General features: G+C 49.8%; 61 protein-coding genes and 2 tRNA genes (1 of these 63 running past the window's edge). 62 read left to right on the forward strand and 1 reads right to left on the reverse strand.

Going from position 1 to position 57,671, the window contains the following annotated elements; translation table 11 throughout:
* The 36 genes from fliE to FZ040_RS06455 form a co-directional block, all read left to right on the forward strand.
* Nucleotides 1–130, forward strand: the 3' end of a protein-coding gene (fliE, locus tag FZ040_RS06280) for a flagellar hook-basal body complex protein FliE (protein WP_149171219.1). It extends 173 nt beyond the left edge of the window; only the last 130 of its 303 coding nucleotides appear in the window; its start codon lies beyond the left edge, outside the window; the stop codon is at nt 128–130.
* A 55-nt stretch (nt 131–185) separates the two neighbouring features.
* Nucleotides 186–1,775, forward strand: coding sequence for a flagellar basal-body MS-ring/collar protein FliF (gene fliF, locus FZ040_RS06285; RefSeq protein WP_149171220.1), 1,590 nt, complete (start codon nt 186–188; stop codon nt 1,773–1,775).
* Nucleotides 1,776–2,804: a flagellar motor switch protein FliG gene (fliG, locus tag FZ040_RS06290; protein ID WP_143558676.1), complete on the forward strand. Its 1,029-nt coding sequence runs from the start codon at nt 1,776–1,778 to the stop codon at nt 2,802–2,804.
* Nucleotides 2,797–3,582 carry a FliH/SctL family protein gene (locus FZ040_RS06295; protein WP_149171221.1) on the forward strand — a complete coding sequence of 262 codons (786 nt, stop codon included), beginning with the start codon at nt 2,797–2,799 and terminating at the stop codon, nt 3,580–3,582. The genes fliG and FZ040_RS06295 overlap by 8 nt, the downstream gene beginning before the upstream one ends.
* The gene (gene fliI / locus FZ040_RS06300) at nt 3,579–4,916 is read left to right on the forward strand and encodes a flagellar protein export ATPase FliI (protein ID WP_149171222.1); all 1,338 of its coding nucleotides are present in this window, start codon (nt 3,579–3,581) and stop codon (nt 4,914–4,916) included. Before FZ040_RS06295 ends, fliI begins: the two co-directional genes overlap by 4 nt.
* 5 nt (nt 4,917–4,921) lie before the next feature.
* Nucleotides 4,922–5,386 (forward strand): flagellar export protein FliJ, encoded by a 465-nt coding sequence (gene fliJ, locus FZ040_RS06305; protein WP_149171223.1) that lies wholly within the window; start codon nt 4,922–4,924, stop codon nt 5,384–5,386.
* Complete coding sequence (locus FZ040_RS06310; protein ID WP_149171224.1) at nt 5,383–6,057, forward strand: lytic transglycosylase domain-containing protein; 675 nt, start codon at nt 5,383–5,385, stop codon at nt 6,055–6,057. Before fliJ ends, FZ040_RS06310 begins: the two co-directional genes overlap by 4 nt.
* A 46-nt stretch (nt 6,058–6,103) precedes the next feature.
* Nucleotides 6,104–6,727 carry a MotE family protein gene (locus tag FZ040_RS06315; protein WP_149171225.1) on the forward strand — a complete coding sequence of 208 codons (624 nt, stop codon included), beginning with the start codon at nt 6,104–6,106 and terminating at the stop codon, nt 6,725–6,727.
* A 108-nt stretch (nt 6,728–6,835) separates the two neighbouring features.
* Nucleotides 6,836–8,404 (forward strand): flagellar hook-length control protein FliK, encoded by a 1,569-nt coding sequence (locus FZ040_RS06320; RefSeq protein ID WP_255448780.1) that lies wholly within the window; start codon nt 6,836–6,838, stop codon nt 8,402–8,404.
* Nucleotides 8,405–8,424: 20 nt separating this feature from the next.
* Nucleotides 8,425–8,946, forward strand: coding sequence for a flagellar hook capping FlgD N-terminal domain-containing protein (locus FZ040_RS06325; RefSeq protein WP_149171226.1), 522 nt, complete (start codon nt 8,425–8,427; stop codon nt 8,944–8,946).
* A 32-nt stretch (nt 8,947–8,978) separates the two neighbouring features.
* Nucleotides 8,979–9,362 carry a TIGR02530 family flagellar biosynthesis protein gene (locus FZ040_RS06330; RefSeq protein WP_149171227.1) on the forward strand — a complete coding sequence of 128 codons (384 nt, stop codon included), beginning with the start codon at nt 8,979–8,981 and terminating at the stop codon, nt 9,360–9,362.
* A gap of 108 nt (nt 9,363–9,470) precedes the next feature.
* Nucleotides 9,471–11,213, forward strand: a complete 1,743-nt coding sequence (locus FZ040_RS06335) for a flagellar hook protein FlgE (RefSeq protein ID WP_149171228.1) — start codon at nt 9,471–9,473, stop codon at nt 11,211–11,213.
* A gap of 186 nt (nt 11,214–11,399) precedes the next feature.
* On the forward strand, nt 11,400–11,600 hold the full coding sequence (locus FZ040_RS06340; protein ID WP_033169874.1) for a flagellar FlbD family protein: 201 nt from the start codon (nt 11,400–11,402) through the stop codon (nt 11,598–11,600).
* Nucleotides 11,601–11,662: 62 nt separating this feature from the next.
* Nucleotides 11,663–12,169 (forward strand): flagellar basal body-associated FliL family protein, encoded by a 507-nt coding sequence (locus FZ040_RS06345; protein ID WP_149171229.1) that lies wholly within the window; start codon nt 11,663–11,665, stop codon nt 12,167–12,169.
* A 34-nt stretch (nt 12,170–12,203) separates the two neighbouring features.
* Complete coding sequence (fliM, locus tag FZ040_RS06350) at nt 12,204–13,208, forward strand: flagellar motor switch protein FliM (protein ID WP_149171230.1); 1,005 nt, start codon at nt 12,204–12,206, stop codon at nt 13,206–13,208.
* Nucleotides 13,201–14,430 (forward strand): flagellar motor switch phosphatase FliY, encoded by a 1,230-nt coding sequence (fliY, locus tag FZ040_RS06355; RefSeq protein ID WP_149171231.1) that lies wholly within the window; start codon nt 13,201–13,203, stop codon nt 14,428–14,430. Before fliM ends, fliY begins: the two co-directional genes overlap by 8 nt.
* Nucleotides 14,431–14,551: 121 nt before the next feature.
* A complete protein-coding gene (locus FZ040_RS06360) occupies nt 14,552–14,914 on the forward strand; it encodes a response regulator (protein ID WP_014423701.1) in 363 nt (120 codons plus the stop codon).
* Nucleotides 14,915–14,970: 56 nt separating this feature from the next.
* Nucleotides 14,971–15,438: a flagellar biosynthetic protein FliO gene (fliO, locus tag FZ040_RS06365; protein WP_255448781.1), complete on the forward strand. Its 468-nt coding sequence runs from the start codon at nt 14,971–14,973 to the stop codon at nt 15,436–15,438.
* Between the two features lie 21 nt (nt 15,439–15,459).
* Complete coding sequence (fliP, locus tag FZ040_RS06370; RefSeq protein ID WP_149171233.1) at nt 15,460–16,245, forward strand: flagellar type III secretion system pore protein FliP; 786 nt, start codon at nt 15,460–15,462, stop codon at nt 16,243–16,245.
* A 30-nt stretch (nt 16,246–16,275) separates the two neighbouring features.
* Nucleotides 16,276–16,545, forward strand: a complete 270-nt coding sequence (gene fliQ / locus FZ040_RS06375) for a flagellar biosynthesis protein FliQ (protein WP_149171234.1) — start codon at nt 16,276–16,278, stop codon at nt 16,543–16,545.
* An 11-nt stretch (nt 16,546–16,556) separates the two neighbouring features.
* On the forward strand, nt 16,557–17,339 hold the full coding sequence (gene fliR / locus FZ040_RS06380) for a flagellar biosynthetic protein FliR (RefSeq protein WP_149171235.1): 783 nt from the start codon (nt 16,557–16,559) through the stop codon (nt 17,337–17,339).
* Nucleotides 17,302–18,420, forward strand: coding sequence for a flagellar biosynthesis protein FlhB (gene flhB, locus FZ040_RS06385; protein ID WP_149171289.1), 1,119 nt, complete (start codon nt 17,302–17,304; stop codon nt 18,418–18,420). Before fliR ends, flhB begins: the two co-directional genes overlap by 38 nt.
* Nucleotides 18,421–18,466: 46 nt before the next feature.
* Entirely contained in the window at nt 18,467–20,554 is a 2,088-nt protein-coding gene (gene flhA / locus FZ040_RS06390) for a flagellar biosynthesis protein FlhA (protein WP_074514424.1), read from the forward strand.
* On the forward strand, nt 20,555–21,943 hold the full coding sequence (gene flhF, locus FZ040_RS06395) for a flagellar biosynthesis GTPase FlhF (protein ID WP_149171236.1): 1,389 nt from the start codon (nt 20,555–20,557) through the stop codon (nt 21,941–21,943).
* A gap of 1 nt (nt 21,944) precedes the next feature.
* Nucleotides 21,945–22,850 carry a MinD/ParA family protein gene (locus FZ040_RS06400; protein ID WP_149171237.1) on the forward strand — a complete coding sequence of 302 codons (906 nt, stop codon included), beginning with the start codon at nt 21,945–21,947 and terminating at the stop codon, nt 22,848–22,850.
* An 18-nt stretch (nt 22,851–22,868) separates the two neighbouring features.
* Entirely contained in the window at nt 22,869–23,561 is a 693-nt protein-coding gene (locus FZ040_RS06405) for a flagellar brake protein (RefSeq protein ID WP_149171238.1), read from the forward strand.
* A gap of 25 nt (nt 23,562–23,586) precedes the next feature.
* Nucleotides 23,587–24,798 (forward strand): protein-glutamate methylesterase/protein-glutamine glutaminase, encoded by a 1,212-nt coding sequence (locus FZ040_RS06410; RefSeq protein WP_149171239.1) that lies wholly within the window; start codon nt 23,587–23,589, stop codon nt 24,796–24,798.
* Between the two features lie 22 nt (nt 24,799–24,820).
* Nucleotides 24,821–26,878, forward strand: a complete 2,058-nt coding sequence (locus FZ040_RS06415; protein WP_149171240.1) for a chemotaxis protein CheA — start codon at nt 24,821–24,823, stop codon at nt 26,876–26,878.
* A 15-nt stretch (nt 26,879–26,893) separates the two neighbouring features.
* Nucleotides 26,894–27,361, forward strand: coding sequence for a chemotaxis protein CheW (locus FZ040_RS06420; RefSeq protein WP_033169888.1), 468 nt, complete (start codon nt 26,894–26,896; stop codon nt 27,359–27,361).
* Between the two features lie 68 nt (nt 27,362–27,429).
* A complete protein-coding gene (locus tag FZ040_RS06425) occupies nt 27,430–28,044 on the forward strand; it encodes a chemotaxis protein CheC (RefSeq protein WP_033169889.1) in 615 nt (204 codons plus the stop codon).
* Nucleotide 28,045: 1 nt separating this feature from the next.
* Complete coding sequence (locus FZ040_RS06430) at nt 28,046–28,531, forward strand: chemotaxis protein CheD (protein WP_149171241.1); 486 nt, start codon at nt 28,046–28,048, stop codon at nt 28,529–28,531.
* Nucleotides 28,532–28,562: 31 nt separating this feature from the next.
* On the forward strand, nt 28,563–28,949 hold the full coding sequence (locus FZ040_RS06435; RefSeq protein ID WP_149171242.1) for a hypothetical protein: 387 nt from the start codon (nt 28,563–28,565) through the stop codon (nt 28,947–28,949).
* A gap of 79 nt (nt 28,950–29,028) precedes the next feature.
* Nucleotides 29,029–29,787: a FliA/WhiG family RNA polymerase sigma factor gene (locus FZ040_RS06440; RefSeq protein WP_149171290.1), complete on the forward strand. Its 759-nt coding sequence runs from the start codon at nt 29,029–29,031 to the stop codon at nt 29,785–29,787.
* Nucleotides 29,788–29,813: 26 nt separating this feature from the next.
* On the forward strand, nt 29,814–31,481 hold the full coding sequence (locus tag FZ040_RS06445; protein WP_149171243.1) for a flagellar assembly protein A: 1,668 nt from the start codon (nt 29,814–29,816) through the stop codon (nt 31,479–31,481).
* A gap of 41 nt (nt 31,482–31,522) precedes the next feature.
* Entirely contained in the window at nt 31,523–31,858 is a 336-nt protein-coding gene (locus FZ040_RS06450; protein ID WP_187620265.1) for a hypothetical protein, read from the forward strand.
* A gap of 18 nt (nt 31,859–31,876) precedes the next feature.
* Entirely contained in the window at nt 31,877–32,662 is a 786-nt protein-coding gene (locus FZ040_RS06455; protein WP_149171244.1) for a hypothetical protein, read from the forward strand.
* A 51-nt stretch (nt 32,663–32,713) separates the two neighbouring features.
* On the opposite strand, the gene trpD is transcribed toward FZ040_RS06455, so the two are convergent.
* Nucleotides 32,714–33,730 (reverse strand): anthranilate phosphoribosyltransferase, encoded by a 1,017-nt coding sequence (gene trpD / locus FZ040_RS06460; RefSeq protein WP_149171245.1) that lies wholly within the window; start codon nt 33,728–33,730, stop codon nt 32,714–32,716.
* 153 nt (nt 33,731–33,883) lie between these two features.
* Here trpD and FZ040_RS06465 point away from each other — a divergent pair.
* From FZ040_RS06465 to FZ040_RS06590, 26 genes are all read left to right on the forward strand, one after another.
* A tRNA-Pro gene (locus FZ040_RS06465) sits at nt 33,884–33,960 on the forward strand.
* Nucleotides 33,961–33,970: 10 nt separating this feature from the next.
* Nucleotides 33,971–34,047 (forward strand) — tRNA-Arg (locus tag FZ040_RS06470).
* A 251-nt stretch (nt 34,048–34,298) separates the two neighbouring features.
* Complete coding sequence (locus tag FZ040_RS06475; protein WP_149171246.1) at nt 34,299–36,053, forward strand: sensor domain-containing diguanylate cyclase; 1,755 nt, start codon at nt 34,299–34,301, stop codon at nt 36,051–36,053.
* A gap of 151 nt (nt 36,054–36,204) precedes the next feature.
* Complete coding sequence (locus tag FZ040_RS06480; protein WP_149171247.1) at nt 36,205–37,482, forward strand: ArsB/NhaD family transporter; 1,278 nt, start codon at nt 36,205–36,207, stop codon at nt 37,480–37,482.
* A gap of 126 nt (nt 37,483–37,608) precedes the next feature.
* Nucleotides 37,609–37,881, forward strand: a complete 273-nt coding sequence (locus FZ040_RS06485; RefSeq protein ID WP_255448783.1) for a DUF4321 domain-containing protein — start codon at nt 37,609–37,611, stop codon at nt 37,879–37,881.
* A 12-nt stretch (nt 37,882–37,893) separates the two neighbouring features.
* On the forward strand, nt 37,894–38,484 hold the full coding sequence (locus FZ040_RS06490; protein ID WP_149171248.1) for a Maf family protein: 591 nt from the start codon (nt 37,894–37,896) through the stop codon (nt 38,482–38,484).
* Nucleotides 38,453–39,142: a RadC family protein gene (gene radC, locus FZ040_RS06495; protein WP_149171249.1), complete on the forward strand. Its 690-nt coding sequence runs from the start codon at nt 38,453–38,455 to the stop codon at nt 39,140–39,142. Before FZ040_RS06490 ends, radC begins: the two co-directional genes overlap by 32 nt.
* 142 nt (nt 39,143–39,284) lie before the next feature.
* Nucleotides 39,285–40,325, forward strand: a complete 1,041-nt coding sequence (locus FZ040_RS06500; RefSeq protein ID WP_149171250.1) for a rod shape-determining protein — start codon at nt 39,285–39,287, stop codon at nt 40,323–40,325.
* Entirely contained in the window at nt 40,322–41,278 is a 957-nt protein-coding gene (mreC, locus tag FZ040_RS06505; RefSeq protein WP_149171251.1) for a rod shape-determining protein MreC, read from the forward strand. Before FZ040_RS06500 ends, mreC begins: the two co-directional genes overlap by 4 nt.
* Nucleotides 41,275–41,775 (forward strand): rod shape-determining protein MreD, encoded by a 501-nt coding sequence (gene mreD, locus FZ040_RS06510; RefSeq protein ID WP_149171252.1) that lies wholly within the window; start codon nt 41,275–41,277, stop codon nt 41,773–41,775. Before mreC ends, mreD begins: the two co-directional genes overlap by 4 nt.
* A gap of 45 nt (nt 41,776–41,820) precedes the next feature.
* Nucleotides 41,821–43,614 (forward strand): penicillin-binding protein 2, encoded by a 1,794-nt coding sequence (gene mrdA / locus FZ040_RS06515; RefSeq protein ID WP_149171253.1) that lies wholly within the window; start codon nt 41,821–41,823, stop codon nt 43,612–43,614.
* Between the two features lie 63 nt (nt 43,615–43,677).
* A complete protein-coding gene (minC, locus tag FZ040_RS06520; RefSeq protein ID WP_149171254.1) occupies nt 43,678–44,337 on the forward strand; it encodes a septum site-determining protein MinC in 660 nt (219 codons plus the stop codon).
* Nucleotides 44,338–44,348: 11 nt separating this feature from the next.
* Nucleotides 44,349–45,137, forward strand: coding sequence for a septum site-determining protein MinD (gene minD / locus FZ040_RS06525; protein ID WP_149171255.1), 789 nt, complete (start codon nt 44,349–44,351; stop codon nt 45,135–45,137).
* Between the two features lie 11 nt (nt 45,138–45,148).
* A complete protein-coding gene (minE, locus tag FZ040_RS06530; protein WP_033169905.1) occupies nt 45,149–45,421 on the forward strand; it encodes a cell division topological specificity factor MinE in 273 nt (90 codons plus the stop codon).
* Nucleotides 45,422–45,438: 17 nt separating this feature from the next.
* Nucleotides 45,439–46,542 (forward strand): rod shape-determining protein RodA, encoded by a 1,104-nt coding sequence (gene rodA, locus FZ040_RS06535; RefSeq protein WP_149171256.1) that lies wholly within the window; start codon nt 45,439–45,441, stop codon nt 46,540–46,542.
* A 100-nt stretch (nt 46,543–46,642) separates the two neighbouring features.
* Nucleotides 46,643–49,261 carry a TIGR03960 family B12-binding radical SAM protein gene (locus FZ040_RS06540; RefSeq protein ID WP_149171257.1) on the forward strand — a complete coding sequence of 873 codons (2,619 nt, stop codon included), beginning with the start codon at nt 46,643–46,645 and terminating at the stop codon, nt 49,259–49,261.
* Nucleotides 49,262–49,297: 36 nt separating this feature from the next.
* Nucleotides 49,298–50,740: an Rne/Rng family ribonuclease gene (locus tag FZ040_RS06545; RefSeq protein WP_149171258.1), complete on the forward strand. Its 1,443-nt coding sequence runs from the start codon at nt 49,298–49,300 to the stop codon at nt 50,738–50,740.
* A 190-nt stretch (nt 50,741–50,930) separates the two neighbouring features.
* The gene (locus FZ040_RS06550) at nt 50,931–52,136 is read left to right on the forward strand and encodes a dicarboxylate/amino acid:cation symporter (protein WP_033169909.1); all 1,206 of its coding nucleotides are present in this window, start codon (nt 50,931–50,933) and stop codon (nt 52,134–52,136) included.
* 181 nt (nt 52,137–52,317) lie between these two features.
* Complete coding sequence (gene rpsB / locus FZ040_RS06555; protein WP_033169910.1) at nt 52,318–53,037, forward strand: 30S ribosomal protein S2; 720 nt, start codon at nt 52,318–52,320, stop codon at nt 53,035–53,037.
* 101 nt (nt 53,038–53,138) lie between these two features.
* Nucleotides 53,139–54,005, forward strand: a complete 867-nt coding sequence (gene tsf / locus FZ040_RS06560; RefSeq protein ID WP_074514464.1) for a translation elongation factor Ts — start codon at nt 53,139–53,141, stop codon at nt 54,003–54,005.
* Between the two features lie 169 nt (nt 54,006–54,174).
* Nucleotides 54,175–54,924: a UMP kinase gene (gene pyrH, locus FZ040_RS06565; RefSeq protein ID WP_051635209.1), complete on the forward strand. Its 750-nt coding sequence runs from the start codon at nt 54,175–54,177 to the stop codon at nt 54,922–54,924.
* Nucleotides 54,924–55,481: a ribosome recycling factor gene (gene frr, locus FZ040_RS06570; RefSeq protein ID WP_074514467.1), complete on the forward strand. Its 558-nt coding sequence runs from the start codon at nt 54,924–54,926 to the stop codon at nt 55,479–55,481. The genes pyrH and frr overlap by 1 nt, the downstream gene beginning before the upstream one ends.
* A gap of 1 nt (nt 55,482) precedes the next feature.
* Nucleotides 55,483–55,701: a hypothetical protein gene (locus tag FZ040_RS06575; RefSeq protein WP_149171259.1), complete on the forward strand. Its 219-nt coding sequence runs from the start codon at nt 55,483–55,485 to the stop codon at nt 55,699–55,701.
* 1 nt (nt 55,702) lies between these two features.
* A complete protein-coding gene (locus tag FZ040_RS06580; protein WP_005842915.1) occupies nt 55,703–55,873 on the forward strand; it encodes a 4Fe-4S ferredoxin in 171 nt (56 codons plus the stop codon).
* 117 nt (nt 55,874–55,990) lie between these two features.
* The gene (uppS, locus tag FZ040_RS06585; RefSeq protein WP_149171260.1) at nt 55,991–56,809 is read left to right on the forward strand and encodes an undecaprenyl pyrophosphate synthase; all 819 of its coding nucleotides are present in this window, start codon (nt 55,991–55,993) and stop codon (nt 56,807–56,809) included.
* Between the two features lie 14 nt (nt 56,810–56,823).
* Nucleotides 56,824–57,651, forward strand: coding sequence for a phosphatidate cytidylyltransferase (locus FZ040_RS06590; protein ID WP_149171261.1), 828 nt, complete (start codon nt 56,824–56,826; stop codon nt 57,649–57,651).
* Nucleotides 57,652–57,671: the final 20 nt, after the last annotated feature.

A 57,671-nucleotide genomic window follows, 5' to 3' on the forward strand; every position in this document is an offset into this window, starting at 1 on the left:
CGGACAGATTGATGATGTTGCACAAGTGGTCATCGCCAGCCAGAAGGCTGACATCGCCCTGCAGCTCACCCTTCAGCTTCGGAATCGTGCAATTTCGGCTTATCAGGAAATCATGCGGATGCAGGTATAATTTTTATAGCACTTTTAGCAGATAAAGACAGAATTGACTTGAAGGGATTGAGATCATGGGAGATTGGAAAGAGCGGTATAAGAACCTGTGGACCAGGTTCAGCAAACGCCAGCGCTATATTATGCTGGGGTCCGCTTTGGCTATTCTCGTTGCTATCATTGGCCTGAGTGCCTGGTATGGCAATAAACCGGATATGGTTCCTCTGTTTACCAATATGGAAGCAAAGGATGCCGGTGAAGTAGCGGCTAAATTAAAAGAATCAAAAATCAATTATGAAGTGCAGGAAACGAAGCAGGGAACAACTATCCTGGTTCCATCCAAGAATGTTCATGATGCCCGCCTGGACTTGGCTTCTCAGGGCTTGCCGCGCGGCAATAAAGGTTTTGAGATTTTCGATGACAGCAAACTTGGTGTTACCGAATTCCAGAACAAGGTCAATTTCCTTCAGGCACTTCAGGGGGAACTCACCCGTACGATTGAACAGATTGAAGCGGTAGAGAAGGCACGGGTTCATATCGTTCTTCCGGAAGACAGCCTTTACAAGAAGAATGAGAAGCCGGCAACGGCCTCGATTATGCTTCGGCTGAAACCTCAGGCGGAACTCAGCAAAAAGGAAATCAAAGGTATTGTTAACCTCGCGGCCAACAGTATTCAGGGGCTGAAGCCGGAAAACATCACCATTGTTGATGACACGGGCAAGATACTCAATGACCCGGATGAAAACGAAGAAAACAGCGTCGGGGCAAAGACCATGACGCAGCTCGATATGACCAAGAAGGTTCAGGATAACATCCAGAAGAGTATCCAGACACTCTTAGACCAGTCGCTTGGTGAAGGCCGCGCTTTTGCCCGGGTAAATGTCGAACTTGACTTCGACGACCGCACAACGGATAAGCAGACCTTTACGCCGGTAGTCGATGACTCCGGTATTATCCGCAGCCAACAGGATGTCAGCGAGTCCTATAATGGCACATCGACTCAGCCGGGCGGTGCAGCTGGTGTCCAGTCAAATGTTCCGGGCTATGTTGCCCAGAATGGCAACTCCAATGCGGAGTATTCCAAAAAGGAATCGACGAAAAACTACGAAATCAATGAGGAAAAGTCGAAAGTCGTGGCTGCGCCAGGTTCGATTCGCCGTTTGAATGTAGCTGTGCTGGTCAATGATGATGTCAATGCAACCCAGCAGGACAGCATCATGCGTACGGTAAGCAGCGCCGCTGGTATCAATCAGGATCGTGGTGACACGATTTCCGTTGAGCCACTGCCGTTCAGTACGGAGCTTAGAGACCGCCGGGCTGCGGAAGAACAGGCCGCCAAGGATCGTGAAGACCGCATTTTCTACATGCAGATTGCTGCCGCATTGTTGGTTTTGGCACTGATTGTTGGTGCTATCATGATGCGCCGCCGCAAAAAGCAGCAGGAGCTTGCCGCACTCGAAGAGCAGAGACGGCTCGAAGAAGAGGAGAAGGCACGCTTGGCAGCAGAGAGGGCAGAACGCGTGGATGCTGGCGAAGTTGGCGAAGAAGAGCTTACCGAAGAGGAACAGCGTCATCTTACCGAGAAACAGACGCTGCAGCAGCTCATCGATCAGAAGCCGGCCGAAGTGGCTATGCTTATCAAGACTTGGCTTTCGGAGGAAGAATAAATGGCATTTGATATGTATGGAGACAGTGAGCCGGAACTTTCCAATCAGGAGAAAGTTGCGATACTGTTCATAGCACTTGGACCAGAGTATTCGGCCAAGCTGTTCCAGCATCTTGATGATGAAGAAATTGAAAAAATAACACTGGAGATTGCCAATCATAAGCAGGTAAGCGCTGAGCAGAAAGCTGCGGTAATCAGCGAATTTTATCAGATGGCTATGGCCAAGGACTATATATCCAGCGGTGGTTTGGAGTATGCTCAGAACGTACTCGAAAAAGCGCTGGGGTCCGAAAAGGCGATGGATATTATCAATCGCCTTACTACGAGCCTGCAGGTTCGTCCGTTCGACTTTTTGCGTAAGACGGATCCGTCACAGCTTATGAACTTTATCCAGAACGAGCATCCGCAGACGATTGCGCTTATCATGGCGTATTTGGATCCGGACCAGGCAGCCACCGTTTTAGGGTCGCTGTCTCCGGATGCCCAGGCGGATGTTGCGAAGCGAATTGCGCAAATGGACCGCACGTCTCCGGATATTATCCGCGAGGTTGAGCGTGTACTGGAGCGCAAGCTTTCTACGCTGGTTACGCAGGATTTCACTTCTGCTGGTGGTGTCAAGGCGATTGTCGAGGTGCTCAACCGCGTCGACCGTACGACCGAGAAGTCCATTATCGAAACCCTCGAAGTGGACAATCCGGAACTGGCCGAGGAAATCAAACGGCTCATGTTCGTATTCGAGGATATCGTTCAGCTCGACGACCGTTCGTTGCAGATGGTACTTCGCGAAGTGGATACGAAAGATTTGTCGCTGGCGCTCAAGGCTACGCCACAGGAAGTTGCCGACAAGGTCTACAAGAATATGTCGAAACGTGCAGCCGATATGCTGCGTGAAGAGATTGAGTTCATGGGACCGGTCAAGATTCGCGACGTCGAAGAGGCCCAGCAGAAGGTCGTCAATGTCATCCGTACACTGGAGGACAAGGGCGAGATTGTTGTTTCGCGTGGACAGGGAGACGAGATGATTGTCTAAGGTTATCAAAGCCGCTGTATGGAAAGACAACCCTCATTTTATCGATACGCCGGAGCCACCTAAACAGGAGTCTGTGGCAGATATGACGATGGACGATGAGGCCCGCGCCCATATAATGGCTGAAATTGCTCGAAAAGAGCAGCGGGCCTCGGAAATGCTCAAAGATGCCAAGATAAACGCCGAAATAATTAAACAGGAGGCGCAGGCTGAACGCGAGCGATTGCTGGCAGAAACGCAGCAGGAAATCGATGCGCTCAAGGAGCAGGCTCAGCAGGCTGGCCGCAGAGAAGGCTATGAAGCTGGCCATGACGAAGGAGAGCAAAAAGTTCGTGAGGAGATGGCAGACCTCATCCGCGAGGCCAATGCCAAAGCGGAAAAAACCCTGGCTGACGCACGCAAAGCTTCACGTGATTATGTGCAGCAGGCAGAACAGGACGTAATAACCATCGCCATGAGTGTAGTCGATAAGGTGCTTCCTCAGCATTTTATCGATGTACCGCAGGTGGTCCTGCCCATGGTAAAAGAGGCCATACTCAAAGTGAAAAATCAAAAGGAACTCATTGTTCATGTTCCGCCGGACAGCTATGATTTGGTGTTGATGGCTCGTGACGAGTTCCGTACGATTTTGACTTATGGCGATGCTGTGCTGACCGTTACGTCGGATGAAAGCCTGAAACCGGGGGATTGCCTTATCGAGACGCCGAATGGCAGTGTCGATGCCCGCCTGGCTACCAGGATAGAACTTTTGAAACAAGCGGTACGGGATGTAATGCTATGAGTGAAGAGAACGACAAAAGCTTCCAATTGAATATTGCCAAATTCACCGAGGCTGTACGGACTTGCCCGTCTATGAAACTGACAGGCAAGGTTACGCAGGTCATCGGACTGGTTATTGAGTCGCAAGGCCCGACGGTCAGTGTTGGTGAGCTTTGTTACGTTCATTCGCGGTTGGCAGATGTGGCACCTATCCCTGCGGAAGTCGTAGGCTTCCGAGAGGGATATGTCATGCTGATGCCCGTTGGTGAGATGCAGGGTATCGGGCCAGGCTGCGAAGTTGTGTCAGCGCAAAAGATGCTCAATGTAAAGGTCGGGCCGGAACTCTTAGGACGTGTGCTGGACGGTCTGGGCAATCCTATGGATGATAAAGGACCGCTGCTCTGCCGGGAAGAATATCCTTTGCAGGCTGACCCGCCAGCACCGCTTAGCCGGCCGCGTATACATGAGAATCTATATGTAGGGGTTCGTGCTATCGATGGTTTGATAACTATGGGCGAGGGCCAGCGAATTGGCATTATGGCCGGTTCGGGTGTTGGCAAATCCACGCTGCTGTCCATGATAGCCCGCAATACTGAAGCAGATATCAGTGTCATTGCGTTGGTGGGTGAGCGTGGCCGTGAGGTTCGTGATTTTATTGAACGCGACCTCGGCGAAGAGGGAATGAAGCGTTCCGTCGTGGTAGTGGCTACCTCCGATCAGCCGGCACTTGTCCGCATCAAGGGCGCTATGACGGCTACGGCTATTGCCGAATATTTTCGTGACCAGGGCCGGAAGGTTATTTTGATGATGGACTCGGTTACGCGCTTTGCGATGGCTCAGCGTGAGGTAGGACTTACTATTGGCGAGCCGCCAGCTACCCGTGGTTATACTCCATCGGTATTTGCTATGCTGCCGCGGCTGCTCGAACGGGCTGGTACCAGTGAACGGGGGTCCATAACGGGAATCTATACGGTGCTGGTTGATGGCGATGATATGAATGAACCGATTGCCGATGCGGTCCGAAGTATTTTGGACGGGCATATTGTTCTTAGCCGTAACATTGCCGCGCAGAACCACTTTCCTGCAATTGATATCATGCCGAGTGTCAGCCGTGTCATGAATGAGGTCGTATCGCCGGAACATTTAAAAGCTGCGCAGCAGATGCGGCAGCTGATGGCTGTTTACCGCGATGCGGAGGACTTGATTCACATCGGCGCGTATGTTAAGGGGTCGAGTGCGAAGATTGACGAAGCAATAGCGAAAATTGATTCCATTAACGATTTCTTATGTCAGGGGATATTTGAGGTGGATTCCTACGAAGATACTGAGAATAAACTGATAGGAATATCCGGGTGAGATAAATGAAGAAATTCAAATTTCAGCTGGAAACGCTGCTAAAAGTCACGCGTATGAAAAAAGAAGATGCCGAAGTTGCTTTTGCTGAGGCGTCCCGAAAGGTCGAAGAAGCCCGCGAGGCTTTGGAGGGGCTGCTAAAGGAAATGCAGCAGGGACAAAGGGATTATGAAGCTCTTTCCATCGAGGGAACGAAGGTAACAGTCGGGCGTTTGATGACTTTCAACAGTTTTTTTGCCTGGAAGCGCGAGCAGATTGAAATGCAGCAGGGCATTGTCCTGCAAATGCGAAATGAAAAGCAAAAGAAACTAAAGGAACTCATGGATGTCATGAGTTATCTGAAGAGTATTGAGCAGTTGAAGGAAAAGCGGCTTCAGGAATACAAGGAAGAAGCTATGCAGGAAGAGCAGAAGATGCTCGATGAGATTGGCCTGCAATTGACCATGAGAAGGAAAGCGGGGGAAGCTTTATGATAAACTTATCAGGAGTTAGAGCTGTACAAGCCCGGATTGCACAGATTCAGGAACGATTCGGAATGCCAAGGGGCGTTCCGGGGATGGATTTCCAAAATACGCTTAAGAAAGAAATCCAAAAGACTGAGCAGGCAGAAAAAGCTCAAACAGCTCCGACGGCAGTCACCCCAGCGAAGAAAACGCAGGCGGCATCGTCGTATTCCCCGATAACTTCCAGTGGTAAGGCGCAGAATTTTGTTTCACCATCCGCGAAGAATACTTATCCATCTTATTCGGTAAATCAAAGCCTGCCGTTAGCAGACCAGAGCTTGTCAGCGATGATTGATGAAGCGGCACGCAAGTATAATGTTGACCCGAAACTGGTGGCTGCCGTAGCGGAAGTAGAATCCGGCGGCAATCAGGATGAGACTTCATCGGCTGGTGCAATTGGCGTTATGCAGCTGATGCCGGATACGGCGGCTGCGTTGGGCGTCAATCCGTATGACAAGAAATCCAACATCGAAGGTGGAGCTAAATATCTCCGTCAGATGCTGGATACATTCGATGGAGATATCCGCAAGGCAGTAGCTGCCTATAATGCGGGGCCTAATGCCGTAAAGAATTATGGCGGGATTCCTCCTTACCGGGAGACTCAGAACTACGTTAACAAGGTACTTGACATCTATCGGTAATTGCCAATGGATGATAGTGGAATAATAGATAAAGGCAGGTAATACAATGGCAGATGAACAGCCAAAGAAAAAAGGAAAGAAAATAGCAAAGCTGCTGCTGATGCTCTTCCTGTTGTTGGTACTTATTATTGGCGGCTTTGTTCTGGGCATCTATCTGCGGCTCTTTGATACGCAGGAAGCCAATGAAAAACTTGGCCTTTACAAATTGCCAGTAATCGGTCAGTATTTCGTACAGCCGGCTCCTTCCCAGAATGAGATGGAGAACACGCCGGTGGAAGATGTTAAGCCCAATAAGGACGACAAAAAACAGTCCAAAAAGATAACGATTTCCAAGAAAGAAATCGAAAAGCAAATGAAGGAGCGCGAGGCTGCTGAACGCAAACGCGTATCCAAATTGGCGCGTCTCTATAATGAGATGAAGCCGCGTGATGCAGCCGAGGCCATGGACGCTTTGGATGATGACCTTTGCATTGCAATCCTGCAGCGTATGGATGAGGGCAATGCCGCCAAGGTTATGTCCGAATTTGAAGCTTCGAAAACAGCCCGGTTGACGCAAATCATGTATGAAGGCACGCAGAAGAAAATGAATACGGAAGAGGACGTTCGCAAGATGCTGGAAGAACAACAGAATAAAGCGAACGGAGATAATTCCGAGGGAAACAACCCATAAATACCAATCCTTCCTTGCATTAGGAAGGATTTTTTTTGTTTATAGCGAAATTTAATTTAAGAGATTGCTGATTCTCAACGATAGATACTATGTAAGGAGGTGAAATGTGTGGAGACAAAGAATTTAATGGCTGTTGTGCCTCAGGCAGGTGGCGCTGGTAATGTTCAGGGAAAGAAGAATTCACTGGCGGCTGTTAAAGATGCCGGCCGGGATTCCTTCGGTGAGGCATTAGGCAAAATAGACAAGGATGTTCAGGAGGCCATAGCGAAGGCAACTGTTGATGATTCGCAGGGAAGCGCAGCAGATAATGGCGATGTCATGGATGAAGCGCCAAAAGATCCGCTGGCAGCAGTGATTGCGGCAAGTCAGCAGCTGGCATCCATAACGCCCGAACAGGGAGAAGAGGCGTTGGAGCAGCTGGAGACACCAGTGGCTGAATTAGATTTTTCTGAGGAGGGTCAGGCTGAACTGACAGCTCCGATAAACAAGCCGGAGCAAAAAAATGCAGCGTTGCAGAGTCTTCTTCCTCAGTCTGAGGAAGAGGGGCTGAAAAATCGCGACTTTTTGGCAATGCTTTCGGGACAGCAGCTGAAACGTAAGCCGGTGCAGATGACGCAGCCGGGGCAGGCTGAGCAGACCCCCAATGCGGCCGTTAAGATTACCCAGCCGGCAACGAATCTGGAAGCACAGCTTCTGAATGTTAAGCAGGGAGGCCAGCAGCCACTGCTGGTGCAGAATAATGTACCTGGCTTGGAAAAAGTAACGGGCCAGCAGAGTGTGCAGGGAGCAGCTGCTGAGAATCTGGCAGCGGTTGAAGTACAGGCACCGCAACAGACATTGGCGGCGTCGCAGGCCGTTGCTGTGGAAGAAGATTCCAAACCAATCGGAAAGCTCCTTCAGGATGTGACCGTTTCGGTGGAGAATGAAGCGGCTGTGGCAGCGCCTATCCGCACGGACGCCAAACAGGCTATGATGCAGCAGGGAGAGCAGAACCCGCAAAACCAGCAGGGGAGACAGCAGGAAGCTGTTGAGATAAATGTATCGGATGGTGGGAAAATGGTTCAGCAGCTGGCAGAAGAAGCTGCTGGAGACAAGCCGCAGATGCCAGCCTCCGTTAACGGCGGTACGCATCAGGTTAGCGCATTTGCCCAGCAATTGCAGGAAAATATCGCTGGACCAGCACCTGCTGCGGAGGTACAGGAAGTACAGCAGCCACAGGCTGATTATGATATCCCGCGGCAGATTGTCGACCAGGCCCGCTTGATTCGCCGGGCTGCGGACACGCAAATGGTCATAAAGCTGAATCCGGAACATCTTGGCGAGCTTACACTGAAGGTTTCAGTTACCCAGAATGGCTCGGTCAATGCCTCGTTCCATAGCGATAATGCGCAGGTTCGTGCTGTTATCGAAAATTCTCTTGTTCATCTCCGCCAGGAATTGAACAATCAGGGACTTAAAGTGGACAGCGTTGAAGTGTATGCCGGTCTGGCAGATGGCCAGCTGCCACAGGAGCAGGGACAGCAGGCTTGGCAGAATCAGCAGGGGAATCATAGCGGGAATGTCCGGATTCTTTCTGCGGATGCAGAAGGCTATGCCGATGAGGTGGATAATCTTTCGGCAGCAGCAATTCAGGGAGCAGAGACGAGCGCTACGGATGGCGTAGATTATCGCATTTAAAGATAGGAAGTGAAATAACTATGTCAAACGTACTTAATACCGTTACCAAGGGTGGTGTGACTATGACGGCTGATGCCTATGCGGCATCGCAGGCTGCCAACAAAACAGATAATTCCACCTTGGGAAAAGATGCGTTCCTGCAGCTTCTGGTAACCCAGATGAAATATCAGGATCCGCTTGATCCGCAGGATAATGGTGAATATCTGGCTCAGCTGGCACAGTTCTCCGCATTGGAGCAGATGACCAATGTATCAGAAGGACTCAGCAATGTGTCCACGTTGGTCAGCAACATTGACACGTCAGTTCTCGTCGGTCAGCTCAGTAATATGATTGGCCAGGATGTTCAGTGGGCGGTCACGACGACTACTACGGACGCTGATGGCAAAGAAACGAAGACGACAACGAAACTTGAAGGTAAGGTTACTGGCGTAAGCATTTCGGATGGTTCGCCGACGGTCATTGCCAAGAGTGGGGACAAAATCTATAAAGTGGCTATCGGGGATATCACCCGTATTGGTCAGGGAATCCAGGATAGCAAATAATTCAAGGCAGTTTGAATGGGAGGAATCGGACAATGGCTGATTCAAGGATATACTTCAACACGCAGCCTATCCTCTCCCTAAATCCAATAACAGCCGGCAAGCAGAAGATTCAGCATGGTAGCGGAAACGCCAGCTTCGGGGATATCCTCAGTGAGGTGCAAAAGAAGGTGTGTTTTTCCCACCATGCATGGAATCGGCTGCAGGAACGGAATATCAATCTCAGTGATACAGACTTAGCAAAACTTGATGATACCGTCGATAAACTGGCTCAAAAGGGAGCACGGGAATCCCTCGTCTATATGAAGGACGTGGCGCTGGTCGTCAGTGTAACGAACCGGACCGTGATTACCGCCATGGATGGCACGCGTGGAAATGAAAATATAATAACGAATATTGATAGTGCAGCAATTCTTTGAAGTTGGACCTAACGGAGACTTCAGGCAGCCGAACGATAGACGCTGCCTAGGATTGCATTATCAATGAATGACGACAACCTTCAATGTAAGGAAAGGAAGTAATTCATTATGATGCGTTCGCTTTTTTCCGGTGTTTCCGGACTTAAATCTCACCAGACCCGTATGGATACGATTGGCAACAACATCGCCAATGTCAATACTACCGGTTTCAAATCCAGCCGTACGACTTTTGCCGATACGCTTTCCCAGACGATGACGGGTGCATCGTCGCCAAGCGGCAATCTCGGTGGTACGAACCCGAAGCAGATTGGACTTGGTACTGGAGTAGCATCCATTGATATGATTTTTACGGATGGTTCGGTACAGTCTACCGGCAAGAACACCGATCTCTGTCTTTCCGGCAATGGTCTCTTTGTGGTAAATAGTGGCAATCAGCGTTATTATACGCGTGATGGTGCTTTTGAATTTGATGCAGAGGGCAACTACGTTCTGCCAGGTTCTGGTTTGTTTGTACAGGGCTGGATGGGCGAAAATGGTACCATTAATACTTCTGGTGCGGCTGGCAATATCCAGATTCCTGCGGGTAAGAGTATGGCAGCAGCAGCTTCGAGCATTGCGACTTATGCCAACAACCTCAATGCAGCAGCGCTGACGATTAAATCCATCAGTGGTGGCGGGAGCCAGGTTACGAGCACAAAAGATTATGATAATGCTTCGCAGGGAAGTGTATCAGCAACGCAGGAAGGTCCGGTTACCCTTACGACGGCAGACGGAACGAATCCGGCCAATCTGCAGTCGGGCTCGTATATCGTGGGAGGTAGCTATAAGGTAGCTAGCTATGCAACAGCTGCTGATGGAACGGCAACGCTGACTACCGGTCAGACGGCAACCTTGACGTTAAGCGATGGTACGACGGCAACCGTATCGACAGGCTCGTTTAAAGTAGGCGATAATTATGGTACGGCGACGCCGCCACTGACTATTTCCTCAATCAGTGTAGAGACGACAATCAGTAAAATCACCAAAACGTATGTATCGGAATCTGAGGCATCTTCCGGAAGTCCGGTTACGCTTACGATGAGTGATGGTTCGAAGGTTACCGAAACGTCGGGCAAGTATAAAGTTGGCAACAGCCTGCCGGTAACGACGACGCTGACGGCTTATGACACGCTGGGCAATGCACACAGCATTCCGGTTTACTTCACCAAGACGAAAACCGACAGTACGACGGGCAACCAGTGGACTGTGTCGGTGGCAACGGATGGTTCGGGAAAGGCTACCATTAAAGAAGACGATGGTACGGAAACGGTTATCACGATGCCGGATACGATTCTTCAGTTCACGACGGATGGTAAACTCGACAGTGGTTCCAGCAGTGTCGACCTGACGCTGCAGAATGGTGCGCAGGCATCACAGAGCATTACGCTGGTTATGGATTCGCTTACGCAGTATGCGGGCAACAGCACGATCAATGGTAAGGCGAACGGTAATGCAGCTGGTACGCTTTCGAGTGTCTCGGTTGACAGTTCGGGCATCATCACGGGTACCTATACCAATGGTGTCAAACAGGCAGAGGCACAGGTTGCTATCGCTCAGTTCACGAATGCTTCGGGCTTGCTTAAAACGGGCAACAGCCTCTATCAGGAATCCAACAACTCTGGTACGGCCAATATCAAGACGGCAGCAGACCTTGGCGTAACAATTACGCCGTCGGCACTCGAGATGTCCAATGTCGATATCGCCAACGAGTTCTCGGATATGATTGTTACCCAGCGTGGTTTCCAGTCCAATTCCAAGATTATCACGGTCGGCGATGAGATGCTCGAGACGATGATTAATATGAAACGTTAATAGTAAAGTAATTTAGACAGGGGCTGATGTATGAAAATGCATCGGCCTTTGTTTATTTGGCGTTTATGGGAAAAATATTGCAGGTTTTTTAGAGAAAGGGAAAAAAATAAAAGGGAAAATAGGAAGGAATGACGAATTTTAAGAGAATGAAGATGTATTGCAGAAAGGCAAGGAGATGGATCATTCATGATTAAACTCACAAAATTTAATTCCCGTACAAATAAAAAAGGAGAATTTGTGTTGAATGCCGAAATAATAGAGACAATAGAGGAAACGCCTGATACTGTTGTCACTTTGACAAACGGCAAGAAATTCATCGTCGATGAGCCGATGGATGAAATCGTGCGTAGAGTTATGAAGTATCGCCGTGCCTTGCATCAATTTTGATGTAGACAAATTATAAACTCTTGGTATAATGAGAAAGTAGCTTTTTATGGGAGGAGTATCAGATGGCAGACGAACAGAAGGAAACAGAAGCTGCGCCAGAAGAAAAGAAGAAAAAATCACCGATTATCCTGGTAATCATTTTGGTTCTGGTTGGTCTTGTGCTGGCAGCAGGTATCTCGTTTGTTATTACTACAAAGATGATGAAAGATACTGCCACGGAGTCAGTCAGCGAGCATCATGACCCCGGTGTTTTCATCAAATTGGGAGATGCCAAAGAGGGCATTATGGTCAACGTTGGAGGCCAGAAGGCAGGTAAATTCTTAAAGGCAGGTATTGTTCTTGAGATGAATCCTGGTAAAAAGGATAACATTCTTGAGGGAAAACTCCAGCCGATGGCTGAGACGAAAATCCTTGATACTACGATGCAAATCCTCAGAAGTGCCAAACTCGATGAGTTTGATGCGACAAAACAGGACGAGCTCAAAAAGAAAATCAAAGATGAACTCAATACGAAGCTCGGCGCAGGTTCGGTCTACGATGTATATATCACAAGCTTCCTGCTCCAGTAAAATGAGAAAAGCATAGCAGGAAGGAGGACGAAGGTTGGCAGATGACGTACTATCCCAATCTGAGATAGATAAACTGCTTTCAGCACTGTCAGACGGAACAGTATCCGCAGAAGAAGTCAAAGCAGACGAAGAACAAAAGAAAATAAAGACCTATGATTTCAAGCGGCCGGACAAGTTCTCCAAGGATCAGATTCGAACCTTGTTCATGCTTCACGAGAGTTTTTCCAGATTGCTGAACACCTATTTGTCTACGCACCTGCGCACTTTGGTAAATGTTGAGGTAGCGTCGGTTGAACAGCTCACTTATCAGGAGTTCGTTCAATCACTGGCAAATCCATCGGTCATCAGTATTCTGGCGGTTCCGCCGCTAAAGGGAAATATCATCCTTGAAGTCAATACGGAAATTGCCTTTGCCTTCATTGACCGCGTCTTTGGCGGTGAGGGTAAAACAGGAATCAAGCCGCGTGTCCTGACAGAAATCGAAGAAGTGGTTATGAAACGCTTTATCGATACCGCCATGGGCCATCTGAAAGAGGCTTGGTCGAATGTGGTGGAGTTCCGCCCCAGTCTGGAAGCAACAGAGTCTAATCCTCAGTTTACCCAGATTGTGCCGCCAAGCGACATGGTGGTCATCGTCACGATTCAAATGAAGGTTGGCGATGTTGAGGGCATGATGAATATCTGTATTCCGTATCTGGTATTGGAACCGGTCATGTCCAAGCTGACCACAACTTTCTGGGTAGCCTCATCGGTATCAAAAGATGATGATCCGGAACAGGTCAAAATACTGCAGAAAAAGATTGAGCGCACCGAAGTACCTTTTGTTGTCCAATTGGGCAGTGTCGATATCACAATCAACGAGTTCTTGACACTTGGTTTTGGTGATGTCCTGCAAATGGATGCTAAGGTCAATGACAACCTGCTCTGCATGGTAGGGCATAAGCCCAAATTCTATTGCCGGCCGGGGACATCCGGAAAGAAAATGGCAGTACAAATTACAAAAATAATTAACGAAGGAGATGAAGATACTGATGAGTGACGATATGATCTCGCAAGAGGAGATTGACGCCCTGCTGAACGGCGGCGCTATACCGGATGCAGGCGATGCAGCCCCCGCGGGAGAGTCGGAGGCAGCAGCTGAACCTGCCGCAGACAGTAGTTCATCTCAGCTCGATGATGTACTCACAGATGTCGAAAAGGATGCGTTAGGGGAAATCGGTAACATATCGATGGGGAGTGCTGCGACGACCCTTTCGGTATTGCTGGGCCACAAGGTAAGCATCACGACGCCTACGGTGTCGGTTGCGACCATGAGCATCATTCAGGAGCAGTATCCAATGCCGTACCTCATTGTTGAGGTCGGATATACGATTGGTATAGATGGCAATAATGTCCTGGCTATTCAGGCGCAGGATGCGGCAATCATCGCGGACCTTATGATGGGCGGTGATGGTACGAATCCTGATACGGAAATCAATGAAATCGCAATGAGTGCTGTCGGCGAATCCATGAACCAGATGATGGGAACCGTGGCAACGTCGCTTTCTACGATGTTCAACAAGAAAATCGATATTTCTCCGCCAAAGGTGAATTTGATTGACTTTGGCAGTGAGGATAAGGTTACCGAACTGGTTGGAAAAGATGAGCCGGTTGTCCGTACGTCTTTCCGTATGGAAGTCGATGGTTTGATTGACAGCGAAATCATGCAAATCCTTCCGGTATCGGTAGCCAAGGAAATGGTTGAGTCGCTGACGAATGGGGCCGCAGAAGAAGAGCCGGAACCAGAGCCAGTACCAGCGGCACCAGCCCCGGCTCCGGCCGCGCCGGCTGCGGCACCAGCGGCACCAGCCCCGGCTCCGGCTCCAGCCGCCGCACCGCCACCGATGGCAGCAGCTCCTGCCGCTGGTTATGGGATGGCAATGCAGCCGCATGTGGCGACTAATGTTCCGGTCCAGTCGGCGCAGTTTACGCCGCTTAATATGCAGCCGGTTCAGGTCAATGATGCGAATATCGGCTTAATCCTGGACGTACCGCTTTCTGTAACGGTAGAGCTGGGACGCACGAAAAAATCAATCAAGGAGATTCTCGAGCTTACGAACGGTTCAATCGTAGAACTCGAGAAATTGGCTGGCGAGCCAGTGGACATTCAGGTTAACGGTAAGTTCCTGGCGAAAGGCGAGGTTGTTGTCATTGATGAGAACTTCGGCGTTCGCATTACCGAGATAGCAAGTCCGGCAGAGCGAGCTGCAAAACTTCAGTAATCCTCTGAGGAACTGGAGACAGGCGGAGACGCACTCTTGCCTACCAATGGACTTTCTTATATAATTAAGTTAAAGTTGAACCAAGTCGAATGATTTCTTTAAAGATGAGGAGAGATGAAACATGGCAGTACGAGTTTTGGTCGTTGACGATGCGGCATTCATGAGAATGATGGTTAAGGACATTCTCTCGAAGAATGGCTATGAAGTTGTTGGCGAAGCTGAGAATGGGATGAAAGCTCTGGAGAAATATCAGGAGCTTAAACCAGATCTTGTTACCATGGATATCACGATGCCGGAGATGGATGGTATCAGTGCGGTTAAAGAGATTAAAAAAGTTGACCCGAATGCTAAAATCGTTATGTGCAGCGCCATGGGCCAGCAGGCAATGGTCATTGAAGCAATTCAGGCCGGTGCCCGTGACTTTATTGTTAAGCCGTTCCAGGCAGACCGTGTTCTGGAGGCTGTCCGTAAAGCAGTAGGCTAATGGAGAGAAAATATATTCTATTGGCGTGTGTTGTGGGGATACTGGTTACTCTAGTCATGATGGATCCGGCCCTGGCTGCTGAAGAAGCAGCCAAGGGCGGGTATCTGTCTGGCTATGAGAATACTGACCCCAAGCCATCGTCGATTTCCTGGTGGTCGACAATTGCTTATTTGGTCAGCCTTTTTGCCATATTTATTTTTGTGGTGGGGCTGGCTTATTTTGCTGCTCGTTTTCTCGGTGGCCATTTTGCCCAGCGGAAAATGGGTTATGGCGGGAAGATTTTATCTCATTTGCCGTTAGGCCCGAACCGCTCGGTTTGCATTATGGAGATGGCTGGCCGCGTGTTCATGCTGGGGGTCACAGAGCATTCCATAACGCTTTTGACCGAGATTACCGATATGGATGAGATAGACCGTCTTCATCGCGAAGAGCAGAACGGACTGAAGGTGCCAGAGATGTTTTCCCAGCAGTTCGGAGCGCTTTCTGACTTTGTCCAGAAGGTTCCACCGATTTTCCGCAAGTAACGATATGGTTGATTCTGATTTATGATACGAAACAAAAGGGGTTGTAGGCGCTTGAAACGTCGGGATGTTCTTATCCTGTTGGGAGGTTTGGTTCTCCTGCTTTTTATGACCAATGACGCTTTGGCAGCGCCTTTGATTCCTGCAGTCAATGTGGATGTAGGTTCATCGAATAAACCGCAGGATGTCGCAGTGACACTGCAGGTTATGGCGCTGTTGACGATATTGACATTAGCTCCGGGTATACTGATTATGACGACATCGTTTGTGCGGATTGTCGTCGTTATTGGTTTTCTGCGCAATGCATTGTCAACGCAAAATGTGCCGCCAAACCAGGTGGTCATTGCTTTGTCGTTATTCTTGACCTTTTATATCATGGCTCCCTATTGGGGACAGGCAAATGAAAATGGACTCCAACCCTATATGGCGGGGCAGATTACCCAGGAAGAGGCGTTGGATAATGTGGCGGCGCCAATCCGCGAGTTCATGTTCAAGCAGACACGTGAGTCGGACTTAGCGCTGTTTGTCAACTTGTCTGATGCGGAGCGGCCTGATGGCCCGGAAGATGTTTCAACATTTACACTGATTCCGGCCTTTATCATCAGTGAGCTTAAGACAGCATTCCAGATAGGCTTTATGATTTATGTGCCGTTTATTGTCATTGATATGATTGTGGCAAGTACGCTGATGTCCATGGGTATGATGATGCTGCCGCCGGTTATGATATCATTGCCATTCAAGATTTTGCTGTTTGTCATGGTTGATGGCTGGCATCTGTTGATAAAGTCTCTTATTGTCAGCTTTAAGTAGCCGGGGAGATGAATGAGGAGGTTTGTTGCAATGTCGGGAGATCTGGTAGTCCAGCTGGGACAGGAAGCCTTGTTTATCGTTATGCTGGTTTCCGCACCGATGCTCGGATTGGGCTTGATTGTCGGTCTCTTGGTCAGTGTTTTCCAGGCAACGACTTCCATTCAGGAGCAGACACTGGCCTTTATTCCGAAAATTATTGCCGTTTTCGTGGCTATTTTGGTATTTGGCCCATGGATGCTTCGCATTATGGTAGAGTATTTGACCAATGTCCTGGTCAATTTGCCATCCTATATCGGCTGAAGGAGTGAATAATGGATTTCTATGATCTTTTGGAGGGGCATGCAGCAGTCTTTATGCTTCTGATGACCCGGGTCAGCGGGATATTCGTTATTTCTCCGTTTTTTGGCAGCTTGAATATCCCGGTGTATTTTCGCGCAGCGGCGTCTTTGGCCTTTGCGATTGTACTGTTTCCGGTAATCGACAATTTTTCGGATATTCATGCACCAGCATCGATATGGGCCTATTCTTTTGCGGTCTTGTCCGAGCTGTTTATCGGCTGGCTTATTGGTTTTGTTGCTTATATTTCCTTTGCGGCAATTACGATGGCCGGTAAGGTAATGGATATGCAGGTCGGTTTTGCCATTGTAAATGTAATGGATCCAACTTCCGGTCAGCAGATGCCGCTTATCGGAAGTTTTCTTTATAATTTAACCGTCATTGTTTTTCTGGTAGTGAACGGTCATCATATGATTATCGATGCCTTGTTCGAAAGTGTTAAGATGGTTCCGCTGCTGTCGATGGAACCGTCGCTGTCGCTGCCGATGATTATTGCTAATTTCACCACAGGCATATTCCTGACGGGCATGAAGATTGCCATGCCGGTGACTTTTGCGATTTTGCTGACGAATGTGGGACTGGGAATACTGGCCCGCACAATGCCGCAGATGAACATCTTTGTTGTCGGTATTCCGATGCAGCTTACTGTTGGTATTCTGATTTTATCGATGGTGCTGCCTTTTTATGTGTTATTCCTGGATGTGCTGTTCAATGAAATGTATGGAAATATCACAATTGCCTTACAGGCATTACAATAGAACACCGTTTGCGTTTGACCTTCAGCGCTTTGCCGGAGATAAGACGGAGGAACCAACTTCCAAAAAGCGCGCAGATGCGAAGAAGAAAGGCCAGGTCGGGCGAAGTACAGAACTCAATACGGCGTTTGTACTGCTGGCTGGTTTTTTCGTTATCAAGGTGTTATGGGAGCATATCTATCATTCGATTGCTGCCTATACAACTTATGTGTTTTCCCATCCCAACCAGCCGGTGGATACGGAGAATATTGTCCGTATTTTCATCGGCATCATTGAATTGATGGCCCAGACGGCACTGCCTGTCATGTTTGCGATTCTGCTGGTAGGGCTGGCGATTAATGTCTTCCAGGTTGGTTTGAATTTCAATACGGAATCCATTGGCTTCAAGCCGGATAAACTCAATCCCATCAATGGTTTTGGCCGCATTTTTTCCAAGCGCTCATTGGTAGAGTTGGTCAAGTCGTTGTTTAAAATCGCTATCATTGGTTATTTTTTATATCGATTTTTATCTGAACAGCTGCTGGCAATGCCTCAGTTTATTTACTTTGATTTGGCCACCAGTCTGGGACAGGTTGCCAATATCGTCTTTAAGATGGCGTTCCAGGTTATTGGCGTCATCATTGTGCTTGGTATTTTGGATTATGGCTACCAAAAATGGCAGACAACCCAGGACCTCAAAATGACCAAGCAGGAAGTTAAAGATGAAATGAAGCAGACCGAAGGTGACCCGCAGATTAAGGGAAAGATAAAGCAGAAGCAGCGTCAGATGGCTATGAGCCGTATGATGCAGGAGGTTCCGAAAGCAGACGTCATTGTCACGAACCCGACTCACTTTGCGGTTGCCCTGCAATATAAAAAAGGTATGGTTGCTCCGGTTATTGTCGCCAAGGGGCAGGATCTCGTGGCTAAGCGAATCAAGGAAATCGCGCGGGATTCCCAGGTACCTATTGTCGAAAATCGCCCGCTTGCTCGTGCCCTTTATGCAGGAGCTGAAGTGGGAGATATGGTTCCTTCGGAACTTTATCAAGCGGTTGCCGAAGTTCTGGCATATGTCTACCGCTTAAAGCATCGCCGCAGGGCGTAAGCGTATACCATTTGTTTTTATTGATTTTATATAAGGAGAGTCGTTTATGGCTGCACCACAGGCAGCTGCCCCTTCCAATGTCTTTGGTCAGGGCAGTTTTATTCAAAAATACAGTGACGTAATGATTGCAGTGGCCATCATTACGATCGTTGTCATGATGATTATTCCGCTGCCGACGCTGCTGCTGGATATGTTGATTTGCTTGAACATCACGATTGCCTTGCTGCTCGTGATGGCAGTAATCTACAATAAGGAGGCACTGGATTTATCTATTTTCCCATCCTTATTGCTTATTACGACATTATTCCGGTTGGCACTCAACATTTCTTCTACGCGTCTTATCCTGTTGGATGGTTATGCTGGTGAAGTCATTACGGCGTTTGGTAACTTCGTTGTCGGTGGTAATCCGGTTGTCGGTTTTATCATGTTCGTCATCCTGGTTGCCATTAACTTTATCGTTATCACCAAAGGTTCGGAGCGTGTCGCAGAGGTATCGGCACGATTCACCCTCGATGCTATGCCTGGTAAACAGATGTCCATCGATGCTGACCTCAATCAGGGTGCTATTACCGATGCTGAGGCAAAGATCCGCCGTGAAAAGATTCAGCATGAAGCGGATTTCTTCGGCGCAATGGACGGTGCTTCTAAGTTCGTAAAAGGTGATGCCATCGCGGCAATTCTCATTATGTTCATTAACATAGCCGGTGGTTTTATCATTGGTATGATGCAGCGTAATTTGGATGCTGCCCAGGCATTGCAGACGTATACACTGCTGACCGTAGGTGAGGGCTTGGTAAGCCAGATTCCGGCACTGCTGATTTCAACGGCGACCGGTCTTATCGTTACGCGTGCGGGAGCCGAAGGCAATATCGGCAGCGATATGGTTGGACAGCTGTTCCGCAATGACCGCATCTTTTTCATCTTGACGGGCGTATTGCTGTTCTTTGCAATTATTCCTGGTCTGCCGGGAATTCCGTTTTTGAGTTTGTCGATTGCCTGCCTGTTTATCGGCCGTCTCTTGCGGCAGGGTACTGAAGTAAAGGCTGAAACCCAGAAGGAAGAGAAAAAGGTACAGGAAAAGAAAAAAGCGACGACACCGGAAAATATTGTTTCGCTGCTGCAGGTAGACCCCATGGAGCTGGAAATCGGCTACTCGTTGATTCCGCTGGTTGATACCGGACAGGGCGGTGACCTGCTCGACCGTATCGTTATGATTCGCCGCCAGTGTGCATTAGAACTTGGTCTTGTTGTGCCGACGATTCGCATTCGCGATAACATTCAGATTAAGCCGAATGCTTATATCATCAAGCTCAAGGGCATTGAGATAGCAAAAGGCGAACTGATGCTGGACCATTATCTGGCTATGAACTCCGGAACGGTATTCGAAGAAGTTCCGGGTATCGAGACAACCGAACCAGCCTTTGGGCTGCCGGCACTCTGGATTCCTGAGAATGAACGCGAGCAGGCTGAGCTCAATGGCTATACGGTAGTTGATGCCGTATCGGTACTGGCAACGCATTTAACGGAGGTCATCAAGCAGCATGCGGATGAAATCTTGGGACGTCAGGAAACTCAGAATCTTGTCGACAATCTCAAGAAGACCAATCAGGCATTGGTGGACGAGGTCGTTCCAGACCTCATGAGTGTGGGCGAAATCCAGAAGGTTTTGGCCAACTTGCTGCGTGAGCGCATTTCGATTCGTGATATGGCGACCATTCTTGAGGTGTTGTCTGATTATGCCCGCGCGACGAAAGATACGGAAATACTTACGGAATATGTCCGTCATGCGATGGCACGCCAGATTACTCAGCAGAATGTACAGAATGGTACATTGCCGTGCATCACGCTGGACCCGGCGCTGGAAAACCGGATTGCCGGTGGTGTGCAGCGCACGGACCACGGCTCGTATGTCAGCCTTGACCCCGATTCACTGCAGAATCTTGTCAATGCGCTCAACAATGAATTGCCGAAACTTACCAATATGGGGTATCAGCCAATTGTGCTGACCAGTCCGGCAGTCCGCCTGTATTTCCGCAAGCTGGTAGAGCGCTCTGTGCCGGGCCTGATCGTTTTGTCGCAGGCAGAAATTGAACAGAGTGTTGAAATTCAAATCCTTGGGGTGGTGAAGATCTAAGTGCAAATAAAAGTAGTCAAAGCACCAACAATGAAAGAAGCAATGCAGCAGGTCAAAGAAGAGCTGGGGCCTGATGCCGTCATACTCCATACCAAAAAATATCGGGAAGGCGGTTTCTTGGGATATCATAGCACGGAGGTCGTAGAAGTGACAGCAGCGATTGAAGACCAGGAGGATGCGGCCCTGAAAAAACGGGGAAAACGCAATGTGACAACGAAACAGAAGAAACCTGTAAGCGGCAGTACGTTGGATATTGTTTCTCCGGCAGCTCCGGTTATGCCATCGACTGTGCTTTCGCAATATAAAACAAATGGTACTGAGGCCGGGGTAAAGATGGCAGAATCGCCCATTCCTGCCCCGAACTTTCAGCATATTCCCCCTGTACAGCCAATGCAGCCAGCACAGGCTGCTGCGGTATCCGATTACAATACAGTTATGGGCGGTCGCCCGGTTCATGAGACAGAACAGAAGGATGAAGTAGAAGACATGGCACAGTTTGGAATAGCTTCGGCGGCATCGAATCCTGAGGATGCGGAAAAAATTCAGCAGCTGCAAGATGAATTGGCCCAGATGAAAGCAATGCTGGCACAGGTTATGGGCAAGGACCAGCCTAAAGGGCAGGTTTCCATTCAGGAGGCGTTGCGGCTTCAGGAAGTCGATGAAGATATCGTTAAGGATATGGCCGCTTCCGTTCCGGCTGGGGAAACGCTTTTAGACCGTCTGGATGCGAAGGCACCCGATGTGCTGGCAGGCTACCTTGGCAAGACAATGAATTTTTCGGAGGGCATTGCGCTCAATAAACACGGCGTCCGCATAGTTGCCCTGATTGGCGCAACCGGGGTTGGTAAAACGACAACGCTGGCTAAAATCGCGGCGCGGTTTGTACTGGAAAAGAATATCAAGGCGGCCTTGATTACCGCCGATACGTATCGTATTTCGGCTGTTGACCAGTTGAAAACCTATTCGGATATCATTGGACTGCCGCTAGAAATTGTTTATTCACCGGATGAACTCAAAGTTGCTATTCATAAACATCGTGACAAGGATTTGATTTTGATTGATACGGCTGGCCGGAGCCAGCACAATGACTATCAAATGAAGGAATTACAGGATTTTCTGGCCGTCAATTCCCATATTGAACGTCATTTGGTAATGAGTGCAACAACGAAAAATCGCGATGCTGCTGAGATTTTGGAAAAATTCTCGGTTTGCAATCCGGACCGTGTAATCTTTACGAAGGCCGATGAAACCAGCAGTGTTGGACTTATCTTGAATTTGCTGGCAAAAAAAGAGATTGCATTATCGTTCCTGACGAATGGCCAGAGCGTGCCGGATGATATTGTCCCGGCAACGCCAAGAAAACTGGCTGAACTGTTATTGAGGGAATAATATGGGAGATCAGGCGCAGAGTCTTCGCCAATTAGTTGGCGGAAAAACAGAATATAGTGTTTCCCGCAGCAGTGATAACATAAATCTGCAGTCTGGCAGTCTTTTGGGGGCAAGAGTCATTGCTGTAACCAGTGGCAAGGGCGGCGTTGGCAAGACCAACCTGACCGTGAATATGGCAATTGCCCTGGGAATGGCTGGACAGCGGGTATTAGTTCTTGATGCTGATTTGGGAATGGCAAATGTCGACGTCATTCTGGGAAGCCGGTCAAAAAAGCATTTGCTAAACCTGCTGGAAGATGGTGTTGAGCTGGAAGATGTCCTGATGTATGGGCCGTATGGTGTAAATTATATATCCGGCGGCTCGGGAATCGAGAAGGCGGCGGATTTTACTTATGAGGAACGCCAGCGTCTTATGCAGAAACTTTCCCGTTGCGGCCAGTTGGCGGATATTATTTTGATTGATACCGGGGCGGGCCTCGGCAAGAATGTCATGGACTTTATCTTGGCTGCCGATGAGGTACTGCTGGTTACGACGCCGGAACCGACGGCACTGACAGATGCCTATGCGGTCATGAAGGCATACAGCATGTATGCAACCCAGCAAAATCTTCGTTTGGTGGTCAACCGTGTTTACGATGAAGCCGAAAGCCGTGAGGTCGTGGCCAAATTACAGCAGACATCGGAGCGGTTCCTGAATATGCCGATTGATTGCCTGGGATATATTTTTGAGGATTCTGCGGTGATGCGGTCCGTGAGACGGCAGACACCGTTTTTGGCGGCACAGCCAGGCAGTGTTGCCGCGCGCTGTATTCAGGCGATGGCAAACAGTGTGCTATATGGAAGCCGGATGAAGGTAAAACGAGGTTGGAAGGGATTTTTGCGACAAATTTTTGATTTTTCGCGTTAAACATGGAGGAACTTTACTATGGCGGGCGAATTAATAAAAGCAAGGGAAGTCTTAAAGATTGGCCAGCGCGTAGAGTTTTTTGTCGAAGACAGTGATGAACGCTATGCAAGCCGAATCGAAGAAATAACGGAAGAAGAACTTATCGTGGCAATGCCTATGAGCAGCAAACGCGTGCCGATTATTCCGCGGACCGGGGAGCAGCTCTATGCATTGGCGGTAGGGCGGCAATGCCGTTATCGCTTTTTCACAACCTTCCATAAGACAGATCGCATGGATGCGCGGATTCCGGTATGGCATATATCGTGGCCGGAACAGGTAGAGCGCTATCAGAACCGTGAATTTGTCCGCGTGAAGGTAAACCTTTTGGTCGGTGTACGTCTTATTGATGCAGATGGCACGATTAAGGCTCCTGTGACGGCTAGAATTGTCGACCTTAGTGGCAATGGTATTTGTTTTGCCCTTGACCACGAAGTCCAACCGGGAACGAAAGCGGCGTTGTCGCTGGAAAACATTCCTGGCGTTGGACCGGTGGAACAGATGAGCCTGGTAGCCCGCTGTACGCCGATTTCCCGAGAGGAAGGTTCAACGGTTTATCATATCGGTGCATCGTTTCAGCATCTTCCACGTGCCGTGAGCAATAAACTTGTTCACTATTTATTTGATGTCCAGCGTAAAGCAATCGCAAGGGGCATAAAAAAAGATGACGAATGATGAACCACTAAATGGGGTGATCAGAATGATTCGTGTCTTAATTGCTGATGATTCAGCATTCATGCGTCAAGTCCTAGCCGACTTGTTCCGCAAACAGCCGGATTTCGAGGTGCTCGGAACGGCAATGAATGGCAAGGAAGCAGTTAGCAAGGTAAAACAGCTGAAACCGGACTTATTGACGCTGGATGTCAATATGCCAGTGATGGATGGACTGGAAGCTTTGGCAATCATTATGGAAGAGTGCCCCATCCCAGTGGTTATGCTCAGCAGCCTGACCCAAAAGGGGACGGATGCAACAGTACGGGCATTAGGACTAGGAGCTGTTGATTTTATCAGCAAAGCTGGTGGTTCGATTTCGCGTATTGACAGTATTGAGCAGGAAATCCTGCAGAAATGCCGCGCGGCCGCAAATGCGCGCGTGCAGAAAATGAATTTTGCCAAGAAAAAAGCAGAAGAGCCAGCCGGACACTTGGCACCACCGGTAATGAAACGGGTAGAGATACCAAAACGTCAAGGGTTGAAACTGGGGACGGGGCCTTCCAGTGAACCAGCGGCTCAGAAGCCTGCATTCGGCAGCAAGAGAAATAATCCGCTCCTGCAAAGCCGGAGCAGCGTACCCGCTTCGATTGGAAGACCTTCTCCGATTATGGCGGGAAATTTTGGACATAGCAATAAACTGGTGGTGATTGGTACGTCTACCGGCGGACCACAGGCACTCCAGAATGTAATCACAAGCCTGCCGGGGAACCTTCCCTGCGGGGTAGTGATTGTCCAGCATATGCCGGCTGGATTTACCAAGGCATTGGCTGACCGGTTGGATTCAATTTCTCAGATTTCGGTCAAAGAAGCTGAGGATGGGGAAGAAATCCGGGCAGGTCATGTATATATTGCGCCGGGAGATTTTCATTTGCGGGTCAAGGATGATGGCGGGATACGCAGAATCAAGTTGAGTCAGGAAGCGCGTGTGGGAAATCATCGCCCAGCAGTAAATGTCATGTACGATTCGGTAGCACCATTAGGCCGCAAGCTGGTCGCCGTTATTATGACGGGGATGGGCTCGGATGGCTGTGAAGGAATGAAGAAAATCAAGGCTTCAGGTGGCTACAGTATCGCTCAGGATGAACCGACTTGTGTGGTTTATGGTATGCCCAAGGCGGTGGTTGACGCAGGACTGGCTGATGAGGTACGCCCGCTTCAGGATATTGCCGGAGCAATCGTCGAGGCTGTAAAGAGATAGAAAGGATATAGGGGGAATACAAATGGAAACAAATCAGTATATGGAAATGTTTTTGGATGAATCACATGAACATTTACAGTCTTTGAATGAAGGCTTACTGAGTTTGGAAGAAAATTCAGAGGACGTATCAGTAGTTAATGATATTTTCCGTAATGCGCACACGCTGAAAGGCATGTCGGCAACTATGGGATACAATAAGATTGCTGAACTTACGCATGAAATGGAAGATGTTCTTGACCTGATTCGTAAAGAGCAGTTGAAACTTGACGAGGATATCATCGATACGTTGTTCAAATGTTTGGATTCCCTGGAGCAGATGATTAACAGTGTTGCGGATGGCGAATCGGAAGACGTTGTTGACGTTTCGGATTTGGTGGCAAAACTTAGCGCAATTTCGAAAGGGGAACCGGCCCCTGCTGCTGCTGCACCGGCTGCCGCCGAAAAACCGGCTGAAGCAGCTGCAACGGGAATTGCGCTTTCCGATGTAGACCGCGATGTACTTCGTCAGGCTAAGGAGGGCGGTCTCCTTGGCATTCATGTACAGGTTACGTTGTCGGAGACTTGCCTGCTCAAATCAGCTCGTTCCTATATGGTTATGAATGCGCTGGATGAACTCGGTGATGTCATCAAATCTGTTCCGCCTGCTGAGGCACTGGAACAGGAGAAATTTGACCATTCCTTTGATGTGCTGGTCGTAACGGCTTCGGATACGAAAGCCGTGGAAGAGGCATTGAGCAGCATTTCTGAGATTGATAAGCTCGTTGTTGAGCTCGTAGACCCGGATGCACCAGCTGCCGCCAAACCGGCCGCTGAGGAGAAGAAAGCTGCACCGGCACCGGCTGCTGCACCGGCAGCTGCCAAACCGGCCGCCAAACCGGCGGCTGCAGCCAAGAAAGCTCCGGCTAAGCCGGCTGCACCGAAAAAAGCCCATCAGAGCCAGTCGGTACGCGTTGATATCGATAAACTCGATACGCTGATGAACCTCATGGGCGAGCTGGTTATCAACAAAGTCCGTTTGGAGCAGATTGGCCAGACGCACCGCTTGGCAGAACTTACGGAAACGCTTGAGCAGATGGACCGCGTAACGACCGATTTGCAGAACATCGTCATGAAAGTCCGCATGGTCCCGGTCAGCGCTGTATTTAACCGTTTCCCGCGCATGGTACGCGATGTATCGAAAGAGCTCAATAAGGAAATCAATCTTACCATCGAAGGTGAGGAGACAGAGCTTGACCGTACGGTTATCGATGAAATCGGCGATCCAATCATGCATCTGCTGCGCAACTCCCTCGACCATGGTGTTGAGCACCCGGATGAGCGTGAAGCCAAAGGAAAACCCCGTACAGGTGAAGTCGGACTTATTGCCCGTCATGAAGGTAACAACGTGGTTATCATGGTTACCGATGATGGTGCAGGTATTCCGGCAGAAAAGATTCGCAAAAAAGCAGTTGAGAAGGGCATGATTACCCAGGAAGAGGCTGATAAGCTTGACGATGCCGATGCAGTCCGCTTAATCTTCCTTCCGGGCTTCTCGACGGCTGAGCAGATTACGGATATTTCCGGTCGCGGCGTAGGTATGGACGTTGTCCGCAGCAAGATTGAGTCTCTTTCGGGACATGTCGATGTCGAGACGAAAGTCGATGAAGGCTCGGTATTCAAGATTAAACTGCCGCTGACGCTGGCTATTATCCAGGCTATGCTGGTTAAAGTACAGGAAGAGATGTATGCTATCCCGCTCGGCTCGATTGACAGCACGATTAACATTCAGCCAGAGGATATTAAGACAGTAAGGAATAAGGAAGTTATCGTTCTGCGTGGTGAAATCATCCCAATCATTCGCATGGAAGAGACGTTGCAGGTACCGCACGTCAAAGATTCGGATGAGATTTTTGTCGTAGTTGTCCATGCCGGCGAGGCTAAAGCAGGTATTGTGGTTGACAATCTGATTGGACAGCAGGAAATCGTTATCAAGACGCTTGGCAACCTGTTTGCAGGTCTCAAGATGTTCTCTGGTGCGACGGTTCTCGGCGATGGCCGTGTGGCCTTGATCCTGGATGTCGCTACGATGATGCAGCAGTAAGAGGAGGTAGCTGAGATGGCAAATGAAGAGAATATGAATGAGATGGATGAAGGCAGACAGGTCGTAGCCTTCAAACTTCGCGATGAGGAGTATGGCGTGAGCATCCTGAATGTCCAGGAGATTCGCAATCTCACGGATATCACGCGCGTTCCTTTTTCCGCTGACTTCATCAAAGGCGTTATCAATCTCCGCGGCTCCGTGCTGCCGGTCATTGACCTGAAAAAGCGTCTTGGTTTGGCGGAGACTCCGTATACGGATGATACGCGTATCGTAACCGTGAACATTGATGACCTTCATGTCGGAATGCTGGTCGATGCAGTAACGGAAGTTCTGACTATCGACAGCAAGCCGGTAGATACGAAAAAGGCAATCAATGATAAGAGTGGTTCGCGTTTCCTCAGTGGGATTGGCAATGTTGATGGCCGTTTGATTATCATGCTGAATCTTGAAGAGATTATCGGCAATGTTGGGGACGGCAAATAATTCGAGTATATCAGAGTAATAGGGCGTGCCTCGGCACGTCCCATTCCTGTAAAAAGAGGGGTCCAACTATGACAGATGAATTGAATCTTTCCGCGAACCAACTTGACGCTCTGCGGGAAATCGGCAATGTTGGTGCTGGCAACTCGGCTACGGCTCTGTCGCAGGTAATCAACCGCCGGATTGACATGAATGTGCCGAAGGTGGCGTTGGTTCCGTTGGAAGCTGTACCGGATTTGGTAGGTGGACCGGATGCTGTAGTTGTTGGTATCTTTTTGCGTGTATATGGTAAAGCACCGAGCAACATTTTGTTTTTGCTTCCTCAGAAAAGTGCTTTCTATCTGGTGGACACGCTCATGGGTAAACCGCATGGTTCTACGACAAGTCTTGATTTCATGGATGAGTCGGCACTCATGGAAATCGGCAACATCTTATCCGGTGCTTACCTGAATGCTTTTTTCACGTTCACAAAGATTACAATGCTGCCGTCTATTCCGGCTTTGGCAATGGATATGGCAGGGGCAATCCTGAATGTTGTCCTGGCCCAGCTGGGGCAGATGGGGGATCAGGCCCTGGTCATTGAGACGGAATTCCTTTCCGAGGACGATGGAATCAATGGTCAGTTCTTCCTGGTGCCGGATCCGGGTTCCTTGAATACGATTATTGACGCGGTAGGAGTTGAGTAAAATGGCAGATCTTATCCGAGTCGGCATGGCTGATTATAAAGTAGGCCAGGCGCCGTCCACAATCATCAGCTATGGTCTCGGCTCCTGTATCGGCATTTCTCTTTATGATCCACAGGCTAAAGTGGGAGGCCTTCTGCACATCATGCTGCCGGACAGCACACAGGCACGTCCAACCGATAATCCGGCAAAATTCGCGGATACGGGACTTCCGCTGATGCTTAAAGATGTATTGGCATTAGGAGCGTCGCGTTCCCGGCTGGTAGCCAAAATTGCTGGCGGAGCGCAGATGTTTGCTTTTCAGAATGCTACGGATATCATGAGAGTTGGTGCACGTAATGCTGAAGCCGCCAAAAAGATCCTCAAGGATCTCAATATCCGCTTGATTGCTGAGGATACAGGAGGCACGTATGGACGAACGGTTTCCATTAATATGGAAGATGGCGTCTATAAGGTGAAGACCATTGATAAAGGTGAAAAAGAAATTTAATCATGTTTATGCAATTAGTAGGTGAAGCAGCTTGTTCAAATTAGGTATGTCGTTAGTTTTTGCATTTATTTCCGCGATGGTTATCGCTTTGGCGGGATTGGTCAGTGACGCACGCCTGATGACGGTGCTGCTCCGCAGCCTGATAGGCTTTCTGGTTGCCGGTGCCGTCGTCTGGCTCGTCGCGTTCGTTCTGGAAGCCAAAGAACTGGTAGGCTTTGATAAAAACCTGGAACTTGTGGAAAATCCGGAAGAAGAAGAGCCCAAGAGTCCAGAGGAATACGAAGCTGTGGATGAAGCTGCGTCAGCAGAAGAGACATCGCCAACGGCGGAAATGCAAGCAAGTGATGAAGAAAATGCGGATTTTCAGCCGCTGACATCAAATAACCTCAAACATATGGAGGCGCCATCAGATAATTGATGGCGTTGCTCCTGTGCTCAATCAATGAATATCTAATCGTTACGACTTAGGATGGGAGGAGGTCGCTCCAATGGATTCTATGGCACAGAACCAAGATGAAAATTTGGCCGATATTACTTCCCTTTGGCATAGTTATTTGGACAATAAATCAATCGAGCTTCGCAATCAACTGGCAGAGCATTATCTTCCGTTGGTAAAGATGGTGGCAGGGCGCCTGGCAATCAGCCTGCCGTCACATGTCGATCGGGATGATTTGCTTTCAAGCGGATTTTTTGGTTTGCTGGATGCAATTGACCGTTATGACATGGAACGGAAAAACAAGTTTGAGACATACGCTGGCGTTCGCATCCGTGGTGCGATGCTTGATTATTTACGGTCCAAGGATTGGCTGCCGGTGGCGATACGGCAAAAAATCCGTCGCTATGAACAGACGGTCTATGAACTCGAAAACCGTCTTGGACGTCCTGCAAATGATGAGGAGCTAGCTGAAGAACTAGGGGTTAGTGCAAAAGAATTGCAGAACCTGGAGAGTCAGATCAGTGTAGCCACTGTGATTCCACTAGATGATTATCTGCGGACAGATACTCCTGCATCAGGTGAAGAGGGACCGACAGAACGGCTGGAAAAAGCCGAACTTAGGGATACTTTGGCAGCGGCAATAGACCGGCTGCCAGAAAAAGAGAAGAAAGTTGTAGCACTTTACTACTACGAAGAAATGACTTTGAAAGAAATCAGTTTGATCCTTCAGTTGTCAGAAGCCAGAATATCACAGCTGCATACCAAGGCGGTATTCCGCCTGCGCGGTTATTTGGCACGAATGAAGGCAAGCTTGGTATAGCGATTTCAGCCTGGGGGGGACGTATCATGGATGACCAGACATTGCGCCCGGCAGTAGGCAGCAAAGAAGCAGGCTACCTGTGTGAATTTCGGGAAGATGGTGTCTATTTGACGATTTATCCTGATGCTGCTGATGGCCTTTTATTTGAACTTTCGGATATCCGCCAGATTTTGCACGATAATGGTGTTATCGATTATGATATCATTACGCTTTCGCAGATTGTACGAGAGGCTTCAGGAGAGTCACGAAAACTTGCGGACTGTTATATATCTTCGGAGGATGCGGCAACTTTGCCGGACCAGGAAGACAAAGTCATGCAGGAAGAAAACGAGCTGGATGCGGAAGCTGGTATCCTTGTCGATGTCAGCCGTGACCGCATGACGGTAACAATCCGCTATGATACCAAAGTGGGCAAGAAACTGCCGTCAATAGACACTGTAAAGGCTGCGCTGGCTGACCATAATATCGTTTTCGGCATTGATGATGAAGCGATTCGCGTTGGCGTAGAGAGCTTGTATCCCTTTGTAGCAGCAACGGGAAAGCCGCCGAAGAATGGTGAAAATGCGCGGATTGAACGCCATTTCGATTTGGGAGTCAAAGGCCGTCCGAAAGTTGACCAATACGATCGGGTGGATTTCAAAAACATGAATCTGTTCGTGCTGGCGAAAAAGGGTGATTTGCTGGCCGTGCGCATCCCGCAGACAGAAGGCGAGCCAGGCCGTGATGTTTATGGTCTGGAAGTTCCGGCTAAAAACGGAAAACCCATTCCGATTCCCCAGGGGAAGAATACGGAAATTTCCGGTGAGAATGAGTTGATAGCCTCTATCGATGGTCAGATTGTGGATAGCGGCAAAAAAATTAACATTGACCCGCATTTGCTGATTCAAGGCAGCGTTGGTGTCGGCACCGGAAATATTGATTTTGCGGGCAGTGTAGAAATCAAGGGAAATGTCGAGGCAGGTTTTGTCGTCAAGGCTACTGGTGATATCGAAATCAGCGGCATGGTCAGTGGTGGCGATGTTGAAGGCCGCAATGTCTATATTCAAGGCGGTGTAAATGGAATGAACCGCGGCAAGGTTAGAGCGCGGGAGGACGTTCGGGCCGCCTTTGCCGAAAACGCTGTGATTGAAAGCGAGCGTGACATCTATATTCAGGACGTGGCACTTCATTCGAATATCAGTGCAGGAAAACGCATTTTCCTCGAAGATAAGCGCGGAATGGTAACTGGCGGTTTGGTGGAAGCCGGTGAAGAAATTCGCTGCAAGATTGTCGGTAATACGGCCTTTGTGGTAACACGCCTGTCTGTTGGTGTCAATCCGCAGCTGCAGAAGCGCTATCGTGAACTCTGCCAGGAATACAAGGAATCCAAACAACGGCTCAAGCAAATTACGCAGATGCTCAACACGCTGGGTAAGATTGATATCAGCCGGCTGCCGCAGGAACGCATTAACCAAATCAATGCGCTGACTCGTTCGCAGTTCCCCTTGGCAGGCAAGATTAAACGTGATGAAAAAGAGATTTTAGCTATTGAGACAGAGCTGAACATGATGCAGAACGGGAAGATTCGTGTCAGTGACACGGTTTATCCAGGAGTAAGAATTTCGATTAATTCGGTTATGATGAATGTACAGTCGGAAATCAAGCGCGCGACGCTTTCGGTGAAAAATGATCGTGTTGATATTGGTCCATACTAAGAGAATGTTCGTAACGGTGGATTGAGAAAGAAGGAATCCAAATGGACATAACGCCGATGAGCCTGCAGATGATGGTGCCGCGTGCTGCTGATGCGGCGCAGGTACAGCACAATCTCAATCAGGCTAATGCCATGCAGTCTGATTTTCAGGCAATTCAACAAAAAGAAGAAGATAAGCTGAAACAGGAACAGGTGCGGGAAAAGGATAACGTGGAAGATGGCCGTATCAAGGATGACCCGGACCGCCAGCGCAAGCAGGGCGGACAAGGTTCTTCTTCACGTCATCAGGCAAGCTCATCCGAAGAAGAAAATGTTCCGGATCCTGTAAAATATGCAAAAGATCCCTCGCGGGGGAACCTTTTGGATATCAGCTTTTAGGAGGCAGTTTTTTCCACTATGGTCAATACGTTAGGATCACTTATTATAATTGGTTTTGTTCTGGTGATGGGGGCCAGATGGCTTTCCAAGCGCCAGCAAGGGACGTCTTGGGACGAGGAAGAACTGGTGGATTCGGCCAATCAGCTCAAAGCGGAAATTGAACGCTCGGCGGATGCAGTAATCAAGCGGATGGGGAGTCATATCAATCATCTGGAACAACTGCTGCAGCAGGCGGAAGCCCGTAACCGTGAGCTGGAAGCGCAGCTGCTGGAAGCACGTCAGCTTTCAATGTCGCTGGAACAGCAGGGACGGCAGCTGGATGAACGAATCATGACGGCAAAACAGACGTCACAGGAGTTGGCGATACGTTGGCAGAATCCGCCAGTCATGCCGATGATGGCGCCAAACGCGATGGCACCGGCTATGTCCGTACAGCAGCCAGTGATGCAGCAGCCTGCTGCCACTGTTGAACGCGTTGATGCACAGGACTTTGCCGCCGTCCTTCAAAAGTCCATTGAGCGGGAAGAACAGGAAATCCATGCGCCGCATATTACCGGGGAACATCAGGCAGCTGGTTTGGCGGAGGCCATGAATAATCGTGCCGCTGAGGTAAGTGAAGAACCAGCCGATAAGCCGGCAGGCCCAGTTGAGGAAGATCCGACTGAGGGAATGTCCCAGAGTGCAGCCAAGGCACGCGCTTTACTGTTAAGTGGCTACTCTGTTGAGGAAACGGCTCGTGAAACGGGAATTGGCAAGGGCGCCATTGAACTATTGCGCGAGATGAACCGCCATGAATTGGAATAAAAAACAGGCTATGACAAGGCAAGTGCCTTCGTCATAGCCTGTTTTTTATTTTCAGGCGTTGGAGAGCTGACAGAATTCCTCGAGTTTTTTCTTGGCAGCACCAGAAGTGATAAGCTCACGGGCTTTTTCGATGCCGGCTTTAATGCTGTCAGCCTTGCCGCCAACATAAATGGCAGCACCGGCATTCAGCAGTACAATGTCGGTTTTTGGTCCCGTGGCGCCGTTTAGGATATCCCGTGTGACCTGGGCATTTTCGGCAGGGTCGCCACCGCGGATATCGGTCTTTTGGCAACGGGTAAAGCCGAATTCCTCAGGTGTTACCTCGTAGCGTCTGAACCAGCCGTCACGGAATTCACAAACGCTGGTAGGCGCACTGAGTGAGAACTCATCGAGGCAGTCCTGTCCGTAGATTACCATGCCGGCTTTGACGCCCAGCGATAACATGACTTTAGCCAGCGGCTCCAAGAGGTATTCGTCGTAGACACCTAAAATCATATGGTTCGGATGGGCCGGGTTGGTCAGTGGTCCGAGAATGTTGAATACGGTGCGGATGCCGAGTTCTTTGCGAATGGCACCAACGTATTTCATAGAGCTATGATATTTCTGGGCAAACATGAAGCAAAGACCGATTTCTTTTAGTTCCTGCACAACCTTTTGCGGCGATTGATCCAGATTGACGCCGAGCGCTTCCAGGCAGTCGGCGGCACCGCATTTCGAGGAGGCAGCACGGTTGCCGTGTTTGGCGACTTTTATCCCGGCGGCGGCGATAATCATCGCAGCTGTGGTGGAGATGTTAATGCTGTGCGCATGGTCACCACCAGTGCCGACAATATCCAGGACATCCATATCGTGGGTTACTGTCAGGGCATGGTCACGCATAGCCGCTGCTGAACCAGAAATTTCATCAATGGTTTCTGCTTTGGTGCTTTTGGTTGAGAGTGCAGAAAGATAAGCTGCATTTTGAATCTGAGACGTTTCGCCATTCATGATTTCATTCATGACGTCGTAAGCTTCCTGATATGTAAGGTCTTTTTTGCTGACTATCTTTTCGATAGCTTCTTTAATCATGCGTATTCACCTCAAATACAAATTTATTACATTATTAAAGTAAACATTATCATTTAACTGTAAAGTTGTCAACTTTATTCGGTGGAAAGGAAATAAAAAATAAATAAGCATTGACAAGAAGATGAGTTTTGGCTATACTATATGAGTGGTCTACGGGATGTAGCGCAGTTTGGTAGCGCGCCTGCTTTGGGAGCAGGATGTCGCAGGTTCGAATCCTGTCATCCCGACCATTATTTTATTGCGTCAGTAGCTCAGTTGGATAGAGCAACGGCCTTCTAAGCCGTGGGTCGGGGGTTCGAATCCCTCCTGACGCACCAATGGATTATTGCTCCGAGGGGTCCTCGGAGTTTTTTGTTATAAGTGCTGAAGCCAGCAAGTGTTTGCAGAAGCCCGGATACCTCGTTGTATTCGAGCTTTTTCACTAGTCAGCGGGGAGAGACGGCGTTGGTGGATTAGCGAAAAAGGCCTTGCTAATCCCGTATTTAAACGGTAATATTATAGTGGTGTATAATTGTTTGTGAGTAAAAAACAAGAAATGTTTTTGGTAATGGTTAAGGATTGAAATAAAATGAAACAGATTCCTTTTTCGATTCAAAAGCGTCAGGAACTCCAGGATTGCATTGAAAAAGTTAAACAAGAAGCCCGGACGATGCGGCGTGTATCCTGTGTGCTGGTCTCTATTTTTATGGATACGGCCAACGAACGGATGTTGATGGAGATGCAGCGAACGATTTCGGCATCGTTTCCGGAAGCACAGATTGTTGGTGCCGTGTCTACGGGAGAAATCGTAAATGGACGTTTGATTGAGCATAATATCGTGGTCAATTTCACGTTGTTTGAGTGCTCGGAAGTCCGGGTTATGTCGTATGATTTCCGCCAGCTGTCGAGTGAGCAGGCTGGTAAGGATTTGCTGGCAATATTAAATGCGGATAAAAATGTGGCTGCGGTTGAGGTCATTTCGGCCGGATTCCATTTGGATATCAATCCGTTTTTCCGTGAGGTTTCGAAATCACGCGAGGAGATTGTCTTCTTTGGCGGCTTAGCTGACGATGGCAGTCTTGGGCAGAACGGAATGGTCTTTGCGCAGAATACGAATCTCCGGCATGGCGTGGCCGTGGCAATTTTTAGTGGTGACAAGCTTCATGTCGAAGCCAGCTCGAGTTTTGGCTGGAAGCCTTTAGGGCGAAGCATGCAGGTCACGAAAATGGATGGAGAATATTGCCTGCAGGAATTGGACGGCCAGCCGGCACTGGAAATTTTTAATCGCTATCTGGGAATTGCCAATGACGAAAAATTCCTGGTGGAAGCCTTGACGTTTCCGTTTTATTTCGAGCGTCATGGCGTTGTATTGGCGCGCCATCCGCGGCGGTGCCGGGAAGATGGCGGCATTGTGTTCGGAGCGGATATTTGTGAAGGGGAAGAAGTTCGCCTGGCTTATGGCGATCCCGGCGATATCATCGAAAACGCCTTGGTCCTGCAAGGGAAATTGGCGTCGTTCCAGCCCGAAGCAATTTTTGTGGTAAGCTGCGTGGCGCGCTGGATGCTGCTCGGCAGTGATACCGAGCAGGAGCTTTCCATCACGCGTGATTTGGCTCCTTCCTCCGGTTTTTATGCTTATGGAGAATTCATGCGCATCCAGAATGGCGAAATCATGGTATCCAATATGACCCTGGTTACGATTGGTATGCGTGAGGGGCTAAAGACCGGGGAGAATCCGCCATTGGTGGTAACGCCGCCGAAACTCAAGAAACACCGCTCGATTATGGCCCATCTGGTTCATTTTATCGAAACGACGACGCAGGAGCTGGAAGCATCGAATTCCAAGCTGAAGCGACTGGCACAGCTCGACCGCCTGACGGGACTTTACAACCGCGGGGAGACAGAGCTGCGGCTGCGGCGTATGATGAAGGCGGCGGCGCTTAACGAACATCCTTTGGCCGTGCTCATGATGGACGTAGATGATTTCAAGGGAATCAATGATACGTTTGGTCATGCCAAAGGCGATGAGACAATCAAGGCCATTGCTGATATCCTGCGGGCTTCGACGCGCAAAGACGATGATGCGCCAGGCCGATGGGGCGGTGATGAGTTCTTTGTTGTATTCTATGATATGGATGAGCGGATACTGCAGGAAGTAGCAGAACGCATCCGCCGAAAGGTGGCGGAACTGGATATTCTGCCGAGCGGCAGCAAGGTGACTACCAGTATCGGTATAGTCACTGCCAAATCCGATGATACCGTGGATAGTTTGTGCCGCCGTGTGGATCGTGCTTTGTATGAGGCAAAACGCACCGTAGGGAAAAATACGGTAGTCATGTTATAAAACGTAACAAGAATCTTGCCATCGATGCATTTGTTATGGTAAGATAGTGCTGAAATTGAATTTGAATCTTGGCGGAGTCTGGTCACCATGGGCTCCGTCTGTTTTTTTTAGGAAGCCTGTGGTACTGCCACAGGCAAAAAGGAGGCATAAAATGGAAGTTTTAGCAGGTATTATTTTTATTTTGATGTATGTGGTGATTGTATCGGAAAAGATACACCGTACGGTTGCCGCTATGCTTGGTGCAACACTGATGGTTTTGCTTGGCATCATGGGGCAGGAAACAGCGCTTCATCATGTTGATTTCAACACGCTGGGGCTGCTGGTCGGCATGATGGTGTTGGTCGGTGTGACGAGCCATACTGGCTTGTTCGATTATGTTGCTATCAAGGCGGCGAAGGTAGCGAAAGCGGAGCCAAAACGCATTCTCGTCTATCTTGGACTCATTACGGCTGTTTTTTCGGCATTCCTCGATAATGTCACGACGGTTCTGCTGATGGTTCCCGTGACCTTCAGCATCACGCAGAAGCTGCATATCAATCCGATTCCGTTTTTGCTGACGCAGATTATTGCGTCGAATGTTGGCGGTACGGCAACGCTTATCGGTGATCCGCCAAACATCATGATTGGCAGTGCGATAAAAGAATTGACGTTTATGGCGTTCATTGAGAACCTGGCACCGATTGCCATCATCGACTTGCTGGTGGTAATCTTCCTGGTGGAGGTCATTTACCGCAACAAGATGAATACGAAGCCGGAGCTTCAGGCAGAACTCATGCAGATGGATGAGAAAAAATCCCTCAAGGACCGCGGCCTTTTGGCACGTTCCTTGTTTGTGCTGACGCTGGTTATCCTTGGCTTCTTTACCCATTCGATCACGCACATCGAGTCGTCGATGATTGCGCTGGCAGGTGGCTTCCTGCTGCTGCTGCTGGCTGGCGGCAGCCACCATCTCGTGGAGAAAACCATGAAGTCGGTAGAGTGGGCTACGATTTTTTTCTTCATCGGTCTCTTTATCGCCGTAGGCGGTCTTATCGAGACGGGCATTATTGGCAGTCTGGCTAAGCAGGCCGTCGAGCTTACGGGCGGCGATGTAACGAAAACTTCGCTGCTGGTGCTCTGGCTCAGTGCGCTGGTTTCGTCGGTACTCGACAATATCCCGTTTGTCGCTACGATGATTCCGCTGATTCAGGATATGGGCAACATGGGTGTCAGCAATCTTGAGCCAATCTGGTGGAGCCTGGCTTTGGGTGCCTGCCTGGGCGGCAACGGAACGCTGGTCGGTGCTTCGGCCAACCTCATTGTAGCAGGTCTGGCGGCTGAGCGCGGTGTAAAAATTACCTTCATTAACTATTTCAAAATCGGATTTCCTATCATGCTCTTGACGATTGTACTGTCCACGGTGTATGTTTATATCCGGTACTTGATTTAATCTGCTGATGACAGTTGCGGAATCAAATTCCGCAACTGTTTTTTTGTTTGGATTTTTGTTGGTGTTGGCAGGAATCCGGGGGCAGGACAAGAATAGTAAGGATGATAATCGTTTGGAGGGGTTCTTTTGGCAAAATTTAGTGGACGCAGTTCGGGAATATGTTTCCTATTTGTGGTGGTAGGTGCTATCCTGGGCGGAATTATTGGCCAGCTGCTGATGAATGTGGATGCGCTGGCGGGGTTGATGCCGTATCTCGTGGCAACGTATCCTGTGTTTGATGTTCAGCCATTTACGATTAATCTCTATGTGATTCAGCTGACGCTGGGACTGGCATTTGCGCCGAATCTCATGAGTATTTTGGGAATCGTTCTGGCAATCGTATTGTTCCGCCGGTATTGAGAGGGGGAAGTCATGATTATTTTGGCGTCTGGTTCACCACGCAGAAAAGAACTCCTGGAACAGATTGGAGCCGGCTTTGAAGTTTTGGTCAGCGATGCTGCTGAGGAAAGCGGCGATCTACTCGAGCCGGAAGAATTGGTGAGGATAAATGCTGTGGCGAAAGCAAAGGCTGTGGCTGCCGAGCATCCGGAAAGGCCGGTACTCGGGGCCGATACAGTGGTTTCGCTTGACGGGCATACGTATGGGAAGCCGTGTGATAAAACAGAGGCTTGCCGCATGCTGGCAGCTTTTTCCGGCCGGACCCATCAGGTATCTACGGGAATTGCTCTGGTGGTAAAGGGGAAAGTCTATGCCGATGTGGTGACGACCCGCGTAACCTTCGGCGACATGACCGAGGAGGAGATTGACCGCTATGTGGATACCGGTGAACCGCTGGATAAGGCCGGGGCTTATGCGGTGCAGGGGATAGCGGCGCGCTTTATTGAAAAGATTGAAGGTTCCTACTCCAACGTGGTCGGCCTGCCGCTGTATGCAGTCACACAGCTTGCCAGAAAGGCAGGCGTAGATTTGTATGACAATCATGGTGAGGGATTTACCAGTTAACGAACGCCCGCGGGAAAAATTGCTGGCGTCGGGGCCGGATGGACTGAGCAATACAGAGCTGTTAGCAGTGCTTCTCCGCACGGGAACGCATGAGAAATCCGTTCTCCGCATTGCCGAAGAGGTTCTGGCCTATTACAAAGAGCGGGGGCTCGTGGCAATTGCGCATATTCCAGCGTCGGAGCTGGCTGCCATTCATGGTGTGGGACAGGCAAAAGCTGCGACAATTCTGGCTGCGGTGGAGCTTGGACGGCGGCTGGCGATTGCGGAAGCTGAATCTGCGGAGGTTGTAAGTGGCCCGGAAGATGTGGCCCATTTTGCCATGCCGCGGTTCCGGTTCGAGCAGCGGGAACATTTTGCCGTCATGCTGCTGGATACCAAGAATCATATTTTGGGGCTGCACGATGTTTCGGTGGGGAGCCTGCAGGCCTCGGTTGTGCATCCGCGCGAGGTGTTCCGGACAGCTGTAGATTATGCGGCGGCTTCGATGATTTTGCTGCACAACCATCCGAGTGGCGACCCTACGCCGAGCCGGGAGGATATCGCCGTGACGGCAAGATTGGTTAAAGCAGGAAAAATTATGGATATTCCGGTGCTCGACCATGTCATCATCGGGCGCAACCGCTATGTCAGCCTGAAAGATAAGGGCCTGTTGTCGTAGGTGAAAATTTCTGGAATTTTTCCGTTACAAACACCGATGATTTGTGTTACAATAAGAGTACTGTTTTTATTTTGTGTTGTAAATTTCGCCGGTGCGATATCGTATTGGCTTGTTTTTATTTCGAAGGGAGTTTTTCGGTAAAATGTGGAGTCTTTTTGGTGGTTTATCTCACGATATGGGCATTGACCTTGGTACGGCAAATACCCTGGTACATGTAAAGGGTAGAGGCATTGTCCTGCGTGAGCCGTCGGTTGTTGCCATTAAGAGTGATACGGGTGATGTGTTGGCTGTCGGTGAAGAGGCTAAGCAGATGATTGGCCGTACGCCGGGCAACATCGTAGCAATCCGCCCGATGAAAGACGGCGTTATTGCCGATTTCGACGTAACGCAGGCCATGCTGAAGTATTTCATCCGCAAGGCCATGAATTCGAAATCCTTTGTTCGTCCGCGGGTAGTTGTCGGTGTTCCTTCCGGCGTTACGGAAGTTGAGAAGCGTGCGGTTATCGACGCTGCCCAGCAGGCTGGTGCCCGCGAGGCTTATCTCATCGAGGAGCCGATGGCAGCAGCAATCGGTGCAGGCCTGCCGGTTGAGGAAGCCACGGGCAGCATGGTTGTTGATATCGGCGGCGGCACGACGGAAATCGCTGTAATTTCCCTTGGCGGTATCGTTACGAGCCGTTCCATCCGCATCGGCGGTGATGAGATGGATTCTGCTATCGTGCAGTACATCAAGCGCATGTACAACCTCATGATTGGTGAGCGTACGGCTGAGGAAATCAAAATCAGCATCGGCACGGCTATTGTCACGCCGGAGACGGATAAGACGATGGACATCCGCGGCCGTGACCTCGTAAGCGGTCTGCCGAAGACGTTGAATATTCAGGCGCGTGAGATTCGCGATGCACTCAATGAACCGATTTATAAGATCATCGATGCTGTCAAGGGAACGCTGGAGAAGACTCCGCCAGAGCTTGCAGCTGATGTCATGGATCATGGCATCATGATGACGGGCGGCGGTGCGCTGCTGACGAACCTTGACAAGCTCCTGTCCAAGGAGACGGGAATGCCGGTTCTGGTATCGGAAGATGCGCTTTCCTGCGTTGGTGAAGGTACGGGTAAGTCGTTGGAGAACATTGAACTCCTGAAACGTGTAGTAATGACCTCGAAGAAGTTGAGACAATGAGCAGCAGAGTAAGAAAAGATAAGAATCCGCATCGCAAGACATGGGCTGTGCTGTTTGTCATTGTGAGCTTGTTCTGCATCATTTTCTTTGCCGCAAAAGGGCGTTTTCAGGCACCGGCAAACAGCAAGGCTGTGTCGCTGGTGCTGTCGCCGTTCCAGCAGACGGCCGCGTGGATTGGCGGACAGCTGGACTACGTGACCAGCACGATTTGGGATATTGCTACGGCGCATGAGCAGAATAAGCTGCTGCGCAATGAAGTGGAGCAGCTGCGCATCCAGAACCTTGAGGCGAGTGAGGCCATGGCCGAAAATGAGCGGCTTCGTACGATGCTCGGCTATCGCCAGATGACGACGCAGTTCGACCTGGTAGCCGCAAGGGTTATTGGCCGCGAGTCGGCAACCTGGTCGCGCATGATTGTGATTAACCGCGGTCAGAAAGATGGCGTTGATGTCGATATGGTAGTCGTGACTGCTGATGGTCTGGTCGGCCATATTGTCGAGGCTGGCTGGAATACTTCCAAGGTTCAGCTGATTCTTGACCCGCGTTCGTCTGTGGGCACTATCGTCCAGCGGGCTGAGTCCCGTGTGGCGGGAATCGTTCAAGGCGATATGAACAATCCGACGATGCCGCAGATGGTAAATATCGCTAAGAATGCCGATGTTGTTGAAGGTGATGTCATTGTGACGTCGGGCTTTGGCGGCATCTATCCGAAGGGAATTGTGGTAGGCCGCGTTTCGTCTATCGAAAATGATGCAGGCGGCTTGCTGAAAATCGGTCTGCTGGAAACGGCAGTCGATTTCCAGAAACTGGAAGATGTCATGGTAATCACGGCTTCCCGTGAGGCTCCGCCAGAGCCAATCAAGCCACCAGTACAGACGCCGGGAACGGAAACGGATCCGGCCGCACAGGCTGCTGAGGCGAAAGCAGCAGCTGCTGGGGAGAATCAGAGATGAATAAGTTTGGAAAGCTGGCAGTTTTTGTCATTCTGCTTTATGTGGTGCAGTCGTCTTTGCTGACGCTTATTGCCTATCGTGGAATTGGTCCGGACCTCATGCTGCTGCTTACGGTGTCCTGTGCGTTTTTGCGCGGGATGCGCTATGGCGGCCTGATGGGATTCGCTACCGGTTTGCTGCAGGATCTGGCGACGGGAACGTTTCTGGGAATCCATGCTTTTTCACAGCTTTTGATTGGCATGTTCTTTGGCCGTTTTTCTGACCGGGTATTCAAAGAACAGTTCTTCTTGCCGGTATTTGCATCTGTGGCGGCAATTGTGGCAAACTATTTTATTTTGGCGTTGCTTATGGTATTATTAGGGTATCGCTTTAATCTGGTGGGCAATGTGGAATCGATGCTGGTTCCGATGCTCATCTATCAGCTGGCTTTTGCCTATCCGGTGCATCGCCTTGCCTATGCTTTGGATAAGAAGCTCAGCAAAAAAGAAAAACACTGATTAAGGCACCTTGCGGGGTGCCTTTCGTTATGGGAGAGATAATTCTTGGTCGAAAATGATGAATTTGGCGGCAGATTAAAAGTTCTGGGCTGGTTTTGCGTGCTGGTCATTGCCGTACTCATCGGGCGGGCAGGTTACCTGCAAATTTATCAGGGGGAATATTATTCGGAGCTTGCCGAAGGCAACCGCATCCGCATCATCCCCTCAATGGCGCCCCGGGGAACATTTTATGATTGTAATGGGGAGCTTCTGGTACAAAACCGTCCGGGGTTCACGGTATCCCTGCTGCCATTGACGGCGCCGATTTCCGATGATGTCATCCAGCGTCTGTCGGAACTCATAAAGGTACCGGTGGAGGACATAAAGAAAAAAATTGCCATGCACAGCGGCTTTGACCCGATTCGCATCAAGGCAGATGTCACCCCGGACATCGTTACCATCATTGAAGAGCAGAAGGAAAACTACCCGGGGGTCGTCATTGAAGTACTGCCGATTCGCGACTACATGAACAAGCAGGAAGCTGCGCATACTTATGGATATGTCAGCGAAATCAATGATATGGAACTCGAAAAGATGAAGGACGACGGCTATAAGACCGGCGACATCATCGGCAAGTTTGGTCTGGAAAAAGTCTACGACAAGGAACTGCGCGGCGTAAATGGCGGCCAGCAGGTCGAGGTAGATGTTTCCGGACGTCCGGTAGAAATCCTGGGCAAGAAAGACCCAATCCCCGGCGATGATCTTTATCTTACGATTGATAAGAATTTACAGGCGGCGGCGGAAAAGGCCGTGGATGACCAGTTGAAGGCGATTAACGCCCATGCGGCCGCGGCTGTTGCCCTAAATCCTCAGACCGGTGAGATTTTGGCCATTGTAAGCCGTCCGGCATTTGACCCGAATCTGTTCGCCCATGGCATATCCACCAAGGATTGGAATGCGTTGAACAACAATCCTTATCATCCGATGGATAATAAGGCGATTTCCGGTGAATATCCGCCAGGTTCGACGTTTAAGATTGTCACTGGTACGGCTGCGCTGACGGAAGGCGTAGTATCGCCGGAAGAACTCATTAACGATACCGGCCGTCACTGGATTATTCCGAAGGGCAACTCGGAGGGCGAGGCGCTGGGCCTCATTAACTTCCGCCAGGCAATGGCTCATTCGGATAACGTCTATTTCTATGAAATGGGAAATCGTCTGGGTATCGACCGCCTGGAAAAATATGCCCGCATGTTTGGCCTGGGCAAAAAGACTGGTATCGACCTTCCCTATGAAGCATCCGGCCTGGTGGCAAACCGCCGCTATAAGGAACTGAACTTCGAAGATGGCGAATGGTATCTGTCGGAGACGTTCGATGCGGCAATCGGCCAGGGCTTCAACCTCGTAACGCCTTTGCAGGCCGCTATGGTAATGGGCGAAATCGCGGCTGATGGCAAGTGTTACCGTCCCCATGTGGTCAAGCGTATTGTCGGACCGGACGGCACGGTGGTTAAGGATTTCCAGCCAGAGCTTCTCGCTAACTTGGACGTTGACCCCAATGTCATCCGGTTGGTTCAGGATGGCTTGCACGATGTTACGAAATACGGTACTGCAGCTTCTGCTTTCCGCGGCTTTACCATTGATATTGCTGGTAAAACCGGTACGGCGGAGAACTCGCATGGCCGGGATCATGGCTGGTTTGTTGCCTATGGCCCATTTGACAATCCGAATATCGTAGTAGCAGTCATTGTCGAGCAGGGCGGTTTTGGTGCCCAATCGGCTGTGCCGATTGGCCGCAAAATTTTGGAAGCGGCGTTTGGCATCAACCAGCAGAAAGCTGCGCAGCAGCAAAATCCGTAATCCATTCTGCCGCGAAAGATTTGCGGCAGATGAAGATAAAAATTTTTAGAAGTGAGGGCAGCCATGAGTGAAGAAATTGTAAAGATCAAGGGCAGTAAGTCCGGTCTGCAGCTTAGTTTCGCAGATGGTGCTACCTTTGATGATGTTCGCCAGGATATCGAAGACAAACTTGTCTCTGGAACAGGTTTTTTCCTGCGTGGAACGTTGGTACTTCTTCCAAGCGATGCGTTTACCGAAGAGGAGCGTGGAAAACTTCAGAAGCTATTCCATGAGCATGGCTTGATTTGCCGGACGATGAAACCGGCGGAGCAGCAGACCCCATCGGAAAAGGTGCGCGAGGAAAGCAAACAGCATCAGGAAGCAGTCAAAAAGGCCAAGGCCGAGAAAGATAAAGTTCAGGAGATGGTCGTCGTCAACCGCACGTTGCGGGGCGGGCAGGAAATCCGGACGGAAAGCTCGGTCATGGTCTGTGGCAACGTCAATCCTGGTGCGCAAATCATTGCGGGCGGCAGCATTGACATCCGCGGCACCTGCCGGGGAATGGTACATGCCGGTGCATTTGGAGACAGTACGGCTTTTATCATTGCCGACCATCTTATGCCGACGCAGATCCGCATTTCCAATCTCATCGCCCGGTCACCGGACGAGATGGAAAAAACAGAGCGTGCAGAACGGGCTTCCATCAAAGAAGGCCGTATTGTGATTGAACCAATAGAAAGGTAGGAACTGAAAACATGAGTGAAATCTATGTAATTACCTCCGGTAAAGGCGGCGTTGGTAAGACCACAACGACGGCAAATCTTGGTGTTGGGCTTGCTATGCGTGGCAAGAAAGTCGTATTGGTCGATACGGATACTGGACTACGCAATCTTGACCTTTTGCTGGGGCTTGAGAACCGTATCATGTATGACTTGATTGACGTTACCGAAGGCCGCGTTCCTTACAAAAAGGCACTGGTTCGTCATAAGAAATACGATTCGCTGTTCCTGCTGCCGACTTCGCAGGTAAAGGATAAGATGGCCGTTAATCCGGAGCAGCTCATCACGTTGTGCAATGAGCTCCGCAAGGAATTTGACTATATCCTGATTGACTGCCCGGCAGGCATTGAGCAGGGCTTCAAAACGGCTATCGCTGCTGCGGATACGGCTTTGGTCGTAACGATGCCAGAGATTTCGGCTGTCCGCGATGCCGATAAGATTATCGGTGAGCTCGGACGGGCTGACAAGGAAAACATCAAGCTGATTGTTAACCGCATTCGCCCGCAGATGGTGGAAAACGGCGATATGCTTGATATGGAAGACATTGACGATATCCTTTCGCTCGAGTGCATTGGACAGGTTCCCGATGATATCAAAGTCGTAACCAGTACCAATAAGGGCGAGCCTTGTATTACGATGGATGACTCTCAGGCTGGCACGGCTTACCGCAACATTGTCGGGCGCATGTGTGGCGAAGATATCCCGTTCATGACGTTTGAAAAAGAAGGCTTCTGGACTCGTCTGAAGCACGTTTTCCGTAAGTAAGGAGGAGTTTTATGTTAGACGCATTGATGAAGATTTTCGGCAAGAAAGAGCAGTCTGGCAAGATTGCCCGCGACCGCCTGAAGGTCGTGCTCATCCATGACCGTGCCAACATTTCTCCCGAAGTCATGGATAACCTCAAGAACGATATCATCAAAGTGATTTCTAATTATATGGAAATCAACCAGACGGATATGGAAATCTCGTTGGCTAACGATGATGATTCGGTTGCTTTGGTTGCCAATATCCCGGTTGCCCGCATGAAGCATGACAAGGGAAATCACTGAGAGATGAATAAGAAGAAATGACGAAAAGTATATTACGGCGTATGGACCTTTCACTGCTGTTGGCTACGGTGGGCATCGTCCTCATGAGCCTTGTCATCATCGGCAGTGCTACCCATATCAATACGCCAAGCGATGACCGCTATTGGTTCGTTGCCCGGCAGGGAATATTTGCCCTGGTAAATGTCGGCTTTGCTGCGTTTCTGCTGAACTTTGATTATAAACTGTTGCAGGGCTATGGAAATAAGCTTTATGTTTTTAATCTGATCATGCTGCTGGCCGTCATGTTTGTGGGGCAATCCGCACTGGGCGCGCAGCGCTGGATTTCCATTGGACCCATCAGCATTCAGCCATCGGAGTTTTCCAAGATTATCATGATAATCTCGCTGGCAACCATGCTGGAAGACCGGGTCGGCAAGCTCAATACCCTTCATGACCTGTTGCCGGTGGCTGCCTATGTCGGCCTGCCGTTCCTGCTGGTCATGAAACAACCGGATCTTGGTACTTCGCTCGTCTTTATGGCTATCTTTTTCGGCATGGTTTTTGCCTGCGGCATCAATCTGAAGATACTCGGGGGAATTTTCGCCACGGGAATTGCGATGATGCCTATCCTATGGCATGTGCTTAAAGATTACCAGAAGATGCGCATCATGGTCTTTATGGACCCGAATGTAGACCCGCTGGGGTCCGGTTATCATATTATCCAGTCGAAGATAGCGATTGGCTCAGGGCTGCTCTTTGGCAAGGGGCTCTTTGAAGGTACGCAGAGCCAGCTGAACTTTTTACCGGAGAATCACACGGACTTTATTTTCGCCGTGGTCGGAGAGGAACTGGGCTTTATTGGTGTCACGTTCCTGCTGCTGCTCTATCTGGTAGTTCTTTGGCGTGGCGTCTGCATTGCGCGCGATGCCAGTGATATGTTTGGAAGGCTTCTGGCGGTGGGAATCACTTCGATGCTGGCCTTCCACGTGCTGGTAAATGTCGGTATGACGCTTGGCATTATGCCGGTAACCGGCATACCGCTGCCGCTCATGAGTTATGGCGTCAGCTCCCTGACGACCAATATCCTGTCGATTACGATATTGATGAATATCCAATTACGAAAGCAAAAGCTGCTGTTTTAGCAGGCTTAATGCGGATTTTAGTGGCTCCTCCCCAATCCTGGGGAGGGCTATTTCTATCTGTATAGAATGATTCGGAATGAAATGATGGAGGAATGAACAAATGATACGACTTGACCACGAAGTGCTTCAGAATGTTTTGAAGCCGTCCCGCTATACCGGCGGTGAGTGGAATGCCGTGAAAAAAGATTGGGATAAAGTAGACTGCACCTTTGCCTTGTCCTTGCCGGATGTCTATGAAGTCGGCATGAGCAATTTGGGATTGGCGATTCTTTATGATGCGTTAAACCGTCAGAAAAATGTTGCTGCCGAGCGCGTGTATGCACCTTGGACCGATATGGAAAAAGAGATGCGCGAACGGAAGATTCCGTTGTTTTCGCTGGAAACGCATACGGAGCTTTCGGCCTTCGACTTATGGGGCTTTTCGCTGCAGTATGAGATGATTTATTCCAACGTGCTCAATATGCTGGACCTTGCGGGGGTTCCGCTTTGGGCAAAAGACCGTGACGATACGATGCCGTTTATCGTGGGTGGCGGTCCTTGCGTTTACAATGTTGAGCCGATTGCGGATTTCTTTGATTTCTTCATCGTGGGCGAAGCCGAGGAAGCTGTCGTGGAAATTGCCAATGCGATGGCAGCGTGGAAAAAAGACGGACGGCAGGGCGGACGCCGCGGCTTCTTGAAACGGCTGCTGACGCTGGATGGAATCTATGTGCCGTCGTTTTATGAACCGCAGTACGATGCCGCCGGAAATTATCTGAGCCTGAAGGCTCTCGAAGAAAAGGCAAAGCCGCTGATTTTCAAGCGCGTCTGCCGTGATATGGATGAAGTCCCCTCGGTGGAAAAGCCAATCGTGCCGTTTATGGACATCGTTCACAACCGCATCATGCTGGAATTGTTCCGCGGCTGTTCGCGCGGCTGCCGTTTCTGCCAGGCTGGCATTTGCTACCGGCCGGCCCGCGAGCGCACGGAGAAAAATCTCAAGGCCATGGCGCGCAGCCTCGTTGATAAATCCGGTTACGATGAAATGAGCCTTACTTCGCTTTCGTCAGCGGATTATTCCTGCCTGGGCAATCTGGTCAACGATTTGATGGAAGAGTTCAAGAATGAAAAGGTAAGTTTTTCGCTGCCGTCGCTGCGCATTGACAGCTTTTCCATTGAACTCGCCCACAAGATGCAGCAGGTAAGAAAATCCGGCCTGACCTTTGCACCGGAAGCCGGCACCCAGCGGCTTCGCGATGTCATCAACAAGGGCGTCACGGAAGAAAACCTTATGAACGCCTGCGGTTCGGCCTTCCGTCAGGGGTGGAAACAGGTCAAGCTGTATTTCATGATGGGCCTTCCGACGGAAACCGATGAGGACATCATCGGCATCGCCAAACTGGCGAAGAAGGTCGTTGACCTTTATACGGAAATCAAGGGGCGCCGTGGTGTCAAGGTGACGATTTCGGTTGCCTGCTTTGTGCCGAAACCATATACGCCGTTCCAGTGGTTTGGCCAGCTTCCCATTGCTGAATTTGAACGCCGTCAGCAGCTCTTAAAAGAACATATTACCGATCGCGCGATTACCTTTAATTACCACGATGCCCGCCTTTCGGTCATTGAGGGAGTTTTCGCCCGTGGTGACCGCAGACTGGCAAAAGTCCTGTATCAGGCCTGGGCTGATGGAGCAAAATTTGATGGGTGGTCCGATCTGTACCAGCATGATACCTGGCTGGAAGCCTTTGAAAAATGCGGCGTTGACATGAAGTATTACAACGAGCGCCAGCGCGATTTCAATGAGCCGCTGCCTTGGGATATTACGTCTCCGGGCGTCAATAAGGAATTTTTGTTGCGCGAGTGGAAAAAAGCCATGGAAGGGGCTTTGACGGAGGACTGCCGCCGCGGCAAATGCAGTGCCTGCGGCATTTGCCCGAACCTTGGCGTTCACGTTATTGATTATGCCAAGGAGAATCCGACTGTTGCCGAGCAGATTGCCAAGGTGGCTGCCCCGAAGAACCCCGAAAAGGATCCGAAGGGCCCTGGCAAACCGCGCACGCTCTATAAATACCGTGCTGAAATTACCAAGGGCGAAGAACTTCGCTATGTATCGCACCTGGATTATGCGAATTTGTTCCTGCGGGCATTTGACCGGGCGAAACTGCCGATGGCGTATTCCGAGGGATTCAACCCGCATATGAAGGTCGCCTTTGCCTCGGCGCTTTCCTTGGGCGTTACGAGCGAAGCGGAGTATATGGACTTTGAACTGTTAAAGCCAGTTTGCCAGCCGGAAGTATTCGACCGATTGAATGCGCAGCTGCCGCCGGGGGCAAAACTCAAAGAACTGCGTGAGGTACATGGCAAGCAGCCGGCGTTAATGGCGCAGGCTGACGAGGCGCGTTATACCCTGCTGGTTCCCTTTGATGGCGATGAGGCCGCTGCCCAGCGAGCGGTGAAGGCTTACAACGATGCGCCGGAGGTTATCTTCCATCGCGTAACGCCGAAGAAGAAGCGGGAGATTGAAACCAAACAGTATATGAAGAAGCCGGTAGTGGCTGAAGTGACGAATGATGGCTTGAAGCTGGCCATGGATATCGTCATTACCCAGTCCGGCAGCGTTAAGCCAGTGGAGGTGCTGCGGGCAATTGCCGAACAGTTTGCACTTCCCGTAGATGCCGGACAGGCTTTGATTACCAGAAACGGCCTTTTCGGACATGGCAAGCGCCTGATTGAACTGGTATAATAGCTATGGAAAATATGACAGGGAAGGGGGGAGCTTATGAAATCCATATTGGTAACCAGTACCCCGGAGGAAAACCGGGTGGCGATGCTGGAAGATGGTGTGCTTGAAACCATAGAGATGGAACGTTCCTCGCACTCGCATCTGGTGGGCAATATCTATAAAGGACAGATTCAGAATGTCCTGCCAGGCATGCAGGCAGCTTTTGTTGATATTGGAACGGAGAAGAATGCCTTTCTCTACATTGGCGATGGAATGCCGCAGGATATGGTAAAGGCCCTGCCGAAGGCACAGCATATCCATATCGGCCAGCGGCTGCCCGTGCAAATCATAAAAGATGCAATCGGTACGAAGGGACCACGGGCTACGACCCATATTTCCCTTCCGGGACGCAATGTGGTTTTGATGCCTACGGCTGCCTATATTGGCATGTCAAGGCGAATCGAAGCCGAGGCTGAACGAGACCGCCTGCACGATATCGCCAGCCGGATATGTCCGGAGGGGATGGGCCTTATCATCCGGACTGCGGCTGCAGGCCAGAGCGAAGAGGTGCTCAAGTCAGATGTGGATTACCTGGTGAAACTTTGGCAGTCCATTATGGCGCGGTTCAAGCTCAAAAGCAAAGGATCAAATCTGTTGTTCCGCGATGCCGACCTTATCATCCGGATTGTGCGGGATTCCCTGACCGATGAAATTGATGAAATGGTCATTGATGACCATGAGGTTTGGCAGCGGGTAAGGGAATTGGTGCAGTTCTTGTCGCCGCACCTCGTGGACCGCGTAAAATTCTATGAAGGCAGCGAGCCGCTATTCCGCAAATACGGCATCGAAGATGAGCTGGAAAAACTCGGAGCCCGTGAGGTAGAATTAAAATCCGGCGGTTTCCTCGTCATTGATAAGACGGAAGCGTTGACAGTCATTGATGTCAATACCGGCAAATACGTCGGCAAATCGAATCTGGGCGATACGGTGTACCAGACAAATCTGGAGGCCGCCAGAGAAATCATGCGCCAGATTCGCCTGCGCGATATTGGCGGTATAATCATCGTCGATTTTATCGACATGGAGAAGGAAGAGCAGAAGGAACACCTGCTGACCTTCATGCGAGAAAATGTCAAACACGACCGCACCAAGACGAATATCGTGGACATCACGAGTCTGGGGCTGGTGGAAATCACCCGCAAGAAATCCCGCCAGAATCTCGACAGCATTATTTACAGCGAATGTCCGGTCTGTCATGGACGCGGGCGGGTAGAATCACCCGAGACGGTCAGCATCCGCATTGCCACCGCCATCCGCCGCATGGAGCATTCATCGCACGCCAGTGAAGGCTATGAGATTGAAGTTCATGAAACCGTAGCCGAGGAACTCCGTCAGAACCAGTTGATGATGAATCTGGCCGCTGAGTTCGGTACGGATATCAAAGTCACGGTAAAGCCGGGCATGCATCCGGAGAATTATTCGATTCTGCAGCAAAACTGAAGAGGAATACAGCATAAAGCGTCTTTATGAGGACAAATGTCTATCATGAAGACGCTTTATTAATGTATACAATACACATGGTGGTATTTTGTATTCATAGTGTAGACATGTCAGAAAATTTAAAGTATAATAGGCTTGAACGAGGGATACCGTAATTATAATCTAAATTTATCCAAAAGGAGTGATTGTTATGAACCTCTCAATCAAGATCTTTATTGCACTGATCCTCTCCGTTGTTGTGGGGCTTATAGCTGGTGAACCGGCACTGCCGTTCATCAATTGGTGGATTGCCCCGATTGGCACCATTTTCATCAATCTCATCAAGATGATGATCGTACCGGTGGTATTCTTCTCCCTCGTAGTCGGTATGACCAGTCTTGGCGATACGAAGAAACTGGGACGCATTGGCTTAAAAACCATTGTCCTGTATCTGTTTACGACGGCAATTGCCATCGTCATCGGCTTTGGCATTGCTGGCCTTATCCATCCGGGCGTTGGCCTGCAGATTGCCAGTGATGCAGCGGTGAAGGTAAAAGAGGCACCTTCTATCATGCAGGTATTCGTGGCAATGGTTCCGGCAAATCCGATTGAGGCCATGGCCAAAGCGCAGATTTTGCCAGTTATCATCTTCTCGTTGTTTGTAGGTGTCGGCATCCTTCAGGTAGGCGGCGAGCGGGCGGAACTTCTCGTCAAATTCTTTGATGCTGCTGCGGAAGTATCCTATAAAATCATTGGTATCGTTATGAGCTTTGCTCCTTATGGCGTATTCGCGCTCCTGCTGCCGGTCGTTGCTAAGAACGGCCCGAAAGTTCTGCTGCCTTTGATGTCGGTCATTGCCTGCGTAGCTGTTGGCTGTGCAATCCATGCAGTGGCAGTATATTCTACGCTGGCAAAACTCTGGGGGGGTCATACGCCGATGCAGTTCTTCCGTGGTATGAGTGAGCAGATGCTCATCGCGTTCACGACTTGCTCTAGTGCAGCTTCCCTGCCGGTCAACATGAAGAACTGCCAGGAGAAACTTGGCGTATCGCGTGAGGTTTCCTCTTTCGTACTGCCGCTTGGCGCAACCATCAATATGGATGGTACAGCACTTTATATGGGTGTCTGCACGCTGTTCATTGCCAACGTCTTTGGCGTTGACCTGACCATGGGACAGATGATGATGGTTATCCTGACTGGTACGCTGGCATCCATTGGTACGGCAGGTGTACCGGGCGCTGGCCTTATCATGCTGGCTATGGTACTGCAGGCTGTTGGCCTTCCGATTGAGGGACTGGCACTTGTCGCTGGTATCGACCGTGTCCTCGACATGTTCCGTACCTGCCTGAATATCACGGGTGATGGTGCAGTGACGATTGTCATGGACCAGGAAGAGAAAAAGCACGCTGCCGCCTAACGGCAAAGCATAAAAAATTACCGGGAAATTGCAATTTATGGATTGCATTTCCCGGTATTTTTGTGCTATAATATCTGACGGTGTAATAAAAAGCATGAGTATCCGATATCTGCCCTGTGCCCCGGTATGGGGTGGTGCAGAAGATGAGGAGCTCAGAAGAAAAAACAGGAGGTGCACCAACATGGCAGTTATTTCCATGAAACAGTTACTTGAAGCAGGTGTCCACTTCGGACATCAGACCCGCCGTTGGAACCCGAAGATGGCTAAATACATCTTCACGGAGCGCAATGGCATCTACATTATCGACCTGCAGAAGACCGTCAAGAAAGTTGACGAGGCTTATGCATTCCTTCGCAGCGTTGCTGAAGAAGGCAAGAACATTCTCTTCGTTGGTACGAAGAAACAGGCACAGGAAGCTATCAAAGAAGAAGCTCTGCGTGCTAACATGTTCTACATCAACGAGCGTTGGCTCGGTGGTATGATGACGAACTTCCAGACGATCCAGAAGCGCGTTGCTCGCCTGAAAGAGCTCGAGGCTATGGAAGCTGATGGCACGTTCGAAGTCCTCACGAAAAAAGAGGTTCAGGGTCTTCGTCATGAGATGGAGAAACTCGAGAAGTACCTCGGCGGTATCAAAGAAATGAACAAGCTGCCGGGCGCACTGTTCATCGTTGACCCGCGCAAAGAGCGCATTGCTGTTGCTGAGGCACGCAAACTCAACATTCCTATCGTTGCTATTGTTGACACGAACTGCGATCCGGATGAGATCGATTATGTCATTCCGGGCAATGATGATGCTATCCGTGCCGTCAAACTGCTGACGGGCCGTATGGCTGATGCTGTCCTCGAAGGCCGTCAGGGCCAGGATGGCGAAGCAGCTGATACGAAAGCTGCTGAGTAATAGTACTCACACAAGAAGTCATGACGGGGTAAGGGAATAATTATCCCTTACCCCGTTATTTATTATGAAAATCAAAAACGATTTTTAGGAGGAAGAAGTAAATGGCAATTACTGCTGCACTGGTAAAAGAGCTGCGCGAAAAGACGGGCGCAGGTATGATGGACTGCAAAAAAGCACTGACGGCTGTCGATGGTGACATGGAAAAAGCAATCGACTTCCTGCGCGAGAAGGGCATTGCTAAGGCTGAGAAAAAAGCTGGCCGTGTTGCTGCTGAGGGTGCAGTTGCTGCTTACGTCAGCGACGATGCAAAAGTTGGTGTCGTTGTTGAAATCAACTGCGAGACGGACTTCGCTGCTGGCAATGATCAGTTCAAAGAGCTGACGGCAAAAATCGCTAAGCACATTGCTGATACGAAACCGGCTGACCTCGATGCTCTGAACGACAGTGTTATCGATGGCAAAAAAGTTTCCGACCTCATTACGGAAGCTACGGCTACGATTGGTGAGAAAATCTCCCTGCGCCGTTTCGCTTGCTATGAGTCTGCTGGCCGCGTTGCTACCTACATCCATATGGGCGGCAAAATTGGTGTCCTCGTTGACATGACGGCTGGTGATGAAGCACTGGGTAAAGATGTTGCTATGCAGATTGCTGCTGCTGCTCCGACGGCTATTGATCGTGCAGGCGTTGACGCTGCTGACCTCGAGCATGAGAAGGAAGTTCTCCGCAAACAGGCTGAGGAAGAAGGCAAACCGGCTAACATCATCGAGCGTATGGTTGAAGGCCGCATCAACAAATTCTATAAGGAAGTCTGCCTCAACGAGCAGATTTTCGTTAAGGATTCCGAGAAGACGGTTGCTGATGTTCTCGGCGATGTCAAAGTAACGGCATTCACGCGCTTCCAGCTCGGCGAAGGTATCGAGAAGAAAGAAGAAAACTTCGCTGCCGAAGTTGCTGCACAGATGAAATAAGTTTCTGATGAAATCCCCCATGGGCTGCAATCCGTTTGCTCCATGGGGGATTTTTTTGCCCGTGGGAGAGTCTTTTGCGCGAAACGCGGAAATAGACCCCGCGAAGCGTTGTTTCGTGCTGCAATTTAAGGTATAATAGATTAAGTATGAGTATGAAGCGGGTACAGTGATGCCTGGATGGAGGGTAATAGTTTTGGAAACAGCAAAGTATAAACGTGTAGTCCTTAAACTTAGCGGTGAGTCGCTGGCTGGCGACCAGGGGTTTGGTATCAATCCAGCCGTTGTCGAGGATATTGCTGCGCAGATTAAGAAAGTTCGTGAACATGGCGTTGATGTTGCCGTTGTTGTTGGCGGTGGAAACATCTGGCGTGGACTTTCTGGTTCAGCTAAAGGCATGGAGCGGGCTACTGCGGACTACATGGGCATGATGGCTACGGTTATGAATGCGTTGGCTCTTCAGGATGCACTGGAGAAGCTTGATGTGGATACCCGTGTACAGACGGCTATCGAAATGCGCCAGGTTGCTGAACCTTACATTCGCCGTAAGGCTATCCGCCATATGGAAAAGGGCCGTGTTGTCATTTTTGGTGCTGGCACAGGCAACCCGTATTTCTCGACGGATACGACGGCAGCACTTCGCGCCGCTGAGACAGAAGCCGATGTCATTCTCATGGCCAAGAAGGGAACGGATGGCATTTATGATTCGGACCCGAATAAGAATCCGGATGCCAAGAAGTTCGATACGCTGACGTATATTGAAATCCTCAACAAGGGCTTGCAGGTCATGGATACGACGGCAACGAGCCTTTGCATGGACAATAAGATTCCATTGGTTGTATTCAACATCGATGATCACAAAAACATCGTCAAGGCTGCTCTCGGTGAAGAGATTGGCACGACGGTAGGAGGTAAAGAATAATGATTAAAGACATCCTTGCTTCCCATGAGGAACGCATGCAAAAATCCATTGAGGCACTGAAGCGTGAGTTCGCATCCCTTCGTGCAGGCCGTGCTACGCCGGCGCTGCTCGACAAAGTTATGGTTGATTATTATGGTTCGCCGACGCCGGTCAACCAGATTGCAAAGGTTGCTGTTCCGGAACCGCGCATGATTCTGATTCAGCCGTATGAAAAATCGATGCTGCATGAGATTGAGGTTGCCATCATGAAATCGGACCTCGGTCTTTCGCCGAACTCTGATGGTACGGCAATCCGTTTGGCTATTCCGGCTTTGACGCAGGAACGCCGTCAGGAAATTGTAAAACAGGTCAACAAAAAAGCCGAAGAAGCAAAGGTTGCAATCCGCAATGTTCGCCGCGATGGCAATGATGCAGTAAAGAAACTCGAGAAGGCTAAGGAAATCACTGAGGACGAGTCCAAACGTGGCCAGGAAAGCGTTCAGAAACTCGTTGACAAGTACATCAAGCTCGTCGATACGACGAAAGAGGCCAAAGAGAAAGAGGTCATGGAAGTCTGATATGGCTTACGACTTGATTGGCCGGCCCTGGGAGGAAGCAAAAGCTTTGCTGGAATCTGAGGGTGTGGAGTTTCAGACGGAAATATCGCGCCCTTCGCGTGATTTTTTCAAGACAGACAGTAACTGTCTTTATGTCGTTCGTGAGCGTAGAATCGCCGACGGCACTCTGCTGGTTACACTCGTAGCGAAGCAGAAGAAACTCGAGAAGGAGGTGTTCTGACATGGCTTATAAAATTAATGATGACTGCATTTCTTGCGGCTCCTGTGCTGCTACTTGCCCGGTTGAGGCAATCAGCGAAGGTGCTGAGCATTATGAGATTGATGCAGACAAATGCGTAGAGTGCGGCGCTTGCGCTGCTGGCTGCCCGGTATCTGCTATCGAGGCTCCCTGACGCATGAGGGAATCCTAGGATTCCTTTGGGAACAGGCCCCTCTTACGGCTTGACGGAAGAGGGGCTTGTTCTTGTATTATTGGACCATACAACATCCTGTAAATGAGGGATTTCGATATGATAAAGAAGATTTTAGGCAGCATTGGCAAATCGGTGGTGTCAGGCGGAACTTTTGAGATTCCCGAGCACGATTCGCCGCTTTTTTCCAAAATCAATTGGGAAAAACTGCCTCGCCATGTAGCAATCATTATGGATGGCAACGGGCGTTGGGCGAAAGGCCAGGGAATGATCCGCACGGCTGGTCATACGGCTGGCGTCAAGACGCTCAAGAATATTTTAAAGACGGCAATTGGCCTGAATCTTGATGCGCTTACGGTTTATGCCTTTTCGACGGAGAACTGGAAGCGCCCGCATGCGGAAGTAGATTTTTTGATGAATCTGTTTTCAGAATATCTGCGGAAAGAAGTTCAGGAAATGCATGAAGACAATGTGCAGATTCATTTTATTGGACGGATTGACGGCCTGCCCGAATCGCTGCAAAAGCAGATACGCGATGCCGAAGAACTCATGAAGAATAATACCGGTGTTAAATTCAATGTGGCGGCAAATTATGGCGGTCAGGATGAATTGATTCGTGCTGTGCAGGCGATTAGCAAGCAGGTGGCTGCCGGGCAATTGGCCGCTGAGTCGATTGATGCAGCCGTTATAGAGGAAGCCTTGGATACCAAGGGCAATTTGCCGGTCGACCTGGTGATTCGCACGAGCGGTGACCAGCGGCTCTCAAATTTCTTGCTTTGGCAGTCGGCTTATGCAGAATTTTGGTTTACGGATACGAACTGGCCGGATTTTACACCGGAGTGTTTTGTAGAGGCAATGATCGATTATGCCGGCCGTGACCGCCGTTTTGGCGGCCTCACGAAGGATGAAAAAAAATAATAGGGGCGTTTTCATTGATTACAAGAATTATTACGGGGATTATCGGTATCGTGCTGGCGGCCTTTGTCATCCAGACAGGCGGCACTGTGTTTGCTGGTTTCGCGCTGGTATTGGCATTGCTGGCCTGGTTTGAGTATGTCCGCGCCTTTTCGGAAAGAGGGATGGGCCTTACCTTTGGCACGGGACTGGCTGGAATTACGCTGCTCTGGTATGCCGGACGGTATGGCAATGCAGAACTCATGATGGCGGTCAGTACGCTCATCGTATTGGTAATCCTGTTGGAAAGTGTATTGCGTCACAGTGTAACCAGTATTATGGACGCGGTGACATCGATTGCAGGAATTTTTTATTTTGGTTTTCCGTTTGCCTACATGGTGATGCTTAGGGATATGCAGCCGGGCATGATGATTTCCACGCCGCTCGGAGCTGTTCCGTTTGGGGCTGCGCTGATTTGGATTATGTTTGTCGGTACCTGGGCAAGTGATACGTTCGCGTATTTTACCGGCTCGGCATTGGGACGCCATAAGCTTTGTCCGAGCATCAGCCCGAACAAGACAGTGGAAGGATTCTTAGGGTCTGTCGTGGGAACGACGGCTTCGGCAGCCGGTCTTGGCGTTTTCTTTTCGTTGCCGGTCAAGGAATTGGCCGTTTTAGGTTTGGCCATTTCGATCCTGGCAACGCTGGGCGATTTGGTGGAATCGGTGGCAAAGCGTTATACCGGCATCAAGGACTCGGGCAATATTATCCCGGGACATGGCGGAATTTGGGACCGCTTTGACAGCGTCCTGTTTACGGCACCGCTGGTATATTATTTTGTAAAAATCGTCGGCTTGACGATGTAAAGGAAGTAAGGTGAATCCGC

It is taken from the genome of Pseudoselenomonas ruminis, assembly GCF_008271295.1.
Taxonomy (GTDB): domain Bacteria; phylum Bacillota; class Negativicutes; order Selenomonadales; family Selenomonadaceae; genus Selenomonas_A; species Selenomonas_A ruminis.

Coding starts and splice junctions, on each gene's coding strand:
- fliF (WP_149171220.1), top strand. CDS start 186: ATGGGAGATTGGAAAGAGCGGTATAAGAACCTGTGGACCAGGTTCAGC.
- fliG (WP_143558676.1), top strand. CDS start 1,776: ATGGCATTTGATATGTATGGAGACAGTGAGCCGGAACTTTCCAATCAG.
- fliI (WP_149171222.1), top strand. CDS start 3,579: ATGAGTGAAGAGAACGACAAAAGCTTCCAATTGAATATTGCCAAATTC.
- fliJ (WP_149171223.1), top strand. CDS start 4,922: ATGAAGAAATTCAAATTTCAGCTGGAAACGCTGCTAAAAGTCACGCGT.
- FZ040_RS06310 (WP_149171224.1), top strand. CDS start 5,383: ATGATAAACTTATCAGGAGTTAGAGCTGTACAAGCCCGGATTGCACAG.
- FZ040_RS06315 (WP_149171225.1), top strand. CDS start 6,104: ATGGCAGATGAACAGCCAAAGAAAAAAGGAAAGAAAATAGCAAAGCTG.
- FZ040_RS06325 (WP_149171226.1), top strand. CDS start 8,425: ATGTCAAACGTACTTAATACCGTTACCAAGGGTGGTGTGACTATGACG.
- FZ040_RS06330 (WP_149171227.1), top strand. CDS start 8,979: ATGGCTGATTCAAGGATATACTTCAACACGCAGCCTATCCTCTCCCTA.
- FZ040_RS06335 (WP_149171228.1), top strand. CDS start 9,471: ATGATGCGTTCGCTTTTTTCCGGTGTTTCCGGACTTAAATCTCACCAG.
- FZ040_RS06340 (WP_033169874.1), top strand. CDS start 11,400: ATGATTAAACTCACAAAATTTAATTCCCGTACAAATAAAAAAGGAGAA.
- FZ040_RS06345 (WP_149171229.1), top strand. CDS start 11,663: ATGGCAGACGAACAGAAGGAAACAGAAGCTGCGCCAGAAGAAAAGAAG.
- fliY (WP_149171231.1), top strand. CDS start 13,201: ATGAGTGACGATATGATCTCGCAAGAGGAGATTGACGCCCTGCTGAAC.
- FZ040_RS06360 (WP_014423701.1), top strand. CDS start 14,552: ATGGCAGTACGAGTTTTGGTCGTTGACGATGCGGCATTCATGAGAATG.
- fliO (WP_255448781.1), top strand. CDS start 14,971: ATGATGGATCCGGCCCTGGCTGCTGAAGAAGCAGCCAAGGGCGGGTAT.
- fliP (WP_149171233.1), top strand. CDS start 15,460: ATGATACGAAACAAAAGGGGTTGTAGGCGCTTGAAACGTCGGGATGTT.
- fliQ (WP_149171234.1), top strand. CDS start 16,276: ATGTCGGGAGATCTGGTAGTCCAGCTGGGACAGGAAGCCTTGTTTATC.
- fliR (WP_149171235.1), top strand. CDS start 16,557: ATGGATTTCTATGATCTTTTGGAGGGGCATGCAGCAGTCTTTATGCTT.
- flhB (WP_149171289.1), top strand. CDS start 17,302: ATGGAAATATCACAATTGCCTTACAGGCATTACAATAGAACACCGTTT.
- flhA (WP_074514424.1), top strand. CDS start 18,467: ATGGCTGCACCACAGGCAGCTGCCCCTTCCAATGTCTTTGGTCAGGGC.
- FZ040_RS06400 (WP_149171237.1), top strand. CDS start 21,945: ATGGGAGATCAGGCGCAGAGTCTTCGCCAATTAGTTGGCGGAAAAACA.
- FZ040_RS06405 (WP_149171238.1), top strand. CDS start 22,869: ATGGCGGGCGAATTAATAAAAGCAAGGGAAGTCTTAAAGATTGGCCAG.
- FZ040_RS06410 (WP_149171239.1), top strand. CDS start 23,587: ATGATTCGTGTCTTAATTGCTGATGATTCAGCATTCATGCGTCAAGTC.
- FZ040_RS06415 (WP_149171240.1), top strand. CDS start 24,821: ATGGAAACAAATCAGTATATGGAAATGTTTTTGGATGAATCACATGAA.
- FZ040_RS06420 (WP_033169888.1), top strand. CDS start 26,894: ATGGCAAATGAAGAGAATATGAATGAGATGGATGAAGGCAGACAGGTC.
- FZ040_RS06425 (WP_033169889.1), top strand. CDS start 27,430: ATGACAGATGAATTGAATCTTTCCGCGAACCAACTTGACGCTCTGCGG.
- FZ040_RS06430 (WP_149171241.1), top strand. CDS start 28,046: ATGGCAGATCTTATCCGAGTCGGCATGGCTGATTATAAAGTAGGCCAG.
- FZ040_RS06440 (WP_149171290.1), top strand. CDS start 29,029: ATGGCACAGAACCAAGATGAAAATTTGGCCGATATTACTTCCCTTTGG.
- FZ040_RS06445 (WP_149171243.1), top strand. CDS start 29,814: ATGGATGACCAGACATTGCGCCCGGCAGTAGGCAGCAAAGAAGCAGGC.
- FZ040_RS06450 (WP_187620265.1), top strand. CDS start 31,523: ATGGACATAACGCCGATGAGCCTGCAGATGATGGTGCCGCGTGCTGCT.
- FZ040_RS06455 (WP_149171244.1), top strand. CDS start 31,877: ATGGTCAATACGTTAGGATCACTTATTATAATTGGTTTTGTTCTGGTG.
- trpD (WP_149171245.1), bottom strand. CDS start 33,730: ATGATTAAAGAAGCTATCGAAAAGATAGTCAGCAAAAAAGACCTTACA.
- FZ040_RS06475 (WP_149171246.1), top strand. CDS start 34,299: ATGAAACAGATTCCTTTTTCGATTCAAAAGCGTCAGGAACTCCAGGAT.
- FZ040_RS06480 (WP_149171247.1), top strand. CDS start 36,205: ATGGAAGTTTTAGCAGGTATTATTTTTATTTTGATGTATGTGGTGATT.
- FZ040_RS06490 (WP_149171248.1), top strand. CDS start 37,894: ATGATTATTTTGGCGTCTGGTTCACCACGCAGAAAAGAACTCCTGGAA.
- radC (WP_149171249.1), top strand. CDS start 38,453: ATGACAATCATGGTGAGGGATTTACCAGTTAACGAACGCCCGCGGGAA.
- FZ040_RS06500 (WP_149171250.1), top strand. CDS start 39,285: ATGTGGAGTCTTTTTGGTGGTTTATCTCACGATATGGGCATTGACCTT.
- mreC (WP_149171251.1), top strand. CDS start 40,322: ATGAGCAGCAGAGTAAGAAAAGATAAGAATCCGCATCGCAAGACATGG.
- mreD (WP_149171252.1), top strand. CDS start 41,275: ATGAATAAGTTTGGAAAGCTGGCAGTTTTTGTCATTCTGCTTTATGTG.
- minC (WP_149171254.1), top strand. CDS start 43,678: ATGAGTGAAGAAATTGTAAAGATCAAGGGCAGTAAGTCCGGTCTGCAG.
- minD (WP_149171255.1), top strand. CDS start 44,349: ATGAGTGAAATCTATGTAATTACCTCCGGTAAAGGCGGCGTTGGTAAG.
- minE (WP_033169905.1), top strand. CDS start 45,149: ATGTTAGACGCATTGATGAAGATTTTCGGCAAGAAAGAGCAGTCTGGC.
- rodA (WP_149171256.1), top strand. CDS start 45,439: ATGACGAAAAGTATATTACGGCGTATGGACCTTTCACTGCTGTTGGCT.
- FZ040_RS06540 (WP_149171257.1), top strand. CDS start 46,643: ATGATACGACTTGACCACGAAGTGCTTCAGAATGTTTTGAAGCCGTCC.
- FZ040_RS06545 (WP_149171258.1), top strand. CDS start 49,298: ATGAAATCCATATTGGTAACCAGTACCCCGGAGGAAAACCGGGTGGCG.
- FZ040_RS06550 (WP_033169909.1), top strand. CDS start 50,931: ATGAACCTCTCAATCAAGATCTTTATTGCACTGATCCTCTCCGTTGTT.
- rpsB (WP_033169910.1), top strand. CDS start 52,318: ATGGCAGTTATTTCCATGAAACAGTTACTTGAAGCAGGTGTCCACTTC.
- tsf (WP_074514464.1), top strand. CDS start 53,139: ATGGCAATTACTGCTGCACTGGTAAAAGAGCTGCGCGAAAAGACGGGC.
- pyrH (WP_051635209.1), top strand. CDS start 54,175: ATGCCTGGATGGAGGGTAATAGTTTTGGAAACAGCAAAGTATAAACGT.
- frr (WP_074514467.1), top strand. CDS start 54,924: ATGATTAAAGACATCCTTGCTTCCCATGAGGAACGCATGCAAAAATCC.
- FZ040_RS06575 (WP_149171259.1), top strand. CDS start 55,483: ATGGCTTACGACTTGATTGGCCGGCCCTGGGAGGAAGCAAAAGCTTTG.
- FZ040_RS06580 (WP_005842915.1), top strand. CDS start 55,703: ATGGCTTATAAAATTAATGATGACTGCATTTCTTGCGGCTCCTGTGCT.
- uppS (WP_149171260.1), top strand. CDS start 55,991: ATGATAAAGAAGATTTTAGGCAGCATTGGCAAATCGGTGGTGTCAGGC.